The organism is Streptomyces sp. NRRL B-24484, assembly GCF_000717715.1.
Lineage (GTDB): Bacteria > Actinomycetota > Actinomycetes > Streptomycetales > Streptomycetaceae > Kitasatospora.
Map to the genome: position 1 here is coordinate 1 of NZ_JOAI01000009.1, position 55,797 is coordinate 55,797.

Annotated in this window: 54 protein-coding genes (1 of these 54 only partly in view); 34 read left to right on the forward strand and 20 right to left on the reverse strand. The window is 75.3% G+C overall.

The window, feature by feature from the left end; translation table 11 throughout:
* Positions 1–211: 211 nt before the first annotated feature.
* From IE98_RS0110245 to IE98_RS44445, 5 genes are all read left to right on the forward strand, one after another.
* Entirely contained in the window at positions 212–946 is a 735-nt protein-coding gene (locus IE98_RS0110245; RefSeq protein WP_234443495.1) for an RNA polymerase sigma factor, read from the forward strand.
* A complete protein-coding gene (locus IE98_RS0110250) occupies positions 943–1,800 on the forward strand; it encodes a hypothetical protein (RefSeq protein WP_052390364.1) in 858 nt (285 codons plus the stop codon). The genes IE98_RS0110245 and IE98_RS0110250 overlap by 4 nt, the downstream gene beginning before the upstream one ends.
* Positions 1,801–2,082: 282 nt before the next feature.
* On the forward strand, positions 2,083–2,553 hold the full coding sequence (locus tag IE98_RS0110255; protein WP_052390365.1) for a hypothetical protein: 471 nt from the start codon (positions 2,083–2,085) through the stop codon (positions 2,551–2,553).
* Positions 2,554–2,563: 10 nt separating this feature from the next.
* The gene (locus IE98_RS0110260) at positions 2,564–4,732 is read left to right on the forward strand and encodes a bifunctional polysaccharide deacetylase/glycosyltransferase family 2 protein (RefSeq protein WP_078660905.1); all 2,169 of its coding nucleotides are present in this window, start codon (positions 2,564–2,566) and stop codon (positions 4,730–4,732) included.
* A 63-nt stretch (positions 4,733–4,795) separates the two neighbouring features.
* On the forward strand, positions 4,796–6,346 hold the full coding sequence (locus IE98_RS44445; RefSeq protein ID WP_052390366.1) for a protein kinase domain-containing protein: 1,551 nt from the start codon (positions 4,796–4,798) through the stop codon (positions 6,344–6,346).
* Positions 6,347–6,355: 9 nt separating this feature from the next.
* Here IE98_RS44445 and IE98_RS0110270 read toward each other — a convergent pair whose 3' ends face one another.
* From IE98_RS0110270 to IE98_RS0110285, 4 genes are all read right to left on the reverse strand, one after another.
* A complete protein-coding gene (locus IE98_RS0110270; protein ID WP_052390367.1) occupies positions 6,356–6,889 on the reverse strand; it encodes a potassium channel family protein in 534 nt (177 codons plus the stop codon).
* Positions 6,886–8,160, reverse strand: a complete 1,275-nt coding sequence (locus IE98_RS0110275) for a hypothetical protein (protein ID WP_159400873.1) — start codon at positions 8,158–8,160, stop codon at positions 6,886–6,888. The genes IE98_RS0110270 and IE98_RS0110275 overlap by 4 nt, the downstream gene beginning before the upstream one ends.
* A 122-nt stretch (positions 8,161–8,282) precedes the next feature.
* Positions 8,283–8,561, reverse strand: coding sequence for a Sec-independent protein translocase subunit TatA (tatA, locus tag IE98_RS0110280; protein WP_030267677.1), 279 nt, complete (start codon positions 8,559–8,561; stop codon positions 8,283–8,285).
* A 122-nt stretch (positions 8,562–8,683) separates the two neighbouring features.
* Positions 8,684–10,258 (reverse strand): MFS transporter, encoded by a 1,575-nt coding sequence (locus tag IE98_RS0110285; protein WP_052390369.1) that lies wholly within the window; start codon positions 10,256–10,258, stop codon positions 8,684–8,686.
* A gap of 109 nt (positions 10,259–10,367) precedes the next feature.
* Here IE98_RS0110285 and IE98_RS0110290 point away from each other — a divergent pair, with 109 nt between their 5' ends.
* A complete protein-coding gene (locus IE98_RS0110290) occupies positions 10,368–10,970 on the forward strand; it encodes a TetR/AcrR family transcriptional regulator (RefSeq protein ID WP_030267682.1) in 603 nt (200 codons plus the stop codon).
* Positions 10,971–10,976: 6 nt separating this feature from the next.
* Here IE98_RS0110290 and IE98_RS0110295 read toward each other — a convergent pair whose 3' ends face one another.
* Positions 10,977–11,309, reverse strand: a complete 333-nt coding sequence (locus tag IE98_RS0110295) for a cupin (RefSeq protein WP_030267686.1) — start codon at positions 11,307–11,309, stop codon at positions 10,977–10,979.
* A 112-nt stretch (positions 11,310–11,421) separates the two neighbouring features.
* On the opposite strand from IE98_RS0110295, the gene IE98_RS0110300 reads away from it, so the two are divergent.
* Positions 11,422–11,694, forward strand: a complete 273-nt coding sequence (locus IE98_RS0110300) for a hypothetical protein (protein ID WP_030267688.1) — start codon at positions 11,422–11,424, stop codon at positions 11,692–11,694.
* Between the two features lie 48 nt (positions 11,695–11,742).
* On the opposite strand, the gene IE98_RS0110305 is transcribed toward IE98_RS0110300, so the two are convergent.
* Together IE98_RS0110305 and IE98_RS0110310 are read right to left on the reverse strand one after the other, a co-directional pair.
* Positions 11,743–13,422, reverse strand: coding sequence for a class I adenylate-forming enzyme family protein (locus IE98_RS0110305; protein ID WP_052390370.1), 1,680 nt, complete (start codon positions 13,420–13,422; stop codon positions 11,743–11,745).
* A gap of 13 nt (positions 13,423–13,435) precedes the next feature.
* The gene (locus tag IE98_RS0110310) at positions 13,436–14,593 is read right to left on the reverse strand and encodes an acyl-CoA dehydrogenase family protein (RefSeq protein WP_030267693.1); all 1,158 of its coding nucleotides are present in this window, start codon (positions 14,591–14,593) and stop codon (positions 13,436–13,438) included.
* A 158-nt stretch (positions 14,594–14,751) separates the two neighbouring features.
* Here IE98_RS0110310 and IE98_RS0110315 point away from each other — a divergent pair, with 158 nt between their 5' ends.
* From IE98_RS0110315 to IE98_RS0110340, 6 genes are all read left to right on the forward strand, one after another.
* Positions 14,752–15,999 (forward strand): TetR/AcrR family transcriptional regulator, encoded by a 1,248-nt coding sequence (locus IE98_RS0110315; protein ID WP_159400874.1) that lies wholly within the window; start codon positions 14,752–14,754, stop codon positions 15,997–15,999.
* 23 nt (positions 16,000–16,022) lie between these two features.
* Positions 16,023–17,855 (forward strand): ATP-binding protein, encoded by a 1,833-nt coding sequence (locus IE98_RS0110320; protein WP_030267698.1) that lies wholly within the window; start codon positions 16,023–16,025, stop codon positions 17,853–17,855.
* Between the two features lie 126 nt (positions 17,856–17,981).
* Positions 17,982–20,333 carry a hypothetical protein gene (locus IE98_RS0110325; RefSeq protein WP_030267700.1) on the forward strand — a complete coding sequence of 784 codons (2,352 nt, stop codon included), beginning with the start codon at positions 17,982–17,984 and terminating at the stop codon, positions 20,331–20,333.
* A gap of 112 nt (positions 20,334–20,445) precedes the next feature.
* Positions 20,446–22,287 (forward strand): threonine/serine exporter family protein, encoded by a 1,842-nt coding sequence (locus IE98_RS0110330; protein WP_063748897.1) that lies wholly within the window; start codon positions 20,446–20,448, stop codon positions 22,285–22,287.
* A 56-nt stretch (positions 22,288–22,343) separates the two neighbouring features.
* Complete coding sequence (locus IE98_RS42270) at positions 22,344–23,459, forward strand: hypothetical protein (RefSeq protein WP_199922893.1); 1,116 nt, start codon at positions 22,344–22,346, stop codon at positions 23,457–23,459.
* 127 nt (positions 23,460–23,586) lie between these two features.
* Positions 23,587–24,891 (forward strand): GNAT family N-acetyltransferase, encoded by a 1,305-nt coding sequence (locus IE98_RS0110340; RefSeq protein ID WP_052390372.1) that lies wholly within the window; start codon positions 23,587–23,589, stop codon positions 24,889–24,891.
* Positions 24,892–24,932: 41 nt separating this feature from the next.
* Here the strand turns inward: IE98_RS0110340 and IE98_RS0110345 are convergent, their stop codons facing one another.
* Positions 24,933–25,712 carry a TetR/AcrR family transcriptional regulator gene (locus tag IE98_RS0110345; RefSeq protein ID WP_234443484.1) on the reverse strand — a complete coding sequence of 260 codons (780 nt, stop codon included), beginning with the start codon at positions 25,710–25,712 and terminating at the stop codon, positions 24,933–24,935.
* 266 nt (positions 25,713–25,978) lie between these two features.
* Here IE98_RS0110345 and IE98_RS0110350 point away from each other — a divergent pair, with 266 nt between their 5' ends.
* Positions 25,979–26,506 (forward strand): GNAT family N-acetyltransferase, encoded by a 528-nt coding sequence (locus IE98_RS0110350; protein WP_052390373.1) that lies wholly within the window; start codon positions 25,979–25,981, stop codon positions 26,504–26,506.
* Here the strand turns inward: IE98_RS0110350 and IE98_RS0110355 are convergent.
* Positions 26,494–26,973 (reverse strand): macro domain-containing protein, encoded by a 480-nt coding sequence (locus IE98_RS0110355; RefSeq protein ID WP_030267716.1) that lies wholly within the window; start codon positions 26,971–26,973, stop codon positions 26,494–26,496. The genes IE98_RS0110350 and IE98_RS0110355 overlap by 13 nt on opposite strands.
* 79 nt (positions 26,974–27,052) lie before the next feature.
* On the reverse strand, positions 27,053–28,336 hold the full coding sequence (locus IE98_RS0110360) for an MFS transporter (RefSeq protein WP_063748898.1): 1,284 nt from the start codon (positions 28,334–28,336) through the stop codon (positions 27,053–27,055).
* A gap of 125 nt (positions 28,337–28,461) precedes the next feature.
* On the opposite strand from IE98_RS0110360, the gene IE98_RS0110365 reads away from it, so the two are divergent.
* Positions 28,462–29,442, forward strand: coding sequence for a LysR family transcriptional regulator (locus IE98_RS0110365; protein WP_324605758.1), 981 nt, complete (start codon positions 28,462–28,464; stop codon positions 29,440–29,442).
* A 22-nt stretch (positions 29,443–29,464) separates the two neighbouring features.
* Here IE98_RS0110365 and dmpI read toward each other — a convergent pair whose 3' ends face one another.
* The 3 genes from dmpI to IE98_RS0110380 all read right to left on the reverse strand — a co-directional run bounded on the left by dmpI (position 29,465) and on the right by IE98_RS0110380 (position 31,440).
* Positions 29,465–29,761, reverse strand: coding sequence for a 4-oxalocrotonate tautomerase DmpI (gene dmpI, locus IE98_RS51900; RefSeq protein ID WP_324605759.1), 297 nt, complete (start codon positions 29,759–29,761; stop codon positions 29,465–29,467).
* A gap of 26 nt (positions 29,762–29,787) precedes the next feature.
* Complete coding sequence (locus tag IE98_RS0110375) at positions 29,788–30,696, reverse strand: LysR family transcriptional regulator (RefSeq protein WP_030267723.1); 909 nt, start codon at positions 30,694–30,696, stop codon at positions 29,788–29,790.
* 129 nt (positions 30,697–30,825) lie between these two features.
* On the reverse strand, positions 30,826–31,440 hold the full coding sequence (locus tag IE98_RS0110380; protein WP_030267725.1) for a YceI family protein: 615 nt from the start codon (positions 31,438–31,440) through the stop codon (positions 30,826–30,828).
* A 186-nt stretch (positions 31,441–31,626) separates the two neighbouring features.
* Between IE98_RS0110380 and IE98_RS0110385 the strand changes: the two genes are divergently transcribed.
* The 4 genes from IE98_RS0110385 to IE98_RS0110400 all read left to right on the forward strand — a co-directional run bounded on the left by IE98_RS0110385 (position 31,627) and on the right by IE98_RS0110400 (position 36,269).
* A complete protein-coding gene (locus IE98_RS0110385) occupies positions 31,627–34,740 on the forward strand; it encodes a DEAD/DEAH box helicase (RefSeq protein WP_030267726.1) in 3,114 nt (1,037 codons plus the stop codon).
* Between the two features lie 5 nt (positions 34,741–34,745).
* On the forward strand, positions 34,746–34,961 hold the full coding sequence (locus IE98_RS0110390) for a hypothetical protein (RefSeq protein WP_030267728.1): 216 nt from the start codon (positions 34,746–34,748) through the stop codon (positions 34,959–34,961).
* Positions 34,962–35,054: 93 nt separating this feature from the next.
* Entirely contained in the window at positions 35,055–35,615 is a 561-nt protein-coding gene (locus IE98_RS0110395) for a carboxymuconolactone decarboxylase family protein (RefSeq protein ID WP_030267730.1), read from the forward strand.
* 81 nt (positions 35,616–35,696) lie between these two features.
* Entirely contained in the window at positions 35,697–36,269 is a 573-nt protein-coding gene (locus tag IE98_RS0110400) for a DUF4291 domain-containing protein (RefSeq protein WP_030267731.1), read from the forward strand.
* A 103-nt stretch (positions 36,270–36,372) separates the two neighbouring features.
* Here IE98_RS0110400 and IE98_RS0110405 read toward each other — a convergent pair whose 3' ends face one another.
* Positions 36,373–36,972 carry a MarR family winged helix-turn-helix transcriptional regulator gene (locus tag IE98_RS0110405; protein ID WP_078660907.1) on the reverse strand — a complete coding sequence of 200 codons (600 nt, stop codon included), beginning with the start codon at positions 36,970–36,972 and terminating at the stop codon, positions 36,373–36,375.
* A gap of 64 nt (positions 36,973–37,036) precedes the next feature.
* On the opposite strand from IE98_RS0110405, the gene IE98_RS0110410 reads away from it, so the two are divergent.
* From IE98_RS0110410 to IE98_RS0110430, 5 genes are all read left to right on the forward strand, one after another.
* Positions 37,037–37,489, forward strand: a complete 453-nt coding sequence (locus IE98_RS0110410; protein ID WP_030267734.1) for a hypothetical protein — start codon at positions 37,037–37,039, stop codon at positions 37,487–37,489.
* The gene (locus IE98_RS0110415; protein ID WP_234443485.1) at positions 37,486–38,364 is read left to right on the forward strand and encodes a nucleotidyltransferase domain-containing protein; all 879 of its coding nucleotides are present in this window, start codon (positions 37,486–37,488) and stop codon (positions 38,362–38,364) included. Before IE98_RS0110410 ends, IE98_RS0110415 begins: the two co-directional genes overlap by 4 nt.
* Positions 38,365–38,496: 132 nt before the next feature.
* The gene (locus IE98_RS0110420; protein ID WP_030267736.1) at positions 38,497–38,883 is read left to right on the forward strand and encodes a helix-turn-helix domain-containing protein; all 387 of its coding nucleotides are present in this window, start codon (positions 38,497–38,499) and stop codon (positions 38,881–38,883) included.
* A gap of 80 nt (positions 38,884–38,963) precedes the next feature.
* Complete coding sequence (locus IE98_RS0110425) at positions 38,964–39,527, forward strand: hypothetical protein (RefSeq protein ID WP_030267738.1); 564 nt, start codon at positions 38,964–38,966, stop codon at positions 39,525–39,527.
* Between the two features lie 132 nt (positions 39,528–39,659).
* On the forward strand, positions 39,660–39,992 hold the full coding sequence (locus IE98_RS0110430) for a DUF2516 family protein (RefSeq protein ID WP_030267739.1): 333 nt from the start codon (positions 39,660–39,662) through the stop codon (positions 39,990–39,992).
* A gap of 96 nt (positions 39,993–40,088) precedes the next feature.
* Here the strand turns inward: IE98_RS0110430 and IE98_RS0110435 are convergent, their stop codons facing one another.
* Positions 40,089–41,720: a PP2C family protein-serine/threonine phosphatase gene (locus tag IE98_RS0110435; protein WP_030267740.1), complete on the reverse strand. Its 1,632-nt coding sequence runs from the start codon at positions 41,718–41,720 to the stop codon at positions 40,089–40,091.
* A gap of 218 nt (positions 41,721–41,938) precedes the next feature.
* Here IE98_RS0110435 and IE98_RS0110440 point away from each other — a divergent pair, with 218 nt between their 5' ends.
* Positions 41,939–42,487 (forward strand): O-acetyl-ADP-ribose deacetylase, encoded by a 549-nt coding sequence (locus IE98_RS0110440; protein WP_030267742.1) that lies wholly within the window; start codon positions 41,939–41,941, stop codon positions 42,485–42,487.
* A gap of 385 nt (positions 42,488–42,872) precedes the next feature.
* Here the strand turns inward: IE98_RS0110440 and IE98_RS0110445 are convergent, their stop codons facing one another.
* On the reverse strand, positions 42,873–43,691 hold the full coding sequence (locus IE98_RS0110445) for a class I SAM-dependent methyltransferase (RefSeq protein ID WP_052390374.1): 819 nt from the start codon (positions 43,689–43,691) through the stop codon (positions 42,873–42,875).
* Positions 43,692–44,170: 479 nt separating this feature from the next.
* On the opposite strand from IE98_RS0110445, the gene mshA reads away from it, so the two are divergent.
* A complete protein-coding gene (gene mshA / locus IE98_RS0110450; RefSeq protein WP_234443497.1) occupies positions 44,171–45,451 on the forward strand; it encodes a D-inositol-3-phosphate glycosyltransferase in 1,281 nt (426 codons plus the stop codon).
* A gap of 92 nt (positions 45,452–45,543) precedes the next feature.
* Positions 45,544–46,131 (forward strand): YbjN domain-containing protein, encoded by a 588-nt coding sequence (locus tag IE98_RS0110455; protein WP_052390375.1) that lies wholly within the window; start codon positions 45,544–45,546, stop codon positions 46,129–46,131.
* A gap of 13 nt (positions 46,132–46,144) precedes the next feature.
* Here IE98_RS0110455 and IE98_RS0110460 read toward each other — a convergent pair whose 3' ends face one another.
* Positions 46,145–47,485, reverse strand: a complete 1,341-nt coding sequence (locus tag IE98_RS0110460; protein WP_043173892.1) for an MDR family MFS transporter — start codon at positions 47,483–47,485, stop codon at positions 46,145–46,147.
* A gap of 153 nt (positions 47,486–47,638) precedes the next feature.
* Between IE98_RS0110460 and IE98_RS0110465 the strand changes: the two genes are divergently transcribed.
* Together IE98_RS0110465 and IE98_RS0110470 are read left to right on the forward strand one after the other, a co-directional pair.
* Positions 47,639–48,397: a phosphoglyceromutase gene (locus IE98_RS0110465; RefSeq protein WP_030267750.1), complete on the forward strand. Its 759-nt coding sequence runs from the start codon at positions 47,639–47,641 to the stop codon at positions 48,395–48,397.
* A 281-nt stretch (positions 48,398–48,678) separates the two neighbouring features.
* Complete coding sequence (locus IE98_RS0110470) at positions 48,679–49,266, forward strand: lytic polysaccharide monooxygenase auxiliary activity family 9 protein (protein WP_030267751.1); 588 nt, start codon at positions 48,679–48,681, stop codon at positions 49,264–49,266.
* An 80-nt stretch (positions 49,267–49,346) separates the two neighbouring features.
* Here IE98_RS0110470 and IE98_RS42275 read toward each other — a convergent pair whose 3' ends face one another.
* Together IE98_RS42275 and phoU are read right to left on the reverse strand one after the other, a co-directional pair.
* Positions 49,347–49,526, reverse strand: a complete 180-nt coding sequence (locus IE98_RS42275; protein ID WP_043173893.1) for a hypothetical protein — start codon at positions 49,524–49,526, stop codon at positions 49,347–49,349.
* Between the two features lie 190 nt (positions 49,527–49,716).
* Positions 49,717–50,397, reverse strand: coding sequence for a phosphate signaling complex protein PhoU (phoU, locus tag IE98_RS0110480; RefSeq protein WP_030267753.1), 681 nt, complete (start codon positions 50,395–50,397; stop codon positions 49,717–49,719).
* Between the two features lie 297 nt (positions 50,398–50,694).
* Here phoU and IE98_RS0110485 point away from each other — a divergent pair, with 297 nt between their 5' ends.
* Together IE98_RS0110485 and IE98_RS0110490 are read left to right on the forward strand one after the other, a co-directional pair.
* Positions 50,695–51,996 (forward strand): sensor histidine kinase, encoded by a 1,302-nt coding sequence (locus IE98_RS0110485; protein ID WP_030267754.1) that lies wholly within the window; start codon positions 50,695–50,697, stop codon positions 51,994–51,996.
* A complete protein-coding gene (locus IE98_RS0110490; RefSeq protein ID WP_030267755.1) occupies positions 51,993–52,688 on the forward strand; it encodes a response regulator transcription factor in 696 nt (231 codons plus the stop codon). Before IE98_RS0110485 ends, IE98_RS0110490 begins: the two co-directional genes overlap by 4 nt.
* A gap of 87 nt (positions 52,689–52,775) precedes the next feature.
* Here the strand turns inward: IE98_RS0110490 and IE98_RS48985 are convergent, their stop codons facing one another.
* Positions 52,776–53,444 (reverse strand): hypothetical protein, encoded by a 669-nt coding sequence (locus IE98_RS48985; protein ID WP_030267757.1) that lies wholly within the window; start codon positions 53,442–53,444, stop codon positions 52,776–52,778.
* Between the two features lie 460 nt (positions 53,445–53,904).
* Between IE98_RS48985 and IE98_RS0110500 the strand changes: the two genes are divergently transcribed.
* The 3 genes from IE98_RS0110500 to ispF all read left to right on the forward strand — a co-directional run.
* Complete coding sequence (locus IE98_RS0110500; protein WP_014136563.1) at positions 53,905–54,387, forward strand: CarD family transcriptional regulator; 483 nt, start codon at positions 53,905–53,907, stop codon at positions 54,385–54,387.
* Between the two features lie 297 nt (positions 54,388–54,684).
* Positions 54,685–55,470, forward strand: coding sequence for a 2-C-methyl-D-erythritol 4-phosphate cytidylyltransferase (gene ispD / locus IE98_RS0110505; protein WP_052390376.1), 786 nt, complete (start codon positions 54,685–54,687; stop codon positions 55,468–55,470).
* A protein-coding gene (gene ispF, locus IE98_RS0110510) for a 2-C-methyl-D-erythritol 2,4-cyclodiphosphate synthase (RefSeq protein WP_030267760.1) crosses the window boundary here: on the forward strand, positions 55,460–55,797 show its 5' portion. Its footprint extends 190 nt past the window's final position; 338 of the gene's 528 nt are visible here — the first part of the coding sequence; the start codon lies at positions 55,460–55,462; its stop codon lies beyond the right edge, outside the window. The genes ispD and ispF overlap by 11 nt, the downstream gene beginning before the upstream one ends.

The following is a 55,797-nucleotide window of genomic DNA, read 5'->3' on the forward strand; positions in this document are numbered from 1 at the left end:
TTCGTCCGCAGCCGAAAGAGGTGACGGGGCCATCCGTTGGCCCGGGCCCCTCCCCCCCCCGCGGCCCGGCCCAACGTATGCCCCGGTCACCTCTGTCGGCTGCGGACGAATGACAGCTGCTGCCAGGACATTGGTCCCGTCGGCCGCGGACCTCGGGCCCGCACCGCGGACCTCGCCCTGTCGCCCCACGGCCGCACCGCGATGGCCCATGATGTGGCGGGTGCACAGTGCAGATCACCACGGGCCGGGCGTCGGCGACCCGGCGGGCCACACCACCAGCCCGGACCACCCGCCCGACCGGACGGCGGACCTCACCGCGGCCGTGGCGGCCGCCCGGAACGGCGACGAGCAGGCCTTCCGCCTGCTGTTCAGAGCCGTCCAGCCCGGGCTGCTGCGCTATCTGAGAGTGCTGGTCGGCGGCAGACCCGAGGACGCCGAGGACATCGCCTCCGAGACCTGGCTGCAGGTCGCCCGCGACCTCGCCGGCTTCCAGGGGGATTCCGACGGCTTCCGCGGCTGGGTGGCCACCATCGCCCGCAACCGCGCCATGGACCACCTGCGCCGCCAGCGCCGCCGCCCGGTCGCCGACCTGCCGATCGAGCACCTGTTCGACCTCGCGGCCGTCGAGGACACCGAGCACAGCGCCCTCGCGACCGTCACCACCGCCGACGCGCTCGCCCTGATATCCCGGCTGCCCCGGGACCAGGCCGAGGCCGTCCTGCTGCGCGTGCTGTTCCAGCTCGACGCGGAGAGCGCCGCCCGGGTGCTCGGCAAGCGCTCCGGCAGCGTCCGGATGGCAGCCCACCGCGGGCTGAAGCGGCTGGCCAAGCTGCTCGACCAGTCGGGCGGGCCGGCCGACGGACTGCCCCGGCAGCAGGCCGCCGAAAAAACTTCCGCGCGGGGTGTGACACCCGCGCGGACCGCGACGCTGAAGGACATGAGATGAGCAAGAACCGATCCCGCCGGATCGACCGGGACACCGCCGAGCAGCTGCTCGGCGGCGCCGCGGTCGGCTCGGAGGCCGGTCCGGCCTCCCTCACCGGTCATGCGGCCCTCGCCGGGCTGCTCGCCGCCGCGGCAGCCCCGTCCGCCGACGGCGCACTGCCCGGGGAGGAGGAGGCCGTGGCCGCCTTCCGGGAGGCTCGTCGCACACCTGCACCGCACCCCGGGAGAGCGACCATGGCGGACCACGCGCGAAGGAGGGCCTTCACGCTGAAGGCGCTCGTCGCGGCGTTCGCCGTGACCGCCGTCGGCGGCGTCGCCGTCGCCGCGGGCACCGGCAACCTGCCGCAGGCCCTCGGCGGCAGCCCGTCCAAGGAGCACGCCACCGTCGCCCCGGCGGCCTCCCCGACCGACCCGGCCTCCGCCTCCCGCGCCGGCCGCGGCACCCCGAGCGGGCACCCGACGCCGTCCGGCAGCGCCGGGCGCACCGACGCCGGCTCCGCCCCGGCCGGTTCGCCGGCCGGCTCCGCCTCGGCGGGTTCCGCGCTGCCCGACCTCGCGGCGCTCTGTCAGGCCTGGACGGACCGCTCGCGCAGCGGCACCAAGCAGCGCGACCTGCTGGCCGAGCCGCGGATGGCGCCCCTGGTCGCGGCGGCGGGCGGTACCGCCAAGGTCGACTCGTACTGCAAGTCGGGCAAGGGCAGGCCGGCCACGGCGAGCCCGTCCGCGACCACCGGGACGGGGCACGGCGACGGCCAGCCGAGTGCCCCGCCGACCAAGGCGGAGCGGACCCCGACCCGCACCGCCGCCCAGGACCTCACCGACACCGCCGCCAAGGCCGGTGCCGCGGTGAGGTGACACCACAGACTCCGGACGGCCGACGGGAACACCCCCCCGGACCCGGCGGCCGTCCGGTGACCGCACCACCCCGAAGACTCCGGGGGGTCGGTGGGTTCCCCCGTGCCCACCGCCTCCCCGGGAACCGCTCCGGACGGGCGCAGGCACTCCCCCGGGTCCTTGCGCCCGTCCGGATCCGCCCCGACGGGCGCCCCGGAACCCCGGGCGGGCGGTGGATTCCCCCGTGTCCACCGCCCGCCCGGCCCCCGCCGCAGGGCCGCCGCGGCGACGACTGGAGCACCCGTGACCGAGGACACGCTGCGGATCCCCCGCGTGACGGCGCCACCGCCGGACGCCCCGGTGTTCGTGGACGGCAGCGGGCGCCGTCGGCGGCTGGTCCGCCGGACCGGCTGGCTGCTCGCCGTCCCCGCCGTCGGCTACCTCGGCCTGCTGGTCTCCAGCCTGGTCGGCGGCCCCGCCCTGGACGCCCCCTTCCTGCCCGCGCTGCCCGCGCCCGCCGCCACCCCGGCGGCCGCCGTGCCGGCCGAGTCCTCCCCGCCGGCTGCCGCGGTCTCCGACCGGGCGTCCGGTCCCGCCGGTGCGGCCGGACCCACCGGCACCCGCAGCATCGCCACCACCCGGCCGACGGCGCCCGCCACCCGAGCCGCAGCATCGGCCACCCCGCCACCGACCGCCACCGCGACCGTCGTGCCGAGCCCCACCCACGGCCGTCCGACCGTGCAGCCCGGCCGCAAGCCCACCAAGACCCCGTGAGCGCCGCCCCGTGACCACCGCCACCCGCCCCCGCAGGAGCCGCGGCCGCCGGGCCGCCGTCCGGCAGACACCGCTGCGCACCCACTGGCTGCTGCTGACCGTGCTCGTCCTCACCCTGGCGGCCGCGCTGCTGATCCAGGGCTACACCCGGCACATGTACGGGAACACCGCGGACGGTGCCGCCCGCGCCGACGGGAGCAGTGCGGCCGTCCCGGAACAGGTCCGCACCGGCGGGCCGGTGATCGCGGCGCCCGCGGACGGCACCGCCCGCACCGCCCGCCCCGCCACCGGGACGATCGCCCTCACCTTCGACGACGGCCCGGACCCGCAGTGGACCCCGCAGATCCTCGACGTGCTCCGCCGCCACGGCGTGCACGCCACCTTCTTCACCGTCGGCACCCAGGTCGCCGACCACCCCGACCTCGCCCGCCGGATCGTCGCCGAGGGCCACCAGATCGGCGTGCACACCTTCACCCATGCCGACCTATCGGCCGTCGCACCCTGGCGGCGCACGCTGGAACTCCGCGAGTCCCAGCTCGCCCTGGCGGGCGTCACCGGCGTGACCAGCACGCTCTTCCGGCCGCCCTACTCCGCCGGGAACGACGCGCTCACCGACGCCGGCTGGGACGCCGTCCGACAGGCCGGCCGGGACGGCTACCTCACCGTCCTCACCAGCCAGGACACCGAGGACTGGCGCCGCCCGGGCACCGAGGCGATCGTGGCCGCCGCCACCCCGAAGGGTCGCGACGGACAGGTGCTGCTGATGCACGACGCCGGCGGCGACCGCAGCCAGACCGTGGCCGCGCTGGACGTCCTGCTGCCCCGGATGCAGGCGGCCGGCTGGAAGTTCGACACCGTTTCCGCCGCCGTCGGCGCGACGGACCCGGTGCACCCCGCGACCGCCGCCGAGCACTGGCAGGGCCTCGCCCTCGTCACCGTCCTCGGCGCCAGTTCGTGGGTGCTCGACCTGCTGGACTGGTTCCTGTGGGCGGCCGGTGCGATCGGCGTGCTGCGTGCGATCGCCCTGCTGGTCGCGGCCCGCCGGCACAAGCGGCTGCGGGCCCGCGGCTGGGGCCCGCCGGTCACCGAGCCGGTCTCGGTGATCGTCCCCGCCTACAACGAGAGCGCCGGCATCGAGGCCGCCGTCCGCTCCCTGCTCGCCTCCGACCACCCGGTCGAGGTGATCGTCGTGGACGACGGCTCCACCGACGGCACCGCCGACCTCGTCGAATCCCTGAACCTCCCCTACGTCCGGGTCTTCCGGCAGCCCAACTCCGGCAAGCCCGCCGCGCTCAACCTCGGCCTGCGCTACGCCCGTGCGGAGCTCGTGGTGATGGTCGACGGCGACACCGTCTTCGAGCCGGACGCCGTCCGGATGCTCGTCCAGCCCTTCGCCGACCGCCGGGTCGGCGCCGTCTCCGGCAACGCCAAGGTGGTCAACCGCGGGGGGTTGCTCGGCCGCTGGCAGCACATCGAGTACGTGGTCGGCTTCAACCTGGACCGCCGGCTCTTCGACCTCGCCGAGTGCATGCCCACCGTGCCCGGCGCGGTCGGCGCCTTCCGCCGCTCCGCCCTGCTGCGGATCGGCGGCGTCGCCGAGGAGACCCTCGCCGAGGACACCGACCTCACCATGGCGCTCTGCCGGGCCGGCTGGCGGGTCGTCTACGAAGAGCGGGCCAAGGCCTGGACGGAGGCCCCCGCCTCGCTCGGCGCCCTGTGGCGGCAGCGCTACCGCTGGTGCTACGGCACCCTGCAGGCCATGTGGAAGCACCGCGGCGCACTCCGCCAGCGCGGCCAGGCCGGCAAGCTCGGCCGCCGCGGCCTGCTCTACCTGCTGATGTTCCAGGTCCTGCTGCCGCTGCTCGCGCCGGTCGTCGACGTCTTCACCCTCTACGGGCTGGTCTTCCTCGACCCCGTCCGGATCACCGGGCTCTGGTTCGCCTTCATGCTCATGCAGGTCGCCACGGGCGCCTACGCCTTCCGGCTGGACGGCGAGAAGCTCGGACCGCTCTGGACACTGCCGCTGCAGCAGGTCGTCTACCGGCAGCTGATGTACCTCGTGGTGATCCAGTCGGTCTGCACCGCACTGGCCGGTTCCCGGCTGCGCTGGCAGCGGATGCAGCGCTACGGCAGCCTCTCCGTCCCGCCGCCCGCCGCCGGATCCGTGCCGGGCCGCTAGGGTGCACAGGTGCACGAGGCGGGCGCCGAGGCCCGGACCACGGAAGCGAGAGGAGCCGGACGGGTGATCGGACGCGCGCTGAACGGCCGCTACGAGCTGACCGAGATACTCGGCGTCGGCGGCATGGCCACCGTGTACCGGGGCACGGACCACCAGCTCGGCCGCCAGGTCGCGGTCAAGGTGCTGAACGGCGGCCTGGCCGACGACCCCCGCTTCGCCGAGCGCTTCGGCCGCGAGGCACAGCTCGCCGCCATGCTGGTCCACCCGCGGATCGTCATGGTCTTCGACTCCGGCGTCGACCAGGGCTCCCCGTACATCGTCATGGAGCTGGTGCAGGGCCGGACGCTCGGCCGGCTGCTCGCCGAGCAGCGCACCCTGCCGGTGGAGCGCGCGGTCGGCATCGCCGCGGCGGTCTGCGAGGCGCTGGAGGTGGCGCACGCCGCCGGACTGGTGCACCGGGACGTCAAGCCCGGCAACATCATGATCTCCGACGACGGCGGCGTGAAGGTGGTGGACTTCGGCATCGCCCGGGCCAACTCCTCCGCCGGCCAGCAGCTCACCCAGAGCGCCTCCGTCCTCGGCACCGCCTCCTACCTCTCGCCGGAGCAGGCCACCGCTGCGCCGCTGGACGGCCGCTCCGACCTCTACGCGGTCGGCTGCGTGCTCGCCGAGATGCTCACCGGCGCCCCGCCGTTCACCGCCGACACCCCCGTCGCGATCGCCTTCAAACACGTCTCCGAGCAGCCCGCGCCGGTCTCGCTGCGCCGCCCGGAGATCCCGCCCGCCCTGGACGTCGCGATCATGCGACTGCTGGCCAAGAACCCCGAGGACCGCCCGGCGAGCGCCGGCGCCGCCCGGGCCGAGCTGCTGGCCGCCGTCCCGGTCGCCGCCGCCCAGGACCGCACCAGCGAGCTGCTCGGCGCCGCCACCCAGGTCATCCCGCCGGTGGCCGCCCCGCCGGGCGGCTTCCCGACGCCCCCGCCCTTCCCCGCCGCGGGTCAGCAGCCGTATGTGGAGCAGCAGCGCACCTCGCTGCTGCCGCAGATGGACATGCCGCCGTCCGCCGCCCCCGCCTGGGCGGACGACCAGGACGGGACGGACGAGCCCGAGCGCCGCAACCCCTGGCTGCTGGCCGGCGCCGGCGCGGCCGTGCTGGTGGGTGTCGCCGCGGTCGCGGCGTTCGTGTTCAGCGGCGGTCCGGACGGCGAGGGCACCGCGGCGGCCGCGACCCCCGGGCCGTCGGTCTCCGCCTCCGCCCCCGCGGTCCCCTCGCAGACGCCCACCCCGACGGCCTCGGCCTCGCCCTCCCGCTCGGCCTCGCCCTCCGCCGGCCGGCTGACCGCCGCGGCGGCGCTGGCCGACCTGCGCTCCGACGTCGCCGACACCGAGCTGGCCAAGGAGAAGGACCGCAAGGAGTCGCTGCTGCGCACCCTCGACGCGGCCTCGGAGGCGATCGGCGGGCAGGACTTCTCGGCTGCGGAGGACAAGCTGAAGTCGGCCCAGCGGACGGTCCGCGACCTCGGCAAGCGGCACGCGCTGCCGCCCGCGGTCTTCGCCTCCTGGCAGACCCGGCTCGCCGCGATCACCGCAGCGGTGCACGCCAAGGCGGACTGAGCGGCCCGCTCAGTCCGGGTCGGACGCCCCCTCCGGCGTGCGGCCGATCCGGCGCCCCACCAGGTTGCGGGTCCGCCGGCTGACCGAGGTCGCGCCGGCGGTCAGGAAGATCAGCGTGTAGAGGATCTGCAGCATCACGATGCCCCGGGCCTCCTGGCTGACCGGGGTGATGTCGCCGTAGCCGACCGTGGCCATGGTGATCACGGTGAAGTACAGGGCGTCCAGCCGGGTCGTCATGATGCCGTTGAACGTCCCCGGGGTCCGGGCCAGTGAGAGGTACGCCGTCGCGAAGACGATCAGGGCCGCGGCGATCAGCACCATGATGACGAAGGCGGGGTGGCCCGGCCGCTCGGTGAGTTCGGACCAGATCTCGTGCATCAGCGCGGCGGCCAGGGCGACCAGCGCCACGGCGAACACCGTCCAACTGACCGCCGGGTGTTCCGGGCCGAACACCCCGATCGGCACCAGGAACCAGGCGGTCAGCATCAGCGCCGGCCCGCCGAGCATGGTCACCAGGCCCCACAGATTCGGACGCCGCCTCATGGCCGGACCTCCTCCGTCCTTCCTGCCGCACCGGTGCCCGGTTCGTCGAGCAGTTCGACCGCCGCGAGGACGGCCAGCAGCGCCAATCCGAGCCAGACCGCCACCTCGGCGGTCGGACGGTCCCAGAGCAGCAGCACGAGCACGGCCGCGCCGACCGCCGCCCAGCAGAGCCAAGCCTTGAACCGGTGCACGAAGCGCCCCACCGGCCCGGGCCGCAGCCCCATCCGCTCCGCGGCCGTCCGGACCCCGCCCAGCCCGGCCTCCCACAGCCCGCGCACCGCGCCCGCCGAGCGGCCCCGGCCGGACAGCCAGGCGCCCAGCGCGGCCAGCACGCCGAGCACGACCACCAGCCGGACGGCGTCCCGCAGATAGCGGACGAGGGTGTCGTAGACCGCGGAGGCGGCGTCCTGGTCGACGCCCGCGGGCAGCCGGTCCAGGTAGACCGCCCGGAAGGCGGTCAGCCCGAGGCCGAGCAGTGCGGCCGCGGCGGCCGTCCCGAGGGCCGCGGCCACCGCCGCCCGGTGCCGCCGCACCGCGAGCAGCACCCCGCCCACCGCGCAGGCCGCCGCCAGCACCGCCACCCAGTACCCGGCCAGCGACAGCAGCCGCAGCAGCGTCCGGACGTGCGCCACCTGGTCGGACCTGACCAGCACGTACGAGGTGTGGATCTCCGGGATGCGCGAGGCCGCCGGCACGCCGTCGGCGACCAGCGCCTGCTTGGTGCGGTCGATCACCGGGGCGAGGTCGAGGGTGACGGTGTTCCCGCGGACCTCGACGGCGCCGCCGCCCTCGCCGGTGAGCGCCCGGTCGACGGCGGCGTGCGCGTCACGGTTGAGCCCGTCCCAGATCGCGGGGAAGGCGTCGCTGCGCACCAGCCGCTGCACCCCGTCGTGGACGAGCCCGGTGACGCCGCCCTCCAGTGCCGAGCCGAGCCGCTGCAGCAGCGCGCCCAGCAGCGGCGAGCCGCCGGGGACGAGGTCGGAGACCAGCGAGTCGACCGGCAACCGCTCGACGACGGCGGCGGTCACCCGGTTCGTCACGGTGGCCTGCACCGCCGGGTCGTGGGCGAGCGGCGCCATCGTCGCGACGTACCGGTCCGGGTCGCTGATCTCGGACTTCGCCCAGGCCGCGACGACCGCCGGGGGAGTGAGCAGCACCGCCAGCACGATCAGCACGGCGGCCGCTGCTGAGCGCAGTGGTCGCCGTGCCGGTGACGGTGCCGGAGCGGGCCCGTCGGGCCCGTCGGGCCCGTCCGGCGTGCTGCTGGCCATCGGTGCCTCCACTCGGGAACGCGTCCGTCCCAGCAGACACCGGCTCAGGCGGTCGGGCCAGTCGGCGAGAACGCCGGAGCCGCCGGTACGTCGGGTGACGTACCGGCGGCTCCGGGGCGGTCTCAGGCGTTGGTCGCCGACTTGTTGGTCTCGGCCGACGTGGTGATGCTGCTCGGGTTGACCGCCTGGCGCGGCTGCTCGGCCGCGGTGGAGGAGGCGGTGGCGTTCTGGCCCTCGGCCGGGGCGTCGTCCTCGCGGAGCGCCTTGGTCTCGGCCTTGAGGATGCGCATGGACTTGCCGAGTCCACGGGCCATCTCGGGGAGCTTCTTCGAGCCGAACAGCAGGACGAGCACTGCCACCATCACGAGGATGTGCCAGGGCTCGAGACCGTTACGGAACATCCCTGACCACCGGTCCTTCCGAGGAGTTCTCGTCGCTTCTTGGACGCCGGACGGTTCTGCCCGACTCCGGCCAGTATGCCTGGCCGAGTCGTCGGGCGTATACACCGGTCCGGAAACCACGGTCAAAATGCAGGTGTTTCCTGGGTTGTGGTCTGGACCATTTCGGGCGCAGGCCGGCTGGTCGGACCGGCCGGCAGGTGCTTCATGAGGCGGTGGGCGACCAGGGCGGCACCGATCAGGAAGACCGCACCGGCCACCGCGGCGACGTGCATGCCGTCGGCGAAGGCGTTCCGGGCCACCGCCAGCAGGTCGGCGCCGGCGCGGCCGCCGAGCCCGGCCGCGGTGGTGACCGCCCCGCCGAGGGTGTCCTGCGCCGCCCGGGCTGCGTCCCCGGCCACCCCGGCGGGCAGCCCGTCCTCCAGCCGGGACCGGTAGACCGCGGCGCCGGCCGTGCCGAGCACCGCGATGCCCAGCGAGCCGCCCAGCTCGGACGCCGTCTCGGAGGCGGCGGAGGCGGCGCCGGCCTGCTCGGGCGGTGCGGCCGAGACGACCATCTCGGTGGTGAGGGTCATGGTGCCGACCGAGCCGGCCGCGATCACCCCGGCGGCGGTCAGCGGCAGCCACAGCGGCGTGTCGGGCCGGACGAGGACCATCAGCGCGTAGCCGACCGCACCGGTCAGGAAGCCCGCGGTCATCAGCACGGCCGGCCGGACCCGGCCCGCCAGCGCGCCCACCGAACCGGCGGCCGCGGCGACGCCGACCGAGGGCAGCAGCGCCCAGAGCGCGGCGGTGAGCGGACTCATCCCCCTCACCAGCTGCAGGTACTGCGAGGTGTAGAGGGTGAAGCCCATCATCGCGAACATCGCGACGGTGTTGACCGTGATCGCCCCGGTGAAGGTGCGGATCCGGAACAGCGCGGGGTCGATCAGCGGGTGCTCGGCGGTCCGCAGTCGGCGGACGAGTGCGGCGGCGGCCAGCGCCCCGGCGACCAGGGCGGCGACCGGCGGCGCGGCCCAGCCGTCCACGGCGAGGGTCTTGACGCCGTACACCACGGGCAGCACGGCGGCGATCGACAGTGCCGCGCCGGGGAGGTCGAAGCGGCCCTGCCGCGGTGCGCGGTACTCGGGCATCAGTACCGGCGCCGCGACGAGCACCAGCAGCATCACCGGGACGGCGGCCAGGAAGGCCGAGCCCCACCAGAAGCGGTCCAGCAGCAGCCCGCCGGCCACCGGGCCGAGGGTGGCGCCGCCCATCAGCGCGGCCGTCCAGACGCCGAGCGCGGCCTGGCGCTGCTTGGGGTCGTGGAACATGTTGCGGATCAGCGCCAGCGTGGACGGCATGACGGTCGCCCCGGCCACCCCGAGCATCGCCCGGGCGGCGATCAGCCCGCCGGCCCCGTCCGCCCGGGCCGCCAGCAGCGAGGCCGCCGCGAACCCGGCGGCGCCCAGCATCAGCAGCCGCCGCCGGCCGATCCGGTCGCCCAGGGCGCCCATCGGGATCAGCAGTCCGGCCAGCAGGAAGGAGTAGATGTCCATGATCCACAGCTGCTGCGTGCCGCTCGGCCGCAGGTCGGTGGAGATGAACGGGACGGCGAAGAAGAGCACGCCCATGTCCATGGTCAGGACGAGTGTCGGCAGCAGGAGGACGGCGAGTCCGGTCCATTCGCGTCGGCCGGCGCGGCCGTGGGTGGCGGTCATGGCAGTGACTGTACGAGCGTGTGACACGCCTGTCTAGTACAAGCGTCTAAATCAATCGTCTCGATCGATCGTCCAAGACGTTCGTGCAGTTCGGCGGTAGCATCGGGGCATGGGAAATCGCGAGGACCTGCTGGCCGGCGCCAAGCGCTGCCTCCTGGAGAAGGGCTACGGGCGCACCACGGCCCGGGACATCGCCTCGGCCGCGGGCGTCAGCCTGGCCGCCATCGGCTACCACTACGGCTCCAAGGACGCCCTGCTGACCCGGGCGATGATGGAGGCGATGGGGGAGTGGGGAGACGAGCTCGGCCGGGTGCTGGCCGCGCTCGGCGAGGAGGCGGACCCTCAGGAGCGCTTCGTCACCGCCTGGGACAAGGTCCTGGAGAGCTTCACCGAGCACCGCGGGCTGTGGGCGGTGCAGATTGAGATCCTCGCGCAGATGGAGCACTCGCCCGAGCTGCGCGAGGTGCTCGGCAGTGCCCAGAAGGAGGCCCGGCTCGGGCTCTCCGCGATGTTCCAGGGACTGCCCGAGGTGCCGGACACCCCGGCGGAACTGGCCCGCGGCGCCTTCTACCAGGCGCTGCTCGCCGGCCTCGCCACCCAGTGGCTGGTCTCGCCCGAACTCGCCCCCGACGGGCGGGAGTTCCTGGAGGGCCTGCGGCTGGTCGGTGCCGTCGTGCTGCCGGCCGCCGGCACCCGCGCGGCGGCCGGCTGACCGGCGTCAGTTGGTGACGGCGGTCAGCAGCACGACCGAGTCCTCGTGCGCGAGCAGGCCGTGCCGCTCCTGCGGGATGCCGTGCAGCTCGCCCGCCGTCACCTCCTGTTGCCGCCCGGCGATGGTCAGCGACACCCGGCCGCGCAGCACCAGCAGGCTGGCGGCGACCGGGGCGTTGTGCTCGTCCAGCGAGCTGCCCGCGGTCAGCGCGATCACGGTCTGCCGCAGCACGCCGTCGTGCAGCACCAGATGGGCACTGCGCCCGTGCGGGTGAGCAGCGGCGAGTGCGGCGTGCTCGTCGGCGAGCGCGTCGATGTCGACGCGGACGGGTTCGGTCATCGCGGCCTCCTTGCGGCTCGTCGCCCCGATCCATCAGACACCTGTCAGGCATCCGGCCGCACCCGCACCCGCTCGGCGTGCGGCCCGCCCGGCGCGGCCCGATCGTGGATGCATGGCGACCAACCAGAAGTTCAGCAACGGATTCCGCGTCAACCGCACCATGCTCGGCACCGGCGTGGTCCTCGCCGGCATCGGCACCGTGCTCTCACTGGCCGGCACGGCGATCGCATGCGCGACCCTCGCCTCGGCGGGCCGCGACTACGTCAACCGGATGGAGACCCCGCCCAGCGAGCAGGCGCGCCGGGCGATGCAGCAGGCCAGGGCGGCCTCGCTGGCCGGGCTGGAGGCCTGGCGGACCGAGGGCCGGACGGCCTCGGCCAACTGAGTCCCCGCCGCCGGCCCCAGCCGTGCTGCGCGGACCGGGAGCTCGCCGTCAGGGCCGGGGCGACGCCGCCCCGGCCTCCTGGCGCAGTGCCTGCTTGAGGATCTTGCCGGTCGGGTTGCGCGGCAGCGGCCCCTCGCGGAACACCACGTGGGCGGGCACCTTGAATGCGGCCAGCCGGGACGCCACGTGCGCCCGGACCTCGGCCGCGTCCGGCTGCGCACCGGCGCGCGCGACCACCACGGCCGCCACCTCCTCGCCGAGCAGCGGGTGCGGGACACCGACCACCGCGGCGTCCGCGATGCCCGGATGGCCCAGCAGGACACCTTCGACCTCACCGCAGTAGACGTTCTCGCCGCCGCGGATCACCACGTCCTTCAGCCGGTCCACCACGTACACCTCGCCGTCCGCCACCCGGGCGAGGTCGCCGGTGCGGAACCAGCCGTCGGCGGTGAACGCGGCGGCGGTGGCGTCCGGGTCGCCGCGGTAGCCGCCGAACACCGGCTGGCCGCGGAGCAGCAGCTCACCGATCCGGCCGTCGGGCAGCGGCGCGCCGTCCGCGTCCGCGATCCGTACCTCCACCGCCGGGCACGGCCGGCCGATCGACTCCGGCCGGGCCAGGTAGCGGGCGCCCACCTGGGCCGTCACCCCGCCGCAGGTCTCGGTGAGGCCGTAGCCGTTGCGGGCCTCCACCCGGCTGCCGAACTGCCGGGCGATCCGGCCCGCGAGGCCCGGCGGGGCGGGCGCGCCGCCCGTGCTGATCAGGGCCAGGCCGGTCAGCGGGTCGCCGGCCGCCTCCGCCGCGTCCAGCAGGCCGAGCGCGGTGGTCGGCACCCCGGCGAAGATCGTGGCGCGGTGGCGGGAGATCAGCTCCCGGGCGGTGTCCGGGTCCCAGCGGTGCATCAGCACCGCGGTCCCGCCCGCGGCCATCGCCAGGAACACCGAGGTGAAGGCCGCGACGTGGAAGAACGGGAAGGTCATCAGCACCGTGGGCGGCGCCGCGGCCTGCGGGGAGTCGCCCCGGCAGAGCGCCGCACCGGCCGCGAAGAAGCGCGGAGTGTGCGCGCCGGCGCACCAGTTGGCGTGGCTGGCGGCCACACCCTTGGGGCGGCCCGTGGTGCCGGAGGTGTAGATCAGCGTGGCCGGGTCGTCCGGGCCGACGGACGGCTCCGGGGCGGCCGCGCCGGACAGCGGCAGGTCCTCGAAGCGGTCGTGCGGGCCGTCGGCGCCGACGGTCAGCAGCGGCACCCCGTGGGCGGCCGCCCAGCCGGCCGTCCGCGCGGCGCGTTCGGCGTCGGCGACGATCAGACCGGGCGCGCAGTCGTCCAGGGCCCGGGCCAGCTCCTGCGGCCCCCACCAGGCGTTCAGCGGGACGGCGACCAGGCCCGCGGCCTGGGCGGCCCAGAACGCGACCTGCCACTCGGGCAGGTTGCGCATCGCGATCGCCACCCGGTCGCCGGGGCACAGCCCGCGGACCGTCCGCCAGTGGTGGGCGAGGGCCGAGGCCGCCGCGTGGTGCTCGGCGAAGCTCCAGGTGCGGTCGCCCGCCACCAGGAACGGGCGGCCGCCGTGGGCGGCGGTGGCGTCGAACAGCTCCCGCAGGGTGCGGGGGCCGCGGACGTACCGCGGCCCCCGCGGGCCGGGTTCCGCCTCGAACGGCGCGCCGGGCGCGGTCAGCACCGCGCGGGCGCGGACGACGGCGGCGAGCGAGTCCTCCGGTGCGGCGGTCATCGGCCCTCCGGCCTCACAGGCCGAGCGACTTGGCGATGATGGTCTTCATGACCTCGCTGGTGCCGCCGTAGATCCGGAACACCCGGTTGTCGGTGTAGAGGCGGGCGATCGGGTACTCCAGGATGTAGCCGTAGCCGCCGTGCAGCTGCAGGCAGCGGTCGATCACGTCGGAGGCCGACTCGGTGCAGAACAGCTTGGCGGCCGCCGCGTCCGCGACCGTCAGCTCGCCGTTCTGGTAGAGCTCCAGCGCGCGGTCGACCATCGACTGCTGGGCCACCACCTGGGCCTCGCAGTCGGCCAGGGTGAACTTGGTGTTCTGGAACTCGGCGACGGCCTGGCCGAAGACCTTGCGGTCCTTCACGTACTGCACCGCGAAGCGCACCGCGGCGGCCGCCGCGGCGTACGCGCCGACCGCGATCGCCAGGCGCTCCTGCACCAGGTTGTGGGTGAGGTAGGCGAAGGCCCTGCCCTCCTCGCCCAGCAGGTCCTCGACCGGCACCTTGACGTCGGAGAAGGAGAGCTCGGCGGTGTCGGAGGTGCGCAGGCCGATCTTTTGCAGCTTGCGGCCGACCGCGTAGCCCTCGGACTTGGTGTCCACGCAGAGGATCGACAGGCCCGCCCGGCGGTTCGCCGGGTCGTAGGGAGCGGTGCGGGCCACCACCAGGACGAGGTCCGCCAGCACGCCGCCGGTGATGAAGGTCTTGGCGCCGTTGAGGACGTAGTGGGTGCCGTCCTCGGAGAGCTTCGCCGTGGTCGCGATGCCCGCCAGGTCGGAGCCCGCGCCCGGCTCGGTCATCGCGATCGCCGTCATGATGTCGCCGGAGACGAAGCCGGGCAGCCAGCGCTGCTTCTGCTCCTCGTTCGCGTACTCCAGCAGGTAGGGCAGCACCAGGCCGGTGTGCACGCCCGAGGAACCGAAGCTCACGCCCGCCCGGGCGACCTCCTCGGTGACGACCGCCTGGTACTTGAAGCCGCTCTCGCCGGCGCCGCCGTACTCCTCCGGCACCTCGATGCCGTACACGCCGAGGGCGCCGAGCTTGCGGTAGAAGTCGCGCGGCGGGTGGCCGGCCGCCTCCCAGCTCTCGTAGACCGGGACGACCTCCTTGGCGATGAAGTCCCGGATGGTCGCCCGGAACGCCTCGTGGTCCTCGTTGAACACCGTCCGGCGCACGGCGGCGCTCCCTTCGTTCGGCGGCTGATCGCCAGACAAGTTAATCGCCGGTAGCTCGGGCTGTAAAGCATTTGCGCCGCTTTTCCGCGCAGGTCACAGGCGCATAAGTGAATCCTTGCTACCCTGGCGTCGATCATCGGCGGGGCGGAGGGACGGACGTGGCGGCGGAGCGCGTACCCGGGGCGGGCGCGGCGGGGCGCGTGGTGCGCCGGCCGCCCGGGCGGAAGGCGCAGATCCTCGCCGCCGCCGCGGGGCAGTTCCACCGGCGCGGCTACCACCTGGTGTCCATGGCCGACGTCGCCGCCGAGGTCGGCATCACCGCCCCCGCCCTCTACCGGCACTTCCGCAGCAAGCCCGAACTGCTGCTGCGCGCCGTCGCCACCGACCTCCAGGCGCTGCGGGCCGCCGTCCGGGCCGGCGCCGGCAGCCCCGCCGACCTGTGCGGCGCCCTCGCGCCGGTGGCCGTCGACCACCGGGCCTTGGGCACCCTCTGGCACCGCGACGCCCGGCTGCTCGCCCCCGCCCAGCGCGCCGCCCTCCGCCGCGAGCTGCGCACCGACGTCCGCGCGATGGCCCGCACCCTCGCCCGCTCCCGGCCCGAACTCCGCGCCGAACAGGCCGAGTTCCTCTGCTGGTCGCTGCTCTCCGGGTACGGCAGCCTCTCGTACCACACCTTCGCGCCGCCGCGGCGCTGGTTCGAGGCGCTGCTGCAGCGGATCGGCGGGGAACTGCTCGCCGCCGTCCCGCGGGACGAGGACACCGCCGCGCCCGTCGTCGTGCCCGCCGCCGGCCCGGCGCCGTCGCCCGCCGGCGAGTCCCGCCGGGAGGAGCTGCTGCTCGCCGCCGTCCGGCTGTTCCACGAACGCGGCTTCGACAACGTCTCCACCGACCGGATCGGCGCCGCCGTCGGCATCGCCGGGCCCAGCGTCTACAAGCACTTCGCCACCAAGGCCGAGCTGCTCGCCGCGGCCCTCGTCCGCAGCCGCGAACGGCTCTGGCACGAGGTCGAGGGGGCGATCGCGGACAGCGCCGGACCGGCCGCGGCGCTCGACGCCGGGCTGCGCGCCTACCTGGACTTCGCCCGCCGCCACAGCCACTACCTCGGCGCCATGCTCAGCGAGACCGAGCGCCTCGACCCGGCCGACCGGCGGGCCGCCGTCGACTTCCGCCGGGACTTCCTGCGGGTCTGGGTCGGCCTGCTCCAGCAGGTGCGGCCCGACTACGACACCGCGGAGGCCAGGATCCGGGTGCACGCCGCGTTCGCGGTCGTCAACGACGGCGTCCGGCACCGCCCCGGCGGCACCGGACCCGCCGCGGCGGGCCTGCTGGAGCCCGCAGCCCGCGCCGTCCTCGGACTGCCCTCGCTCTCCCCGCCCGGTCCCGGAAAAGAGCTGGTCGACGGATAGTCGTACTGGCAGAATCCGGCCCCATGTCCCAAGGTCTGCCGCCCGCCGACAATCTGCGCACGACCGAGGTCGACCTCGGCGGGCTGGTGAGCGTACTCGCCACCCACCTCTACTCCACCCCGCTGGTCGCCCTGCGCGAACTCGTCCAGAACGCCCACGACTCGCACACCCGCCGCCGGCTGGAGGACCCGGAGTCCACCGCCGCTCCGGTGATCCGCGTCCGGGGCGACTCCGCCCGCCGCACCCTCACCGTCGAGGACACCGGCGCCGGCCTCACCGAGCCCGAGATCCACGCCTACCTCGCCACCGTCGGCACCGGCTACACCCGGATGCTGCGCGACCTGACCGGCAACCAGGACCTCATCGGCGCCTTCGGCCTCGGGTTCCTCTCCGCCTTCTCGGTCGCCGACGAGGTCACCGTCACCACCACCTCGCACCGCGAACCCGGCCTCGGCCACCGCTACCGCAGCCGCGGCGGCGAGCAGTACAGCGTCGAACCGGTCGAGCCGCGGCCCGCCCCCGGCACCGCCGTCGAACTACGCCTCAAGGCCGAGCACGGCCACCTCGCCGACGAGGAGGCGCTGCGCGAGGTCCTCGGCCGCTACTGCGTCCTGCTGCCGATCCCGGTGTACGTCGGCGAGGACGAACGCCCCGTCAACGACGTCCTGGTGCCCTGGCGGCAGACCGTCGACGGCGACCTGCACACCGCCAGGATGCACTTCGCCTCCGCCTTCGGCCGCCGCTTCGAACCGCTCACCGCCTTCCCCGTCACCCCCGTCGAGGGCGCCACCGACGCCGTCGGCCTGCTCTGGGTCCAGGACGGCGGCACCTACGGCTCCACCGACAACCGCGACCTCGCCGTCTACCTCCGCGGCATGCTGCTCGCCGACGACGCCCGCGACCTGCTGCCCGGCTGGGCCGGATTCATCGGCGGCGTCGTCGAGTCCAGCCGGCTCACCCCCACCGCCAGCCGCGAGGACCTGCAGCGCGACGAGCACTACCGCGCCCTGCAGAAGGCGCTCGCCGACGCCGTCGTCGACGGCCTCTACGAGACCGCCCGGCTGCACCCCGCCGCCTGGCGCCGCATCCTCGCCCGGCACGGCCAGGACCTGCTCGGCGCCGCCCTCTGCGACGACCGGCTCTTCACCCTGCTCGCCGACGACGTCCCCGTCCCCACCTCCCAGGGCGACCTGACCGCCGGCGCCCTGCGCGCCGCCGGACGCGGCGCCCTGCACGTCGCCCTCGGCAGCGGCGGCGGCTTCGAGGAGATGCTCTACCGCGCCATGCAGGTGCCGATCGCCCGCGGCGACCGGTACGCCGTCCTGCCCTTCCTGCGGCGCTACGCCCAGCTCAAGGACTGCCGGATCGTCGAACTCGGCAGCGAGAGCGGCAACCGCGAGCTCTTCCGCGACCCCGCGGAGCCGCTCGCGGCGGAGGAGACCGCCTGGCTCGCCGCCGCCCTCGCCGACGACGGCGAACAACTCGTACCCGCCCGCTTCGGCCCGCCGGGGCTGCCGCTCGTCCTGGTGCCTGACCGGGAGGCCGAGCTCAAGGCCCGCATCGAGGACGACCGGGCGGACGCCCGGATCCCCTCCGCGGCGCTGCGGCTCGCCCGGGCCTTCACCGCCCGCACGGACGGCACCGTCAAGGCCAGGCTCTACCTCAACCTCGCCTCGCCGGCCGTCCAGGACCTGCTCACCGCCTACCGGGCGGGGCACACCGGGAGCGCCACCGCCGCGGGGCTGCTGCGGTCGCTCAAGGTGATCATGGCCGCCGCGGGCGGCTCGGCCAACGGCGACCTCACCGCGGCGCTCGCCGGCATCGGCACCGCGGTGGCTGCACTGACCTGGGAGTAGGGAGTACCTCGGGGACGCGTGGGGGCACCTCCCGCTCCCTTGAGGTGCGCCACCCGCGCCTCCGAGGTGCAGCACCGGCGCCCCGGCGGGGTGCCCGATCCTTCGTTCGTGAGGAGTTCAGACCGTATGACCACCGACATCTGGGCCTGGGTGCGGGACACCCACGAGCAGCTGTCCGAGGCGGGCCACCACCGGCTCGCCGCCGCCCTGGTGGAGATCGCCGGGCACGCCGTCGAGGGCCGCAACGAGCAGCTCGACGCGATGTACCCGGAGGCGCTCGCCTCCGCCCGGGCGCTCGGCCTGCCCTGGGTCGAGGTGTTCCTGCGGCACTGGCGGATGCAGAACCTGCTGAACAAGCGCCACCAGGGCGAGGCCGCGATGGCGGAGGCCGTCGACCTGCTGGAGTTCGCGCACCGTGAGGAGACCGCGTCCTGCCCCCAGTCGGTCTGCGCCGTGCAGGACTTCACCATCTGCCACGCCAACATCGACGGCCCCGGCTACGTCGCCGAGCGACTCGCCGTGCTGGAGGAGACGCTGGCCCGGGTCGAGCCCGCCCGCGCCTGCTTCGACTGCCTGTCCCGGGAGTACGCCGACACCCTGGAGGACGACGGCCGGCCGGCGGACGCCCTAGCCCACCTCGACCGCGCCCAGGCACGGATCCAGGCGGCCGGCGACCAGGTGTCGCTGGCCTTCGGGCACGGCCGGGCCACCGCGCTGATGAACCTCGGCCGCCCCGAGGACGCCCTGGCCGCGTACGACACCGCGGAACGGGCCTACGCCGCCCGCCACCAGCTCGACGACGACGACCGGCGCAAGCTCGCCGCGGGCCGGGCCGTCGCGCTGGCCGCGCTCGGCCGCACCGCGGAGGCGCTGGAGCACCTGCCGGACGGCGAGGAGGCCGACCGCTACCCCGACATCCGCCACCGCTGGGCGACCGCCGTGCAGACCCTCGCCGAGGCCGGCGCGCTGCCGCACGGCGAGCTCGACAACGACGCCGCCCTCGGCGTCCGGCTCGCCCGCTGGGTGGCCTACCTGGACACCGCCGGCTCGCACCGGCCCTGCCTGGACCTGCTGCTGATCGCCGGTCCGCTGGCCGTCGCCCGCGGCGCCCGGACGGTCGCGCTCACCCTCGCCGCCACCGGCGAGCGCAAGCTCGCCCAGCTGCGCCGCACCGACGGCGTCGCCGAGCGGCTCGCCGGGTTGAGGTCCGCGGCCGAGGCGCTGCCGCTGCCCGCGACCCCGGTGCCGGCCGCCGAACTGCCGGAGTGGCTCGGCACCCGCCAGGTCACCTTCGAGCAGGCGCTGGACCACTTCACCGCGGCGAGCGCCGAGTCGGCCGAGGCCGCGGCGGCGCTCGTCGTGCAGCGAGCCCGGGCCCTGGACGCGCTCGGCCACCCGCGGGCCGCGGCGGACCTGCTCTGGGCCCGCCTCGACGAGGACCCGGCGGACGAGCACCTGGCCGGGATGCTCGGTCAGGTGCTGATCGACGCCGAGGACGGCGACGGGATCCGGCGGCTCGCCGACCGGCTGATGCCCGCGAACCCCTCCGACGCGCACTGGATCCGGGCCCGCTGGGCCGCCGCCCAGGGCCGCTGGGAGGAGGTCGGCGAGCACTGCGACGGCGTCCTCGGGCACGAGCCGGACGCGCTCAACACCCGGCGCCTCGCAGCCACCGCGGCCACCCGGCTCGGCGACCACGCACGGGCCCAGCGGCTGTACCAGGAACTGCTGGAGCACGCGGTGCCCGCCGACCGGGCGGGCGAGGACGAGGAGCACCGCACCGTCCAGGAGCCCGACCTGTGGCACCTGATCACCGCCGCGACCGCCAACCGGGACTGGGCGGTCGTCCGCAGCACCGGCGCGCTGATCGGCATCGAGTTCGACGCCGACGAGGGCCCGGTGGACGAGGAGTGGCAGATGGTCACCGTCCGCGCCACCCGCACCAACGGGGCGACCGTCGACCTGCCCGCCGTCCGCACCGGGCCGGCCACCGCGCGGATCGTGCCGGTGCTCGGCGAGGACGTGCCGCTCAACCACCGGGACGTCGTGGTCTTCGGGCCGGCCGTGCTCAACGAGCGCCCCGAGGACGGGACCGCGCGCGAGTCCTGGCGCCCGGCCTTCCGGCAGCTGGCGCTGCTCGACCCGGCCGGCTACACCACGCACTGGCTGGACGGCGCCTGGCCCGGCGAGGACGCCTGGTTCGCGCTCCGCGAGGCGCTCGCCGAGCAGCAGTACGGGCTGTGGGCGTACAGCGGCGACCAGTACGCCGTCACCGACCCGAGCGACGAGGACGGCAGCCTGCCCGGCATCTACGCGGCGCTCGGCGTGCCGCCGACCGCCGCCGCAGCGGATGCCGACGCCCTGCTGCAGCGGCTGACGGCCGGCTGGGAGCACCCGCTGAGCTGGCTCGACCTGGCGCAGGCCGCGGGCGCGGACACCGCCCGGCACGAGGACGTCGTGCGGCGGTACGGGCTCTGAGCCGCAGGGGCACCGGACGGCCCGGTGCCCCTCCGCCCGGGGCGGATGTCCGTGATGTCCGTCACGTCCGCCCTCCGGCCGTGCGGCAGCCGCGCCGTCCGGCCCGGTGGACATGTGCGTCCGCGCGTCCGATCGGGCAAGGTGGGGCGCAGGATCGGAGCGTGGCCGGCGCGGCCACCAGGGGCGGCGAGGAGTGGCGGACGTGCCGAAGCGGGGCCGGCCGGGCGGCGGAAAGAAGGCCAGGGGCGGCCGCGGGCCCGCCCCGGCCCCCGTCGCGCCGCCCGCCGACCGGGCACCGGAGCGGCCCGCCCGCGGACCGGCCGGCCAGGCGCCGCCCACCGAGGGCCTGCTCGGGCCCGCCGCGTCGGCCCGGCCGCCGCGGACCGCGGTGCCGCTCGCCCCGCCGCCCCCGCCCACCGAGGGACTGCTCGCCCCCGCCGGCGGGTCCGAGGACACCCTCACCCCCGAGGACTGGCGCGCCGCCGGCTACACCCCGGCCCACGGCGTGGACCTCTCCGAGCTTCAGGCCGGCGCCCCCGGCTCCGCCCCCTGGCCGGACCGGATGCGCACCCTGCTGCGCACCCCGATGACCGAGCGGCCGGCCTTCGAGCGGACCCCGCGGGACCTGCACCCGTCGGCCGCCCGGCACGTCCCGCGGGTGCTCGACCTCACGCTGCGGATCGGCGAACTGCTGCTCGCCAGCGGCGAGGCCGCGGAGGACGTCGAGGCCGCGATGCTGGGCATCGCGCACGCCTACCGGCTGGACCACTGCGAGCCGCAGGTCACCTTCACGCTGATCTCCATCTCGTACCACCCCTCGCTGATCGACCCGCCGGTGAGCGCCGCCCGGACGGTCCGCCGGCGCACCTCGGACTACACCCGGCTGGCCTCGGTGCACCGGCTGGTCGCCGACATCACCGCGGAGAAGATCCCGGTCAACGACGCCTACCGGCGGCTCGCCGTGATCCGCCGCAACCGGCACCCCTACCCGGCCTGGCTGCTGGCGCTGGCCACCGGCCTGCTGGCGGGCGCGGCGACCTTCCTGGTCGGCGGGCGGATCGACGGCAAGGCGTGGCTGGTCTTCGCCGGCGCGTTCCTCGCCGCGGTGGTCGGCGACCGGATCGCCTCGCTGATCGCCCGGCGCGGACTGCCGGAGTTCTACCAGTTCGTGGTCGCGGCGACGCCGGCCGCGCTGATCGGCATCGTGCTCTCCTTCAACGACCTGCACCTGCGCGGCTCGGTGGTGATCACCGGCGGCCTGTTCGCGCTGCTGCCCGGCCGGGCGCTGGTCGCCGCCGTGCAGGACGGCCTGACCGGCTTCTACATCACCGCCGCCGCCCGCCTGCTGGAGGTGCTCTACCTGATCGCCGGCATCGTGATCGGCGTGATGTCGGTGCTCTACCTCGGCGTCAACTACAACGCCAAGCTCCGCCCGGACGAGTCGATCGGCGGCGCGGTCGACCCGCCGATCCAGCTGCTCGCCGCGATGGTGCTGGCGCTGGCCTTCGCGGTGCTGCTGCAGACCGAGCGGCGGACGCTGGCGATGGCCGTGCTGATGAGCGGCATCGGCTGGTCGACGTACGGCGTGCTGACGAACGCCGGGGTCTCGCCGATCGCGGCGACCGGTGCCGCGGCCGGCCTGGTCGGCCTCTTCGGCCAGCTGACGGCCCGCTACCGGCGGGCGTCCGCACTGCCCTACGTGACGGCGGCGATCGGCCCGCTGCTGCCCGGTTCCGCGCTCTACCTCGGCATGCTGTCCTTCGCGCAGGGGCACGCCAGCGCCGGGCTGGTCTCGGTCACCCGGGCCGCCGCACTGGCGATGGCCCTCGCGATCGGCGTCAACCTGGGGGGTGAGGTCGCCCGGCTCTTCCTGAAGACCCCCGGGGCGACCGATCCGCTCGCACCCCACCTGCTCGTCCCCCGCCGGGCCGCCAAGCGCACCCGCGGGTTCTGACCGGTCGTTGGCCCCTCGACGCCCCGGAGCTCCACCCGAGAACGAAGGCACCACCCGTGATCAACGACCTGCTGGACGGCTACCGCGAGCACATCGTCGACGCGCACAAGCAGCCGCTCTTCCTGCTGCTCGTCGGCTTCGTCGTGTCCTTCGTCGGCATCCGCTTCAGCGTGCGGATGATCCGCGCCCAGGTGCGCTGGTGGCCCGGCAACATCACCCCGGGCGGGCTGCACATCCACCACATGGTGTTCGGGCTGGGCTTCCTGCTGGTCGGCGGGATCGGGGTGTTCGCGACCAACGGCGGCCACCCGTGGATCGACTGGTTCGGCCTGTGCTTCGGCATCGGCTGCGGCCTGGTGCTGGACGAGTTCGCGCTGATCCTGCACCTCGACGACGTCTACTGGAGCGAACAGGGCCGCAAGTCGGTGGACGCCGTCGTGCTCGTGCTGCTCGGGACGGCGATGCTGCTGACCGGCTACGTGCCGCTCGGCGTCGTGCCGGGCCAGTCCTCCCCGGCGGGGGAGGGCCGCTGGGGCCTGGTCGCGGTGATCTCGGTGAACGCCCTGGTCTCGGTGGTCGCCCTGGTCAAGGGCAAGTTGTGGACCGGCCTGCTCGGCATCATGGTGCCCGGCCTCGCCTGGGTCGGCGCCGTCCGCCTCGCCCGGCCCGGCAGCCCCTGGGCGCGCTGGCGCTACCCCTCCCGGCCCCGCCGGATGCAGCGCGCGATCCGCCGCGAGCGGCGGCTGCACGCCCGCGCCGACGTGGCCCGCACCTGGCTGTTCGACCTGATCGCGGGCGCCCCGGACAAGGTGCCCGCGCACCACACCGCCACCCACCGGGTCGCCGAGCGGATGGCCGCCCGGGCCACCGCCCACCTCGACGTGCAGCACGCCCGGGCGCTCGCCCGGCGCTCCGCCCGGCTCGCCGACCGCAGGGCCGCCGCGCTGGCCGCCGCCCGGCGTCCCGGCGGGCCCGCCGCGGTGCCGCCCGGCGGCCACCCGGTCGCGCCGGAACCGGAGCGCCAGGCGCTGGCGCACGCCCGCCGGCGGACCGTCCGGGCCGGCCGGCAGCGGGTGTACGCCGCCCGCCCGACCGCCGCGGAGACCGCGGAGCCGTACGCCCCCTACCGCCACCCCAGGCTGCCGCACCCGCAGCCGCGCCGGCAGGGCTGACCGACGGGCCGCGGCCGGGGCGCGGGCCGCGAGGGCACCACGGCGCCCAGGAACGTGAGACCGCGGGTGCCGCCGGGCACGCCGAAATTCGGATGCCGGGGCTCCGGGCCCGCCGTACCGTGGCCGGATGAGCAAGGACGCACCGGCCGGGGCCGACCGGCACACCGAAGGGCGGCCGACCGCCCCGGACGCCGTCGAGGTCCGGGCCGTCACCGAGGACGAGCTCCCGCTGTGGGACCGCGCGGTGGCCCGCGGATTCCTCCGCCCCCACCTCGCCGAGGGCACCGAGTACCGGCGGCTGACCTTCGAACCCGGCCGCTTCCTCGGCGCCTTCGACCCGTACGACCCGTCCCGCTGCGTGGCCACCTTCCGCAGCTTCGACACCGGGCTCACCGTGCCCGGCGGCGCCCTGCTGCCGGTCGACGCGATCACCGCCGTGACGGTGAACTCCACCCACCGCCGCCGCGGCCTGCTCCGCCGGATGATGGCGCAGGACCTCGCGGCCGCGAAGGAACGCGGCAGCGCCGCGGCGATCCTGATCGCCGCGGAACACCCCATCTACGGCCGGTACGGCTTCGGTGCGGCCACCCGCAACCAGGCCTGGACGGTCGACCTCGGCCGCGGCCGGCTCCGCGAGGACCTGCCGGCCTCCGCCGGACGGACCGACTTCGTCACCATGGCCGAGGCCCGCAAGCACGGCGCCGAACTGCACGAGCGCTGGCGGCGGCAGCAGCCCGGCGCGATCGGCCGCAGCGACACCTGGTGGAAGCTGCACACGGGCGAGGTCACCCTGCCCGGCTTCGACTGGAAGGAGCCCTTCCTCGCCCTGCACCGCGACGCCGGGGGCACCGTCACCGGTCTGATCGCCTACACGGTGGACGACGTGTGGGAGGGCAACCTGCCGAACTGCACCCTCACCGTCCAGGACTTCCTGGCGCTGGACCGCGAGGCCGCTGTGGCGCTGTGGCGCCTGGCGTTCTCGGTGGACTGGGTGCGCACCGTCGCGATCGCCAACCTCGCGCCCGACGACCCGCTGCCGCTGCTGCTCACCGACCCGCGCGCGGCCGTCCCCGGGCGGGACAGCTCCGACTTCCTCTGGCTGCGGCTGCTCGACCTGCCCGCCGCCTTCGCCGCCCGCAGCTACCGCGCGCCCGGCCGGCTCGTCCTGGAGGTCCGCGACCCGGACGGCTTCGCGGCCGGCCGCTGGGCCCTGGAGACCGCCGCCGACGGCACCGGCCGCTGCACCCCGACCGACGGGTCCGCCGACCTCGCGCTGGACGCCTCGGCGCTCGCCGCGCTGTACCTGGGCACCGAGTCCGCCGTCCGGCTGCGCGCGGCCGGGCTGCTGACCGAGCTGGGCACCGGCGCGGCCGAGCGGGCCGACCTGCTGCTGCGCACCGCCGTGCAGGCCTGGAACCCGGACGGCTTCTGACCGGCAGGCCCCCGGTGACGGGGGCTCGCGGGTGCCCGGTCTCAGGTCGCGGTGCGGCCTATCGTCGGCAGGATGAAGTCCTGGATCAGGCCCTTGACGTCCCGGACCAGCGGACGGAACACCCGGTAGCGGGAGAGCACGACCACCTTGGCGACCATCGGGGTGGACCGGCGGACGAACTCGCGGGTCCGCTCCTGGTCCGGGGTGTGGTCGAAGACCCAGTACAGGACGATGATCATCAGGTGCAGCCAGAGCAGGTCCGGCAGCAGCTCGGCGAGCTCCTTGTCCAGCTTGGGCGCCACGTCGGAGCCGGTCAGCACGTCCCGGAAGAGCCCGACGGCGGTCGCCCGCGCGCGGTGCGACTCGTTGGCGAACGGGCTGAGCGAGCTGTTCGGGTCGGCCGCCGTCCGGAAGAACTGGGCGGCGAACTCGTGGTACGGCGCGGCGCAGTCCAGCCAGGACGAGAGCGCCAGGTGCAGCCGGTCGGCGAACTCGGTGTGGCCCTGCATCCGCTGCGCGGCGTCCACCGCGTGCTCGACCGTCATCCCGTCGTAGAACCCCTGGATGAGGAATTCCTTCGACGCGAAGTAGTAGTACGCGTTGCCGACCGAGATCCCGGCCTCCGCCGCGATCGCGCGCATGGTGGTCTTCTCGTAGCCGCGCTCCTGGAACAGGCGCATGGCGGTTTCGAGGATCAGCGCGCGGGTCTGCTCGCTCTTGCCGGTCTTGGGGCGAGCCCGACCGCCCGGGAGCTCCGCCCCGAGCACAGCCTCCTGGGCGCTCTCGTCCATGCCGGGGGTGCCGCCCTTCTGCTCGTCCACGGCCCTGAGCCTAGCCGGGTGCGGGGGGTGCCCCGCCCGGATCGGGTACGCGGGCCGGGCGGGGCCGTACCGGATCTCCCCTCCGCACCCGGTACCGCCCCGCCGAGGCATATTTCGAACGCGTTCAAAACATGCCTCGGGAGACTCTAGGGGTGCCCCCTGCACGACTTCAAGCGGAATCTGCGCCCGGCCGTGCCCCGACAGCGCCCTGGCCCTGCCCACGACCGGGCGGCGGACGCCCGGGCGGGCCGTGAAAGGCTCGGGGCATGACCTCGGAGATCACCGTCCGCGACGGCGGACCCGCCGACGCGCCCGCCGTCGCGGCCCTGCACGCCGACAGCCGGCGCACGGCGTACGCCGGACTCGTCCCCGCGGAGGCGCTCGGCGACGGACTGCCCGCCCAGCACCGGGAGATCTGGGAGCTGCGCCTCACCGCCGACTACGGCGGCCCCGAGTGGACCCCCGTCCTGCTGATCGCCGAGGCGTCCGACGGTGGCCCGCTCGGCTTCGCCTACCTGGTGCCCGAACCGGACGGCCGGGTCCTGCTCGACAACCTGCACGTCCGCCCCGGCCGCACCGGCGGCGGCATCGGCACCCTGCTGCTGCGGTCCGCACTCGACCGCGTCGCCCCCGCCGTCCTCCGCCTGGACGTGCTGCGCGACAACCCCCGCGCCCTCGCCTTCTACGAGCGCGAGGGCGGGGTGCGCACCGCCGAACGGACCGCCGTACTCCCCGGCGGCGACGAGGTCACCGAGTACGAGTACAGCTGGCCGCGGCCGGCTCACCGGTCGTAGACCGTCACCGCCACCCCGTGCTCGGCCAGCCGGGCGCGGACCAGCGGCTCCACCCGCTCCCAGCGGCCGCCGGCCAGCCCGCAGCCGATCCGCGGCATGTGCACCGACGCCCCGAGCCGCCGGGCGTGCCCGGCGACCCCCGCCAGGCCCGTGTCGATCGCCTCGTACCGGACCGGCACCCCGGTGGAGCGGCCCGTCCGGATGCCCCGCTGGCCGACGAGGTTCGCCACCCAGACGTACCGGTCCACCCGGACCAGCTGCACCGCGCCGAGCCCGAAGTCGTTCCGCGCCCGCTCGCGGTGCCACGCCCGGTAGGCGGCCTCCGGCTCCGGCCAGCGCCGCGAGAGCGCCAGCACGAACCCCTTGCCCCAGCCGCCCAGGTCGTTGCAGACGTGCGCGATCACCTTCACCCCGGCGCCCTGCGGCGCGGTGGCGTCTCCCCGTACGTACGTGATCCCTGCCGCCATGACCGCGACGCTAGCGGTCGGTGCCGACAGCGGCACCGGGGTTTCGTCCCCTGCGGTGGGGCGTGGGGGTGACACGGGGTCAGTCGGGGAGGCCGGCCGCGACGGGGACGGCGAGGCCGGCGGCGGGCGTCCCGGTGGTGGGGGCGGTGGCGCGCAGGCGGCGGGTGCCGGTGGCGGCGATCAGCAGGGCGGTGGCAGCGGCGGCGGCGGGGACGACGTAGCCGGTGCCGCCGGGCAGGCGCTGGGCGACCGCGCCGCCGAGCGCCGAGCCGGCCGAGATGCCGACCAGGATCGCCGAGACCGCCGCCGCCATCGCCTCGTTCAGCCGGCCGGCCGGCACGAGCTGCTGGACGAGCGTCATCCCGCTCACCATGGTCGGCGCGGTGCCCGAGCCCGCCAGGAAGAGGGCCGCCGCCAGCACCGCGGGCCCGGCGCCGGAGAGCCCGGCCGCCGCCGGCAGCAGCATCAGGACGGCCATCGCGGCGACCCCGCCGAGCAGCCGGGCGACCGGGCCGCGGCGCGGCCGCAGCAGCCCGAACACCAGGCCCGAGACGCACGATCCGGCCGCCACCAGGCCGAGCAGCAGCCCGGCCAGCGAGCCGTGCCCGGTCGCGTCGGTGTACGCGATGGTGGTGACCTCCATCGAGCCGAACACCACCCCGGTGGCGAGGAACATCGGCAGCAGCACCAGGAGACCGCCGCGCCCGCCGGCCGTCCGGTCGGTCCCGTTCGTCCGGTCGGCACCGGGGGTGCCGGCCGAGGCCGGGGCGAGCGGCGGCTCGGTGCCGCGCTGGGCGGAGAGCAGCAGGACGCCGGCCACGCAGAGCGCCGCCGAGGTGAGCAGTCCGGCCTCCGGGGTGAGCGCCCGGCAGAGCAGGACGGCCAGCACCGGGCCGAGCATGAAGCAGAGCTCGTCCAGCGCCTGTTCCAGGGAGTTGGCGAGGTGCTGACCGGCCTCGTCGCCGCGCAGCAGGTGGGCCCAGCGGGCCCGGACCATCCCGCCGACGTTCGGCGCCGTCGAGCAGGCGGCCCAGCAGAGGAACAGCGTCCAGTCGGGCGCGCCGGAGCGGAGGCAGAGCAGCAGTCCGGCCATCGGTGCCACGGCCGCCAGGACGGCCGGCACCGCGACCCGGGCCTGCCCGTACCGGTCGACCAGGCGGCCCAGCAGCGGCAGCAGGACGGCGAGGGTGACCAGCCCGGCGGCGGAGACGGCCCCGGCCAGCGCGTAGGAGTGGCGCCGCTCCGAGATCAGGACGACGGCGGACACTCCGGTCATCGACATGGAGAGCCGGGCCGGCAGTCCGGCGAGGGTGAAGGCGAGCGCCCCGGGCAGGGCGAGGATGCGGCGGTACGAGGTGAACACGGGGCTCCCGGTCGAGGATCGGCGGTACCACCAGCCTGGCGGCGGGCCCGGCCGCCGGTCCAACACCTGTTCGGCCGGATCCACGCATCCCTGTTGTCAATCGTCGGACGGTTGCCTACGCTGCCGTGATCGTGCCCCAGGACCTCCACCCCCGTCTGCTGCGCGGCTTCGTCGCGACCGCCGAGACCCTGCACTTCGGCCGGGCGGCGGCCCTGCTGCACCTCGCCCAGCAGGCGCTCAGCCGGGACGTCCGGACGCTGGAACGGCAGTTGGGCGAGGTGCTGTTCCACCGGACCACCCGCAGCGTGCAGTTGACCCCGGCCGGGGAGGCGCTGCTGCCGCAGGCCCGCCGCCTGCTGGCCCTGCACGACGAGATCGTCTCCGCCGTCCGGGCCCGGCCGCTGCTGGTCGACCTCGGCAACGACGTGGACGGCGCCGACCTCACCCCGGGCCGCCTGCTCGCCGCGGCCCGCGCGGCCGAGCCGGAGGCCGAGCTGCTCGCCCGCTTCCACGGCGGACTGGCCGCCGGCGCGGCCGAGTTGCTCGCGCACCGGCTGGACGTGGCGTTCGGCCGGCACGCCGGCCTGCCCGCCCGGGTGCGGGCCCAACTCGCGCACGTACCGGTCCGGCTGGAGCCGATGGCGGTCTTCCTGCCGGCGGACCACCCGCTGGCCGGTCGGGCGGCCGTCCCGCTGGCGGCCCTGGCGGGCCATCCCGTGGACGTCCTGGCCGGCAATCCGGCCACCACCGAGTGGACGGACCTCGGACTCGACCTGCTGGCGGCCCACGGCCTGACGGCCGCCCCCGGACACGCCCCGCCGGTCGGCGTCCCGGAGCTCGCCCGCTACCTCGCCCGTCACCGCGAGCCGGTGCTGACCACCGTCGGCGGTCCCGAGGTGCCGGGCTGCGTCACCCGGCCGCTGGTCGACCCGGTGCCGCTCAGCCTGGTGGGCCTGGTGCACCGGCCGGGCCTGCGCCATCCCGGGCTGACTGCGCTGCTCGGGGCGGCGACGGACCTGGGACGCAGGGAGGGCTGGCTGCGGCGCCCGCCGGGCAGCTGGCTGCCGGTGGAGGACGCCGCCGCCCTGCTGCCCGGACCGGGATGATCCACCCGCCCCCGTGGCGCGGCTACTTGTCCGCGATCAGCGTGCCGGCGGCGCCCCAGCTGTCGGCCGGAACCTCGTGGATCCACACCTGGACGGTCTCGGCCGGGATCTCGTAGGCCTCGACGAAGGCGTCGGTGATCTTCTTGACCAGCTCGCGCTTCAGCTCGACGGTGCGGGGGCCCTGCTGCACGGTGACGATCGGCATGGTGATCTCCTCGGTCCTCGGCCGTCCGGTGCGGCTCCTCCGCCCGGTCCGGCCTCCTGGGAAGAGTCCACACCCGGGGGCGGGCCGCGACCCAGACCCGATCGGCTCTGGCAGCGATCACGAACCCTGATCGTTGCAGTTCACGGGTGGTTGTCGGGGGGTGTGGCCGGCGGTGCCGGGTCCTGTCGGCAGGCGCCGAGCAGCAGTCGGGGCAGCGGCGTGCCGGGCCGGACGGCGAGCGAGGTCGGGAGGGCGAGGCGGGGCGTGCGCAGCGGGCGGAAGGCCACCCGGCCGGACACCGTCCGGCGGGCGTTCTCCGTGTAGACCACCGTCCAGCTGGCCGGGCCGGAGCCGATGGCGGCGAGGGTGTCCTGCAGGGTGCCGGAGGGCGGGCCCGGGAGCGGTTCGAAACCGGCCTCGCGGCAGGCGGCCGTCACCAGGTCGACCAGCGCGGGGTGGTTGCGCCGTTCGGTCAGCCGCAGCGGGAGGCGGGCGAGGTCGGCGAGGTCGATCGCGTCATGCCGGGCGAGCGGGTGCCGGGCGGGCAGGGCGACGGTCAACTCGTCCTCCCAGAGCGGGAGGAGACGCAGTTCGCCGTCCTGCTCCGGTGGGACGCCGCGGACGAAGGCGGCGTCGAGCCGGCCGTCGGCGAGCCGGGCGAGCCGTTCGGCGGCGGGCAGGGCGCAGAGTTCCACCTCGACGCCGGGGGCGTGCCGCTCGTAGGCGTCGAGGATGCGGTCGAGGCGGGCGCCGAGGCCGGTGACCGTGCCGAGGCGGAGGCGGTCCGGGGTGGTGAGCGAGGCGGCGAGGGTGCGGGCGGACCGTTCGGCGTCCAGCACCGCCCGGGCCGCGGGCAGGAAGCGCTCGCCGCTCGGGGTGAGCCGGACGTGGCGCGGCGAACGGTCGAACAGCTCGACCTTCAACTCCCGCTCCAGGCGCCGGACCTGCTGGCTGACGGCGGGCTGGCCGAGCAGCAGCCGTTCGGCCGCCCGGCCGAAGTGCAGCTCCTCGGCGACGGCGACGAAGCAGTGCAACTGCCGCAGTTCCATGGCCGTACCCCCGTTCGACCAGCGACTGTAGCCGAGGCGGACCGGCCGGCCGGGGCCGGGCACGGCGGCGCCCCCGCCGTCGGTGTCGGCGGGGGCGTGGCCGGGGTGCTGCTGCGAACCGTCCTGCCGTCAGGCGGACTTCACGGCGGAGATGTCGAAGGTGAGCTTGACCTTCTCGCCGATCAGCACGCCGCCGGTCTCCAGCGCGGCGTTGTAGGTCAGGCCCCACTCGGTGCGGTCGACGGTGGTGCGGCCCTCGAAGCCGATCCGGGCGGCGCCGTACGGGTCGGTGGCGTGGCCGGTGTAGTCGAGGTCGAGGACGACCGGCTTGGTGACGTCCTTGATGGTGAGGTCACCGGTCATCCGGTAGGTGTCCTCGCCGATCCGCTCGGCGGAGGTGGAGGTGAACCGGATCTCCGGGTAGCTCTCGGCGGCGAAGAAGTCGCCGGTGCGCAGGTGCTCGTCGCGCTGGGCCTGGCTGGTGTCCACGCTGGCGACCTTGATCACCAGCTCGGCGGAGGAGTTGCCGGGCTCGGCGCCGTCGAGCTTGAGCTTGCCGTCGTACTCGGTGAACTCGCCGCGGACGTTGGTCACCATCGCGTGGCGGACGGCGAAGCCGATCCGGCTGTGCGCGGGGTCGATGGCCCACTCGCCGCTCAGGTGGCCCAGGTCCGGGCCGTTGACGGCGGCCGGGGTGGTGGCGACGGCGGTGGCGGTGTCGTTGCGGCGGCTGAAGATGCCCATGGCTCACTCCTCTGGTACGAAGCCATATTGTTTAGGCTTCAACTTGTTGGCTCCACCATAACCCCATCTGGTTCAAAGTTCAACCACTGGGTCCGTCGAGTGGCGGGACGGCGCCGGAACGGGGCCGGGGCGGCCTCCGGATTCCCCCGGTTAGGGTGAACCGGTCGGCCCACGGAAGGTTCACCCATGGACGCGCTGCACGCCCTCTGGCAGGACGGCGGCCGGCTCGCCCTCTGGGCCGAGAGCGGAGCCGCGTACCGCGACCGGCCGACCCGCCCCGCCGCCGGACCGGGGGCCGGCCCCGCCAGGCACCCCTACGCCCACCCCGCCGCGGGCACCGCCCGCCTGCTCGCCGGACTCGGCCCCGGCCCCGGCTGGCTCGCCGCACAGGCCGCCGAACGCTGGACCACCCTGCACCTGCCCTCGCTCGGCGGCGCCCCCGCCCCCTCGCCCCAGCTGCCGGCCGGCACCCGCCCGCAGGGCGCCGCCCCCACCCCCTGGCGGGTGCCCGTCCTCGTCCTCGAAGGCCCGCACACGGCCCAACTGCTCGGCGCCCTCTTCGACCCGGACCGCGCCACCGCCCACTGCCAGCCCGACGACGGCCCGCCCACCGAGATCGCCTACGGCTCCTCGCTGCGCTGGCTCACCGCCGTGCACGACCTCGCCTGGCGGATGGTCGGCCGCGGCCGCGTCCTGCCCGCCCTGCGCGAGGACGGCGGCACCCCGTACGCCTGCTGGCGGCCCGCACCCGACGGCGAGGACCGCGCCGAGGCCGCCGCCCTCGCCGCCGGCTGCCCCCGGGTCTGCCTCGCCGCCGACCCGGCCGCCGCCGCGGGCCGCCGCCGGGCCGACGGCCTGCTCGCCGACGCGCTCGACACCCTCACCGACCTGGAGGCCCGGGCCGCCCTCGCCGACCTGCCGCCCCCGCCCGGCGACGACCCCTGGCTCACCGCCCTGCACACCTCCGACGGCCGCCTCGACACCGTCCCCGACGGCCTCGCCGAACGCCTCGCCGCCTGGCACGCCCGGGTCCCCGCCGACCCGGCCGTCCGCCTGGTGCTCCGCCTCGTCGAACCGCTCGGCCCCACCGAGGACGAACCCGAGGACGAACCCGAGGGCCGCCCGGACGACGACTGGCGGCTCGACCTGCTGCTCCGGGCCACCGACCGGCCGTCGCTGCTCGTCCCCGCCGCCGACCTGTGGACGGAGGGCCCCGGCCACGCCGCCCTCGCCCGCACCGTCCCGGACCCCGCGGCCGCGCTCGCCGCCGAACTCGACCGGGCCGCCCTGATCCACCCCGCCCTGCGCGCCGCCGCCCGCGAGATCAGGCCCACCGGCCTCGCCCTCGACCGGACCGGCGCCCTCGCCTTCCTCCGCGACGCCGCCCCCGCCCTCGACCGCGCCGGCTTCGGCATCCTGCTGCCCGCCTGGTGGCAGCGCCGCCCCCGGCTCGGACTCACCCTCACCGCCCGCACCGCCACCCCCGGCGCCGTCGACCGGCCCTCCCGCATCGACCGCGACGACCTGCTCGCCTTCCGCTGGCAGGCCGCCCTCGGCGACACCCCCCTCACCGAGGACGAACTCGCCGACCTCGCCGCCGCCCAACAGGGACTCGTCCGCCTCCGCGGCCGCTGGACGGAGGTCGACACCGTCCAGATCCGCGCCGCCCACGCCTTCCTCACCCGGCACGCCACCGGCACCATGGACCGCACCGAGCTGCTGCGGCTCGCCCTCGACGACACCGCCCACATCGCCGGACTCCCGGTCACCGCCGTCCACGCCGACGGCCCGATCGGCGACCTGCTCGCCGGCCGGGCCGGCACGGAACCGGCCGACGCCGCCGACCCCGCGGGCGCCGCCGCCCCGCCCGGCTTCCACGGCGAACTCCGCCCCTACCAGCGGCGCGGCGCCGCCTGGCTGCACGCCCTCGGCCGACTCGGCCTCGGCGCCGTCCTCGCCGACGACATGGGCCTCGGCAAGACCGTCCAGACCCTCGCCCTGCTCGCCCGCGAACACGCCGAGGGTGCCGACGGCCCCACCCTGCTGGTCTGCCCGACCTCCGTGGTCGGCACCTGGCAGCGGGAGGCCGCCCGCTTCACCCCCGGCCTGCGCGTCCTGGTCCACCACGGCCCCGAGCGCGGCACCGCCCGCGCCGCCGCGGCCACCGCGGACCTGGTCGTCACCAGCTACGACACCGTCCGCCGCGACGCCGCCGACCTCGCCGCCGTGCACTGGCGGCGGATCGTCGCCGACGAGGCCCAGGCCGTCAAGAACACCGCCACCGACCGCTCCCGCGCCCTGCGCTCGCTGCCCTCCGGCCCGCGGATCGCCCTCACCGGCACCCCCGTGGAGAACCGGCTCGCCGAACTCCACGCCGTCCTCGACTTCGCCAACCCGGGACTCTTCGGCAGCGCCGAGTCCTTCCGCGAACGCTTCGCCGTCCCCGTCGAGCGGAACGCCAACCCGGCCGCCGCCGAACGGCTGCGCCGGCTCGCCGGGCCGTTCCTGCTGCGCCGGGTCAAGCGCGACCCCGCGATCGCCCTCGACCTGCCCGCCAAGCAGGAGTTCACCGTCCCGTGCGGGCTGACCGCCGAACAGGCCGGCCTCTACCGGGCCGTGGTCGCCGACCTGCTGCAGCGCGTCGACGGCGTCCGCGGCGTCGAACGCAGGGGCGCGGTGCTCTCCGCCCTCGGCCGGCTCAAGCAGGTCTGCAACCACCCCGCCCAACTCGTCCGCGACCGCGGCCCGCTGGCCGGCCGCTCGGGCAAGATCGACCGGCTGGAGGAGATCCTCGCCGCGGCCCTCGCGGGCGGCGAGCGCACCCTCGTCTTCAGCCAGTACACCGAGTTCACCGCCCGGCTCCGCCCCCACCTCGCCGAACGGCTCGGCACCGAGGTCCTCCACCTGCACGGCGGCACCCCCCGGGTCGAACGCGAGCGGCTCGTCCGGCGCTTCCAGGAGCCGGACGGGCCGGGGGTGTTCCTGCTCTCGCTGCGGGCCGGCGGCACCGGCCTCACCCTCACCGCCGCCAACCAGGTCGTCCACCTCGACCGGTGGTGGAACCCGGCCGTCGAGGACCAGGCCACCGACCGCGTGCACCGGATCGGCCAGCGCCGCGGCGTCCAGGTCCGGCGGCTGGTCTGCACCGGCACCGTCGAGGAACGGATCGCCGAACTCGTCGAGGCCAAGCGCACCCTGGCCGACAGCGTCGTCGGCGAGGGGGAGCAGTGGATCACCGAACTCTCCGCCGACGCCCTGCGCGACCTGCTCACCCTCTCCGCCGACGCCACGGGAGCCTGACCGCGATGACCGACGAACGGCCCGCCGGACGCCCGGCCGGCACCACGACCGGACCGGACCGCGCGTTCTGGGACGGCGACTTCACCCTCCGCGCCCACGGCGACGACCGGCCGGCGGCCCCCGCCCTGGATCCGCTCGGACCCTCCGGCAGCACCGTCCGGGGCCGCGACCTGGCCGACCTCCTCGCGCCCGCCTACCGGCGGTTCACCGGCACCGGCTGACCGCACCCGTGCCCGTGTGCCGCCCGGTGTCACGTTTCCGGGCGCCGCGTCGTCCCCCTCCGAGAACAACGCGACGACCCAGGAGGCACGGCCATGGCCCGCATACCGCTCACCCCGCCCCGCACCCTGCTCAACCGCATCGGCGCCTGGTACTGCCGGCGGACGTACGGCAAGGTCCTCGATCCCGGGCTCGCCCTCGGCCACAACGGCCGGGTGCTGCTGTCGTTCGTCCGGATGGAGCGCGGCGTCGCCCGCTGGAACGCCCTCGACCCCGGCCTCAAGCACCTCGCCGTGATGGCCGCCGCCGCCCGGATCAACTGCTCCTGGTGCCTGGACTACGGCCACTGGGAGGCGGACGGGCTCGGCCTGCCGCTCCGGAAGATCGCCCTGGTGCCGCAGTGGCGGGAGCACACCGAGGCGTTCACCGAACTCGAACTGCAGGTGATGGCCTACGCCGAGGCGGTGACCGAGACCGAGCCCGCCGTCACCGACGAACTCGCCGCCACCCTGCTCGCCCGGCTCGGCGAGGCCGCCTTCGTCGAACTCACCGCCATGGCCGCACTGGAGAACTTCCGCTCGCGCATCAACAGCGCGTTCGGCCTGACCAGCCAGGGCTTCTCCGAGGCCTGCGCCGTCCCGGCCCGGACGGCGTAGCCGTCCGGCGCACCGCCGGGTCCGGACCGGGTGGCGGAAAACCCACTGCGCGGCCGACCGGCCGGCTGGCAGGGTGGGCCGGTGACCGAACTGCGCCAGATCCGGGCCGACTTCGACGAGCGCACCATCGTCGTCTACCAGGCGTACGGGCCGGCGATCGCCGGCCCGGCCGTCGCCGCCGGGCGGTTCGTCGAGCCGTTCTCGCGCGGCCGGATGACCTGGATCAAGCCCTCCTTCCGCTGGCTGATGCACCGCAGCAACTGGGCCCGCAAGCCCGGGCAGGAACGGGTGCTGGCCGTACGGATCACCCGCGAGGGCTGGGAGCACGCGCTGGCCTCGGCCGCCCCGACCAGCGGGGACCAGGACGCACTCGCCCGGGCCGCGGTGCACGTCCAGTGGGACCCGGAGCGGTCCGCCGCCGGCGCCGCGCTCAACCACTACAGCATCCAGATCGGGGTGGGCCGCGCCATGATCGGCACCTTCGTCGACGAGTGGACCGTCTCGGTCACCGACCTCACCCCGCAGGTGCACCGGATCGCCGGGCTGATCCGTGCCGGACGGAACGCCCAGGCCGTCCGGCTGCTGCCGCCCGAGCGCCCCTACCCGCTGGCGCCCGACCTGGCCCGCAGCCTGGGGGTCACCCCGCGCCGCTGACGGGAACCCGCGGCGCCGGCGCTCCTCGGAACCGCCGGCCGGCCGCTCTCGCGTCGGCCGCTCTCGCGTCGGCCGCTCTTGCGTCGGCCGGCTGCGGGGGCGGTCAGCTGCCCGGGCCGTCGGTGCGGAGCCGGTCAGCTGCCGGGCGGTCGGTGCCGGTGACCGCGGCGAAGTCGGCCACGAAGCGAGCCAGCAGACGGGCCAGGTTGGCACGGTCCTCCGGGCTCCAGCCGGCCGTGGTCTCGGCCACCACCCCGCGGCGGAAGGCGTGCGCCCGTTCGAGCAGGGCCCGGCCGTCCGCGGTGAGTCGCAGCAGCGAACGCCGACCGTCCGTCTGGTCGGCCTCCCGGCGCACCAGCCCGGCGGCCAGCGCCTGGGCGGCCAGCCGACTGGCCCGCGGCTGGTCCACGCCGAGTGCGGAGGCGGCCTCGGTGACGGCCAGCGCCGAGGCGCCCTCCACCGCGTCCAGCAACTGCACCACGCCGTCCGGCGGGGCGGTCGACGGGCCGTCGACGGCCGGCCCGGTGCGACGTGCGGCCAGCCGCGCCAGCGTCCGCCGGGACTGGCTGCGCCGGAGCGCCACCAGGGCGTCGGCGATCCCGGCGACCTCGGTCTCTGCGGTGGCTTCGATGCCTGCGATGCCTGCGGTGGCCTCGGTGGTCTGCGGTCCGGTCGCCGCCCCGGGAACGTCCTTGCGGTCCATCGCCGTCCAGGTCCATAGTGGAGAACAATTGCATGTCATTCTACATGGGCATGGGGGAGCTGCCGTGAAGACCGACGACCCGACCGGCCGTCCCATCGGCCACTGGCTGAAGCACCTGCACGACCTCCTGGAGGACGGCTTCGCCGCCGACCTCGCCGACCTCGGCGTGGACCGGCGGCAGTGGCAGGTCCTGCACACCCTGGCCGGCGGCCCGCTCGCGCCGGACGGACTCGCGACAGCCCTCGCCCCCTTCCTGCCGGACGCCCGGGCCGGCGTCCACGACCTGCTGCACGGCCCCTCCGGACTGCTGCCGCACGGCTGGGCCGAGACCGCGGGCGACGGTACGGTCCGCCTCACCGGCCCCGGCCGCGAGCTCCACGACGCGGTCGAGGCGCGGGTCGCGGAGCTGCGGGCGGCCGTCCTCGACGGGCTGACCCGCACTCAGTACGCCGAGACCGTCCGCGTGCTGGCCGCCATGGCGGGCAACCTCGAACGCCGGGCCGGGGTGGCGCGATGACCCGCGATCGCAGCAGTTCGGACGGCTCCGGGGGCGCCGTCGGGCCCGGCGCTTCCGGCGGCGAGACGGGCTTCGACCGGGGGCTCGCCGAGGACGGGACGATCGCCCGCGAGGGCTCCCTCGACCGCGTCCAGGCGGCGTTCCGGCCGCTCGTCGACGCCACCCGTACCCGGATCGCCGCCCGCTTCGGGCCCGACCGCCTGCACAGCGCCTACCTGTACGGCAGCATCCCGCGCGGGACGGCCGCACCGGGGGTCTCCGACCTCGACCTGCTGCTCGCGCTGCACCGCGAGCCCACCGGGGCCGACCGCGCCTACGCCGAAGCCCTGGGTGCCGGCCTCGACCGGGACTTCCCGGTGGTCGACGGCGCCGGGGTGCTCGTCTTCGGCGCCGACACCCTGCTCAGCCCGCTGGAGCGGTACGACCTGGGGTTCTTCCTCGCCTGCCTGTGCACCCCGCTCATCGGGGACGACCTGGCCGCGCAGCTGCCCCGCTACCGGCCCGGCCCGCTGCTGGCCCGCGAGACCAACGGCGACCTGGTGCTCGCCCTGCCCCGCTGGCGGGAGCGCCTCGCCGCGGGTCCGGCGGCCGAGGAGCGCCGCCGGCTCGCCCGGGGGATCTCCCGACGTCTGGTGCGGACGGGCTTCACCCTGGTCATGCCGGAGTGGAACGGCTGGACGAGCGATCTCGACCGGTCCGCCGAGGTCTTCGCCACCCGCTACCCGGCCCGTGCCGACCAGATGCGCCTGGCCGCCGCCACCGCGCGCACCCCCGCCGCCGACCCCGCCGTCCTCGCGCTGCTCGTCGCCGACCTCGCTCCCTGGCTCGCCGACGAGTACCTCGCCGTCCACGGCCCCAAGGCGCCCCGCCCCTGATCCGCGCCGCCTCGATCCGGCCCCTGCCCCGGCCCCGATTGCGCCCCGCCCCGCCCCGGCCGCCGGGCGGCATGGTTGCTGCAGTTAGCAGCGTGCTTGCAATTGCAAGCAGCGCTGTGCATGCTTGGGTGCATGGCCTCACTGAACGTCGGCTCGCTCGGCGAGTACATCCGCGAGCAGCGGCGGAACGCACAGTTCTCGCTGCGGCAGCTGGCCGATGCGGCCGGGGTGTCCAACCCCTACCTCAGCCAGATCGAGCGCGGGCTGCGCAAGCCGAGCGCGGAGATCCTGCAGCAGATCGCCAAGGCGCTGCGGATCTCGGCCGAGACGCTGTACGTGCAGGCCGGAATCCTGGAGGAGCGGCGCGAGGAAGGGCTCGAACTCCGCGTCGCGATCCTCGCCGATCCACTGATCAACGAGCGGCAGAAGCAGGCCCTGCTCGCCGTCTACGACGCCTTTCTCAAGGAGAACCGCGAGAGCGGGCCCGCGCCCGACGCGCCTCCTGCCGCAGAGAACTGACCCGCCGTCGGGGCGAAGGCGCCCCGCCCGCGGCAACCGAAGACCACCGCACGCCCCAGCAACGCCCGGGAGGACCGGCCATGCCGATCACCGACGACATCAAGAAGACCCTCAGCGACCCGACCCCGCTCTACGCCCTCGCCGGCGCAGGCGACCTCGCGTACGAGAAGCTCCGCGAAGTTCCCGGCAAGGTCGAGGCGCTCGCCGCCGACCGCAAGGCCGCCCAGGAGAAGGCCGCCGCCCGGCTGCAGGAGGCGCAGAGCGCGCTGGTCGAGGCCCAGGGCAAGGTCACCGAGGCCGTCACCGCGCTGCCGGCCGAGCTCAAGGACCTGAAGGAGCTCCAGGAGAAGGCCCAGACCTTCGCCCTGCAGCAGGTCGGCCGGGCCGTCGAGCTGGCGGTCAAGGCCAAGGAGGCCTACGACGAGCTCGCCGAGCGCGGCAAGGCCGTCGTCGAGAAGAACCTCGGCTCGGCCGACACCGTCGAGCCCGCGGGCGAGGTGGTCGCCGAGGCCGAGGTGACCGAGGTCGCCCTCGACGCCGAGCCGGCCCAGGACACGCCCGCCGAAGAGACCGCGCAGGACGCCGCCGCGTCGGCGCCCACCGCGAAGAAGGCCGCCCGGGCCCGCAAGTCGTCCGGCAAGTAAGGGCCCGGCCTGCAGGTCCGCCGTTCCGGGCACGCCCGGGCGGGTCGGATCGTTGTCCCCGACGCGGGCCGTCCGCCGTGCCACCATGGGCGGAGGAGCCGAGGCCGCAGTGAGGAGTCCGCAGTGTTCCACATCCTGCTCTTCGACGTGCTCAACCCGTTGTGGTGGTTGTCCGTCGCGATCATCGGCTTCAAGCTGTTCGCCTTCGTGGACGCGGCGTTCCGCCGCGAGGACGCCTACCGCGCCGCGGACAAGAAGACCAAGGGCTTCTGGCTGATCGTCCTGGGGCTGGCGCTCGGACTCGACCTGCTCCTCGGCGCCAATGTCCTCGGCAACTTCCTGACCCTGATCGGCCTGGTCGCGGCCATCGTCTACGTCGTGGACGTGCGGCCCGCGATCAAGCAGATCACCGACGGCCGGGGCGGTGGCGGCCGCCGCAACATCGGCCCCTACGGGCCCTGGTGAGTCCCTGGTGAGTGGGGCCGTCCGACGACGGCCCGTCCCACAGCACGCCGAGAGGGCGGCACCCCGCGGGGTGCCGCCCTCTCGGCGTCCGGTGGCTCAGCCCATCAGGGCGGGCACCGGATTGCGCTCCAGCAGCAGGACGGCGACGTCGTCCGTCAGGGAGCCGCCGTTCAGCTCCTCGACCTCGGCGAGCGCGCTGTCGACCAGCCGCCCCCGGGTCAGCCCGGTCGCGTGGTGGTCGGCGATCAGCTCGATCAGACCGTCCTGGCCGAGCCGGCGCGACCCCGCCCCGACCCGCCCCTCGACCAGGCCGTCGGTGTAGAGCAGCAGACTCCAGCCGGGCTGCAGGTCCAGCTCCACCGCCGGCCAGGCGGCCAGCCCGTCGTCGCAGGGCAGCAGACCGAGCGCCGGACCTGCCTGGTCGGCCGGCAGCAGCCGCGGCGGCCCGTCGGGGCCGAGCAGCAGCGGCGCCGGATGGCCCGCCAGGAACAGCCGCGCCGTCTCGACCGGCAGGGCGTCGGAGCTGTCGGCCGGGAGCGCGCCGCCCGGGGCCGTGCCGTCCGGGTCCCTGCCGTCCGCCGGGGCGGCGCCGGAGGCATCCGCGCCGGGGACGAGCACCAGCATGCACAGCGTGGCGAAGATCTCGTCGCTGCGCCGCTCGTGCTCCAGCACGTGCTGCAGGGTGGTGAGCAGTTCCTGCCCGGTGAGCCCGGCGAAGACCAAGGTCCGCCACGCTATCCGCAGGGCCACCCCGAGCGCGGCCTCGTCCGGCCCGTGCCCGCAGACGTCGCCGATGACCACGTGCACCGTGCCGTCGTCGGTGCGGACGGCGTCGTAGAAGTCGCCGCCGAGCAGGGCCCGGCGGCGGCCGGGCCGGTAGCGGCGGGTGAAGGCCAGGCCGGCCCCGTCGAGCAGCGGGGTCGGCAGCAGGTGCCGCTGCAGGCGGGCGTTCTCCTGGCCGCGGAGCTCGGCCTCGACGAGCCGGCGCTGCGACTCGTCCGCCCGCTTGCGCTCGACCGCGTACCGCAGGGCGCGGGCCAGCAGCGGCCCGTCCGTCTCGCGCTTGACCAGGAAGTCCTGGGCGCCGGCGGCCACGGCCGCGGCACCGAGCTCCGCGCCGGCCGCATCGGTGAGGACGACCAGTGCGACGTGCGGGGCGCGGCGGCGCAGCTCGCGCAGCCCGTCCAGCCCGTCGGACGGGAAGTGCTCACCGATGGCGTGACCGCCGTGCACTGGGGCGGCGAGGTCGAGCAGGACGCAGTTGAAGTCGACCGGGCGGGGACGGCTGCGCCGGACGGCCATCGGGAGGGGGGCCAGCAGTGCGGCGGCCTCGTCGATGCCCTCCGCGCGGTGCAGATCGACCCGGGCGCCGCTCTCGGCGACCAGCGACTCGATCAGGCTGAGGTCCTCGGTGTCGCCGTCTGCGATGACCAGCAGCCGGTACGGCGCCTCGTCCGACGGCTCGCCCCGCTCGGGCGAGGTCGTCCGCGGATGCGGTATCGGTGCGGGCTCACGGGCCCCGTCGGGGCGTGCCGTTCTGCCGGGGGCGGCCGTCTCCGCGGCGGCCTTGGCGCGCTGGGGCACCGGTCGGCCGGCGCCGGTGAGCCCGGCCGCGGAGGTGGTGGGCGTGCTCGTTCCGGTGCCCGCGCGGCGCGCGGTGTCGCCGGCATCGGCGGCGCCGATCCTGGCAGCGGCAGCGGATACCCGCCCGTCTCCCGTTGCGGGCATTGGTCGATCCTTCCTTTCCCCGACTGCCCAACGGCTGACGTCCGTGCGCAGTGCCCGCCTGGCACCGCGGGTCGGGGAGCTTCTCGCGACCATAACGTGATCTCCGGGGATTTCTCTGACTGGCGGCCGCTGCTGTGGTTATTGCCACGCTCTCGGCGGCGTTCGCGATTACCGTGAGGGCCCTGCGGAAGAGGGGGGCTGACAGGAGGTCGGTGGCGGTGGCGCAGATCACGCTTGTGCAGGGTGACATCACGGATCAGCAGGTGGACGTGGTGGTGAACGCCGCGAACTCGTCGCTGCTCGGCGGCGGCGGGGTGGACGGCGCCATCCACCGCAGGGGCGGTCCGGACATCCTGGCGGACTGCCGTCGGCTGCGGGCCTCGCACTACGGCAAGGGGCTGCCGACCGGCCGGGCCGTCGCGACGACGGCCGGGCGGCTGCCGGCCCGGTGGGTGGTGCACACCGTGGGGCCGGTGTTCCTGGCGGAGGATCAGGCGGAGCGGGCTGGGCTGTTGGCCTCCTGCTATCGGGAGTCGCTCAGGGTGGCGGTGGAACTGGGGGCGCGCTCGGTGGCGTTCCCGGCGATCTCGGCCGGGATCTACGGGTGGCCGCTGGACGACGCGGCGCGGATCGCCCTCACGACGGTCGCGGACGAGTTGGCCGGGGGCCGGGGCGGCGAGGTGGCCGAGGTGCGGTTCGTGCTGTTCGGGGCCGAGGTGTACGGAGTCTTCGAGCAGGTGTGGCGCGCGGTGGAGTCGGAGGACTGAGGAGCCGGCCCGTCCGCAGCGGTGCCGGTGCCGTGTTCGGCCGGGGGTTCGTGGTGTGTCTGGTGTGCGCGCCTGATGCGCGGTGCGCGCTGTCTGTGGTGTGTGGCGTGCGGTGACTGCTGTGCGGCCCGTGTCGCGTCCTGAGGTGCGCGCTGTGTCGTGGGGTTCGTGGTGTGGTGTGGGTGCGGCGCGTGACGCAGTGGAACTGACGGAGCCTCACGCGAAGGTCGGCAGTTCGTGCGATCGATTCCATGGTGGCGTGACGAGCCGTCAACACGCCAGAGGAATTCGATAACTCGTTCGAGTGAATCCGCCGCTCCGCACGGCCGAGCCGTTCCGCGGAAGCCCGGCGGAGGCGCGTTGCGGGCCCGCACGGACCTCGCCGCTACGGGGCCAGGGCGGACCAGGCCACGGTGACCTCCCCGTGCCGCCACCTGCGGGTGTCCACCAGCGGCCAGTCCTGCGCCAGGGCCGTGCAGGCGGCCGTCCAGCGCTGCCGGGCGCCGAAGGCGGCGTACGGCGCGGCGGCGGCCCAGGCCCGGTCGAACCCGGTCAGGAACGCGTGCACCGGCCGCCCCGGCACGTTGTGGTGGATCAGCGCCTTCGGCAGCCGTTCGGCCAGGTCGGAGGGGGCCCGCAGGTCGGCCAGCCGGGCCGCGAAGGTGACCGTGCGGGGGCCCTCCGGCCCGAGCGCCACCCACACGTGGCGGCGGCCGATCTCGTCGCAGGTGCCCTCGACCAGCAGGCCGTCCGGGGCCAGTCGGCCGCAGAGCCGTTCCCAGACCGCGGTGACCGACTCCTCCTCGTACTGCCGCAGCACGTTGGCGGCCCGGACGAGGTGCGCGGAGGCGCCGTCCAGTGGCACCTCGAAGCCGCCGCGGCGGAAGGTCAGCAGCGGCGGGTCCGCGTACGGCAGTGCGGCCGCCACCCGGGCCGGTTCGATCTCGATGCCGACCACCCGGACGTCCGGCCGGGCGGCGCGCAGCCGGGTGGCCAGTTCGACGGCCGTCCACGGGGCCGCCCCGTATCCGAGGTCCACCGCGATCGGCGGGTGCTGGGCCGCGCGCAGCGTCCGGGCCATGGTGTGGACGATCCAGCGGTCCATCCTGCGCAGCCGGTTGGTGTTGGTGGTGCCCCGGGTCACCGTCCCGACCGGGCGGGACGAACGCGGCCCGCGGGCGGGGGAGGGGTCGAAGGCGGCCATGCCCCGCAGCGTACGCGGCGGACGGGTGCCCGACGGCCGCTGCGGCACCGGCCCCGGGCGGTGGGGGAGCGGGCGCCCGGCGGCCGCCGCCGTACGGCGCCCGGACGTGCGCCCCGGAGGTCCGGCACGGAGGTGCGGCACCGGCCCCGCGGGCCCGCCGCCGGTCTCACCGGTGACCCGGGAATACCCGCCGCACGTCCCCTGGTTGGCACACTGGACGTCTGTCCGCCCGGAACGTTCGGTTCCGGGCGGCCGTGCGTCGGACGCGGACCGCCGCGGCCGGGCGACCGCCCGCCGGGGCCCGTAACCCTGCCCGCACGACCGGATGCACCATCGACCGGGGAGCACGAGGAGGCTTCAGCCAGGTGACGCAGCACCCCGTACGCGCGACCCGTCGCGAGCGGCTGGCGCAGCTGGGCACGGGCCCGGCGCAGACCGCCGGCACCGCCCCGTCGGCCCGCCGCGGCCGCCTCCAGGCGCTGATCGGCGGGCGTCCACGGCGCCCGCGGCGGATCGCGATGCTGAGCGTCCACACCTCGCCGCTGCACCAGCCGGGCACCGGCGACGCCGGCGGCATGAACGTCTACATCGTGGAGCTCGCCAAGCGCCTCGCCGAACTGGACATCGAGGTCGAGGTGTTCACCCGGGCGATCGCCTCCGACGACGCCCCGACCGTGCAGCTCGCCCCCGGTGTGCTCGTCCGGCACGTCACCGCGGGCCCCTACGAGGGCCTGGTCAAGGAGGACCTGCCGGCCCAGCTCTGCGCCTTCACCCACGGGGTGCTGCGCACCGAGGCCGGCCACCGCCCCGGCCACTACGACCTGGTGCACTCGCACTACTGGCTGTCCGGACAGGTCGGCTGGCTGGCCGCCGAGCGCTGGGGCGTGCCGCTGGTGCACACCATGCACACCATGGCGAAGGTCAAGAACGCCGCGCTGGCCGAGGGGGACACCCCCGAGCCGGCCGCCCGGGTGATCGGCGAGACGCAGGTGGTCGAGGCCGCGGACCGGCTGATCGCGAACACCGCCGAGGAGGCGGCCGAGCTCTCGCACCACTACGACGCCCGCGGCGACCAGCTCGCGGTCGTCCACCCCGGGGTCAACCTGGACGTCTTCCGCCCCGGCAGCAGGTCCGCCGCCCGGGCCGCCCTGGGGCTGCCGCAGGACGCCGCGGTGCTGCTGTTCGCCGGCCGGATACAGCCGCTCAAGGCGCCCGACGTACTGCTCCGCGCGGTCGCCGTGCTGCTGGCCCGGCGGCCCGAGCTGCGCGAGCGCCTGGTCGTCCCGGTGGTCGGCGGCCCGTCCGGCACCGGCCTGGCCAAGCCGGAGAGCCTGCACAAGCTCGCCGCCCAGCTCGGCATCTCGGACGTCGTCCGGTTCCACCCGCCGGTGGGCCAGGCGCGGCTCGCCGAGTGGTACCGGGCCGCCACCGCCCTGGTGATGCCCTCCTACAGCGAGTCCTTCGGCCTGGTCGCGCTGGAGGCCCAGGCCTGCGGCACCCCGGTGGTCGCGGCCGCGGTCGGCGGCCTGCCGGTCGCCGTCCGGGACGGCGTCACCGGCAGCCTGGTGCACGGCCACGACCCGGCCCGGTGGGCGGCCGCGCTGGAGCCGTACGCCGACGGCTCCGCCCTGGTGCGCGAACGCGGTGCGGCGGCGGCCCGGCACGCGGCGGGCTTCGGCTGGGACGCCGCGGCCGCCGCCACCGCCGAGGTCTACGCCCAGGCCATGGCCCGCCCGGCCGGCGGCCTGCGCCTCGCCTGAGCCGCCGCACGGGGCGCACGTCGCCCCGTGCGGGCCGGTCGCCCCGTGCCCCTGCTGGGTGCGGGGCAGTACTGCCGAGTAGCGTCAGCGTCATGGCATTCCGTACCAAGGACGAGGCGCTGACCCTGCTGCGCACCGCGCTCGACGAGGCCGGGGTCGGGTGGGAGCCGGCCGTGACCGACCCGTACACGCTGGTCGCCACCCTTCCCGGCACCCGCAAGCTGTCCACCACCTGTGCGCTGCGGGTGGGCGACCACAGCCTGTCGGTCAACGCGTTCGTGGTCCGCCGGCCGGACGAGAACCACGAGGCCGTCTACCGCTGGCTGCTGGAGCGCAACACCAGGCTGTACGGCGTCGCGTACGCCGTCGACGGGCTCGGTGACGTCTACCTCGCCGGACGGCTGCCGCTGGAGGCGCTCACCCCGGACACCGTCGACCGGCTGCTCGGCACGGTGCTGGAGAACGCCGACGAGCCCTTCAACACCCTGCTGGAGCTGGGCTTCGCCACCGCGATCCGCCGCGAGTGGGAGTGGCGCACCAAGCGCGGCGAGTCCACCCGCAACCTCGCCGCCTTCGCCCACCTGGCCGGACCGTCCGCGGACGGGACGACCGCCGACGGGACGACCGGGAGCGGAGCGGCCGCGGACGGCGCGGACGCGCAGGCGCCGACCGCGGACTGAGCCGGACGGGCGCTCAGGCGTTCGCCGCGGTCGCGGCCGGCACGGAGGCGGCGGGCCCGGTGACCCCCTCGGCGACCGCCTCGGGAACGGCGGCGCCGTCGGCCGGGGCCGGCGCCCCGGCCGGTACGGACCGGCGGCCGAGCAGCAGGAACGCGCCCGCCGCGACCGTGCCGAAGACGGCGCAGGCACCCCAGACCGCCCGGCCGCCGGCGTGCTCCAGCAGGTAGCCGCCGGCCGCCGGGCCGACGAACGAGGCCAGCGACCAGGAGAGCGAGTAGACGCCCTGGTAGCGGCCGCGGGCCCGGGCCGGGGACAGCTCGGCGACCAGGCCCATCATGGTCGGCGCGGCCATGATCTCGCCGATCGTCCAGACCGCCACGGTGACGGCGTAGAACCCGGCCGAGCCGCCCGCCAGCGCGGTCAGGCCGAAGCCCCAGCCGGTCAGCAGGGCGCTGGCGACCAGCAGCCCCGTCCGGTTGCGGCCCTCCATCACGCGGGTGAGCGGCAGCTGCAGCACCACGATCAGCAGGCCGTTGAGGCCGACCACCAGGCCGTACCGGGCCGCCGAGATGCCAGCCAGGCCCATGTCGACGGCCAGCGTGGTGCTGCCCTGCTGGGCGACCACCGCCAGCAGCAGGTTCACCGCCACCAGCGCCATGAAGCGGCCGTCCCGGAAGACGGTGCCCAGGCCGACCCGGGGCTCCGCCGGGTCCGCGCCGGCCGGGCCCGCGGCCACGGGGCGCGCCGGGCGGGACTCGGGGCGGGACTCGGGGACGCGGACGAAGACCACCACCGCACACGCCAGCGTCGAGGCCGCGTCGATCAGGAACAGCGCCAGGTAGCCGTGGGCGGCGATCAGCCCGGCCACCGCCGCGGAGACGCCGAAGCCGATGTTGATCGCCCAGTAGTTCAGCGCGTACGCCCGCACCCGGTGCTCGGCCGGGACGACGTCCGCGATGATCGCCGAGACGGCCGGCCGGGAGGCGTTGCTCGCCAGTCCGACCAGGAAGGCCGTCACCGCGATCGCCGCCCGGTCCTGGCAGAAGCCCAGGACGGCGGTCGACGCCGCGGTGCCGAGCTGCGCCGCCAGCAGGGTCGGCCGCCGCCCCCAGCGGTCGGCGAGCACCCCGCCGCCCACGGCGGCGATCGCCGATCCGAGGCCGAAGAGCGAGGCGACCAGGCCCGCGTAGGCGGGCGAGAAGCCGCGGTCACCGGTGAGGTAGAGGGCCAGGAAGGTCACCACGAAGCCGCCGAGGCGGTTCACCAGGGTCGACGTCCACAGCCACCAGAACTGGCGGGGCAGCCCGCCCACCGCCTCCGAGACGGTGCTGCGCAGGCGGACGGCGGCGGACATCGGCGGCTCCCGGGGGGCATGGCTCACCGGTACGCCCGGGGAGGCGGGGTGGACCCGCCCGGACGATCGGTAAGTGGCACAAGTGGTAGCCGCACATTACCCGGGATGAGACGGTCCGACCAGCGGATAACCGGCTCCTCTAAACTGGCGCCCATGGCTGACACGACCTACCGACTCATCCTGCTCCGCCACGGCGAGAGCCAGTGGAACCAGAAGAACCTCTTCACCGGATGGGTCGACGTCGACCTCAACGAGAAGGGCGAGAAGGAGGCGGCCCGCGGTGGCGAGCTCCTCCTCTCCGAGGGGATCCTCCCCGACGTGGTGCACACCTCCCTGCTGCGCCGCGCCATCCGCACCTCCCAGATCGCGCTCGACAAGGCCGACCGCCACTGGATCCCGGTCCACCGCAGCTGGCGCCTCAACGAGCGCCACTACGGCGCCCTGCAGGGCAAGGACAAGGCCCAGACCCTCGCCGAGTTCGGCGAGGACCAGTTCCAGCTGTGGCGCCGCTCGTACGACACCCCGCCGCCCGTGCTCGCCGACGACGCCGAGTACTCGCAGGCCGGTGACGCCCGCTACGCGGAGATCCCGAGCGAGATGCGTCCGCGCACCGAGTGCCTCAAGGACGTCGTCGAGCGCATGCTCCCCTACTGGTACGACGCGATCGTCCCGGACCTCGCCGCCGGCAACACCGTCCTGGTGACCGCCCACGGCAACAGCCTGCGCGCCCTGGTCAAGCACCTGGACGGCATCTCCGACGCCGACATCGCCGGCCTGAACATCCCCACCGGCATCCCGCTCGTCTACGAGCTCGACGCCGACTTCAAGCCGGTCACCTCCGGTGGCCGCTACCTCGACCCGGATGCCGCCGCCGCCGCCATCGAGGCCGTGAAGAACCAGGGCAAGAAGTAAGTCCCAACGCGATCGGGCCCCCCGTTCCGGCGCACTCGGCGCCGGGCGGGGGGCCTGTTCCGTTTCCGGGCCCGCCCGTCGCCCGTCGCCTGTCGCGCGCCGACACGGCGTCAGATCGCCTGCGCTGCAAACTGGTTCAGACCATTGACGGGGTGGGCGACCGCTCCTAGCGTGGTGGTCCGCACCTGGCGCGGGCACGCCAAACCCCACGTTGCGCGCTGTCCGCCGGGCGTTCCCTGCACGCACACGCACACTCCATCCACCCCCACGGAGGGAGCACCATGCGCAAGCGTCACATCCTGGCGGCCGTGGCGGCCGCTGCGGCCGTCCCGCTGGCCACCGCGATCCCCGCGTACTCGCACGGCTGGATCACCACACCGCCGAGCCGGGCCGCCCTGTGCGCCGCCGGCACGGTGAAGAACTGCGGCGACATCCAGTGGGAGCCGCAGAGCGTCGAGGGACCGAAGGGCTTCCCGGCCCAGGGCCCGGCCGACGGCACCCTCTGCGCCGGCGGCAACAGCCGCTTCGCCCAGCTGGACGACCCGCGCGGCGGCGCCTGGCCGGCCACGAAGGTGAGCGCCGGCCAGCGGCTGACCCTCACCTGGAAGTTCACCGCGCGGCACGCCACCACGCAGTTCCGCTACTACCTCACCAGGCCGGGCTACAACGCGGGCAGCAAGGTGACCCGCGCCAACCTGGACGCCACGCCCTTCCTCACCGTCCCCTACAACGGTGCCCAGCCGCCCGTCACGCTGAGCCACACCGCGACCCTGCCCGCCGGCCGCACCGGCCACCAGGTGGTGCTGGCGATCTGGGACGTCGCGGACACCGGCAACGCCTTCTACCAGTGCATGGACGTCACCTTCTGACGCGTCTCGGAGGACCGCCGGAACACGGCGGTGCCCCGGCCGGACGGGGCTCGCGCACCGCCCGGCCGGGGCGTCCGGCGTCAGTGGCCGCCGCAGCAGCCCCCGTCCGCGCCGCCGCACTGGCAGGGCGCACCGGACTGGCAGCCGCAGCCGCAGCCCGGCCCGCAGCCGCAGCCCGCGGCGACGACCGGCAGCAGCTTCACGGACGGCGGCGCGGCGGTTCCCGCCGCGGGCGTGGTGGGGTTCTGGTCAGCCTTCATCGCGGTCGGGTCCTCCTCATCGACGGCTGTCGACGGCAGTCGACGGCACACCACAGCACGCCGCAGCACCCGCCGGCATGCCCAGAACGAGTGAAAACCGGCCCCGGACGGGGCGTCAACGGGCGCGCGGAAGTAGGGCGCCCGCGCACGCGTGCGCCCCCGGCCGCCGCGCCCCGCCCCGGGCCGCGGGTCACTCGCCCTGCAGGGCCGCCGTCTCCGCCGCGAACTCGTCCGCGTGCTCGCCGGTCACCAGGAAGACCACGCGCTTGGCCACCGACACCGCGTGGTCCGCGAACCGCTCGTAGTAGCGGCCCACCAGGGTCACGTCGACGGCGGTCTCGATGCCGTGCTGCCAGCGGTCGTCGAGCAGGTGCGAGAAGAGCTCGCGGTGCAGGGCGTCGATCGCGTCGTCGTCGCGCTCCAGCTCCAGCGCGGCGTTGGCGTCCTTGGTGGAGATCACCAGGCCGGCCTTGGCGACCAGACGCTGGGCGAGCTGCCCCATCTCCAGCACGATCGGGTGCAGGTCGTTCGGCACGGCCGACTCGGGGTAGCGCAGCCGGGCGACCTTGGCCACGTGCCGGGCCAGGTCGCCGCAGCGCTCCAGGTCGGCGCTCATGCGCAGGCTGGTGACCACGATGCGCAGGTCGGTCGCGACGGGCTGCTGCCGGGCCAGCAGGTCGATGGCCCGGTTCTCCAGGTCGTGGTGGAGGTCGTTCACCTTCTCGTCGGCGGCGATCACGCTCTCCGCCAGCGCCAGGTCCGCGTCGAGCAGCGCGGTGGTGGCCCGGCCCATGGCCGAGCCGACCAGCCGGGCGAGCTCGACCAGGCCGTCGCTGATCGAGTCGAGTTCCTCGTGGTACTGGTCGCGCATGCTCTCTCCTCCTGGCCGCCCGTCCCCCCGTGAGAAGGGGCGGCCGGTCCGTCAGTGGCTCTGTCGGTGGCGGTGCCGACCGGTCCGTCCGGAGGACGGCCGCCGCTGGTGGCGCGAATGGTAGCCGCGACACCGCCCGCACGGGCTTGCGTCGACCACACTGGGCCGTCCGGGCGACCGCGCACGACCCCTGCAGTGAACCGGCAGAGGACTGAAGGTGAATTCTCGGCAACGTGCGGCCGATCCCTTGATCGCACCCCGGGGGAGCCCGCCCGACGTGCGCTTAGGCTGAGTGGCATGGACGTGAATGTGGCCACCGCCGCTGCCTGCGCCATAGCCGGGCTCGGCGTCGGTCTCACGGCCGCCATCGCCTTCCGCTGGAGCGAGCGCGAGCAGGCCCGCGGCACCACCCCCCGGGGCGGCGCCGCCGGCAGGACCGGAGGCAGCGGGCTCCTGGCGTACGAACCCCCACTGCCGGCAGGCGTGGACACCGTGCTCTCCGTGCTGCGCTCCTGCGCGATCGTGCTCGGCGAGGGCGACGAGGTGGTCAAGGCCAGCTCCGCCGCCTACGCGATGGGGCTGGTCCGCGGCGGTGCGGTGGCGGTGGAGCAGATGCTGTCGCTCGCCCGGGCGACCCGGCGCGACGGCGAGATCCGGCAGGCCGAACTGGAGGTGCCCCGGCCCGGCGGCGCCCGCGCGGCCGACCCGCTGGCGGTCTCCGTCCGGGTCGCCCCGCTCGGCTCCCGGCTGGTCCTCGTCCTGGTCGAGGACCTGACCGAGCGGCGCCGGATCGAGGCGATCCGGCGCGACTTCGTGGCCAACGTCTCGCACGAGCTCAAGACCCCGGTCGGTGCGCTCTCGCTGCTCTCCGAGGCCGTCGCGGACGCCTCCGACGACCCGGAGGCCGTCCAGCGGTTCGCCGGCCGGATGCAGATCGAGGCGACCCGGCTGGCCAGCCTCGTCCAGGAGATCATCGACCTGTCCCGGGTCCAGGACGACCAGCTGCTGGTCGACCCGGAGCCGGTCCCCGTCGACGAGCTGATCGCCGAGGCGATCGACCGCTGCCGCCAGCCCGCCGCCGCCAAGCAGATCCTGATCGCCGCGGGCGGCACCGGCGGCCTCTACCTGCACGGCAACCGCGGTCAGCTGGCGGCGGCGCTCGGCAACCTCGTCGAGAACGCCGTCAACTACAGCCCGCCGCGGACCCGGGTGGCCATCGCCACCCGCCGCATCTCCAGCGCCGCCGTCCTCGGTGAGGCCGACGGCGAGCTGATCGAGATCTCGGTGACCGACCAGGGCATCGGCATCTCGGAGAAGGACCGCGAGCGGATCTTCGAACGCTTCTACCGGGTGGACCCGGCCCGCTCGCGGGCCACCGGCGGAACCGGCCTCGGCCTCTCCATCGTCAAGCACGTCGCGGCCTCCCACCGCGGCTCGGTGGCGGTGTGGAGCGTCGAGGGCCAGGGATCGACCTTCACCCTGCGGCTGCCGGCCGGGCACGTGCCCACCGGCGACCGCGAGACCGTCCCGCCGGCCCAGGCGGGCGACACCGACACCACAGCGCAAACCCCCCTTCCTGCCCCGGAGGCCCGATCGTGACCCGAGTACTGGTGGTCGAGGACGAGGAGTCGTTCAGCGACGCCCTCTCGTACATGCTCCGCAAGGAGGGCTTCGAGGTGGCCGTCGCGGCCACCGGCCCCGACGCCCTGGAGCAGTTCGAGCGCAACGGCGCCGACCTGGTGCTGCTCGACCTGATGCTGCCGGGCCTGCCGGGCACCGAGGTCTGCCGCCAGCTGCGCGTCCGCTCCAACGTGCCGGTGATCATGGTCACCGCCAAGGACAGCGAGATCGACAAGGTCGTCGGCCTGGAAATAGGTGCGGACGACTACGTCACCAAGCCCTACTCCACCCGCGAGCTGGTCGCCCGCATCCGCGCGGTGCTCCGCCGCCGCGGCGAGGACGGCAACGGCAACGGCGACGGCAGCGGCCCCGGCGCGCTGGAGGCGGGCCCGGTCCGGATGGACGTGGACCGGCACGTGGTGACGGTGGACGGCGCCAAGGTCGACCTGCCGCTCAAGGAGTTCGACCTGCTGGAGATGCTGCTCCGCAACGCGGGCCGGGTGCTCACCCGGATGCAGCTCATCGACCGGGTCTGGGGCGCGGACTACGTCGGCGACACCAAGACCCTGGACGTCCACGTGAAGCGCCTGCGCGCCAAGATCGAGCCGGACCCGGGCGCGCCGCGCTACCTGGTCACCGTCCGCGGCCTGGGCTACAAGTTCGAGCCGTAGACCGGCCCGGGAACGCCGACGGCCGAGGGCCCCGCTCCGTGCGGGGCCCTCGGCCGTTCGCGGTCCGTGCGCGCGGTGCGCGGCGGCTCAGTGCGCGGAGGCGCTCGCCGTCGCGGTGGCCGAGCCGGTGGCGGTGGAGGAGCCCGTCGCGGTGGCGGTCGGGGAACCGGTGGCGGTGGCCGAGCCGGTCGCCGTGGCCGTGGCCGTCGCGGAGGGCGACGGCTTGGCGGTCGCCTCGGGCGCCTTCGGGCCGAAGGAGGCGTAGAGGCCGGCGGCCGGCACGACGCCGACCGGCAGGCCGACCTTGCCCGCGGTCTTGAAGGTGAAGTCGGTGTCGGCGTAGCCGCCGAGCGGGAGCTTCGCCGAGGTCAGGTGGGCGGCGGGCTGGCCCTCGCCGCCGATCAGCACGGAGCCGCCGGCCGGGATGGTGATCTCGGACACCTCGGCGCCCTTGGCATCGGTGAAGGTGGCGTTGCCGGCACCCTCGACCGCCACCGACTGCAGGACCTCGGGGGCCGAGCCGGTGTTGGCGATGTTGACCGTCAGGTTGACCGGGCCGGCCTCGTCCGAGGAGGCGCCCTTGGCGGTCACCAGCAGGACGTTGTTGAGGCGCAGGTCCTGGCCGACCGAGGTCGCCGCGTTGTCGGGCTTGATCTGCAGGGTCTCCGCCTGGTTGCCGGCCGCGCAGGCGGACAGCGGCAGAACAGCGGCGAGGACGATGGCGGCGATCGCGCCGCGTCGAAGGCTCCGGCTCACGGCGGCGACTTCTCCTTGGGTGTGGATCACGGATGTGGATCACGTGGCGGTGGTCAGCGATCAGACTACCGACCGCTTACGCCCGCCTCCCACGGGGTGGCCCCGTGTCGCGGTGCTCCGTCCGTGCGTACTCGCAGCACGCCCCCGCGGCGATCCCGGACGTCCACGAACCGGCGCAGGTCGGACGGGCCCCGGCGGCGGGGTCGCCGGATCACGGTTCGGACACGGCGGCGGATCGGACGAAAACTCAAGATCCAATCATGGTTTCGGCGGTGTTGCCAGAGGTTTCGCCGAGCTGTCGAACCGCCTCCGACCTGCGGGAAGCCCTCGTCGAACACCGGTCGCAGCACGTCATGGGGGTGGTTGTCAAGCCCTGAGACCGGCCCTGACCTGCGAAAACGCCCTTCGGGTGCGCCGAGAAGCGTGTTATTCTGGAAAGCCACGGAAGGGGTCCTGTCACATGACGTTCAAGGTTGGCGACACGGTGGTCTACCCCCATCACGGGGCCGCGCTGATCGAGGCCATCGAAACTCGCCAGATCAAAGGTGTGGACAAGACCTACCTGGTGCTCAAGGTGCAGCAGGGAGACCTGACACTGCGTGTGCCCGCCGAGAACGCGGAGTTCGTCGGCGTGCGCGACGTGGTCGGTCAGGAAGGTCTCGACCGGGTCTTCGAGGTGCTGCGCGCGCCGTACACCGAGGAGCCCACCAACTGGTCGCGTCGCTACAAGGCGAATCTCGAGAAGCTCGCCTCGGGCGATGTCATCAAGGTCGCCGAGGTGGTGCGCGACCTGTGGCGCCGCGAGCGCGAGCGCGGCCTGTCGGCCGGTGAGAAGCGCATGCTCGCCAAGGCGCGCCAGATCCTGGTCAGCGAGCTCGCGCTGGCCGAGAACACCAACGAGGACAAGGCGGAGACGCTGCTCGACGAGGTCCTCGCCTCCTAAGCGGCTTCGCAACGCCCAGCGCCCGATGCCGGTGCGCGATCCCGGTCACACGGCTGACCGGGTCGGTCTCCGGCACCTCGGGCGCTTCGGCGTGTCCGCCGCCGGTGGATCCGGGCCCGCACCCGGCCGTCGTACGACGTGTCCGGCGGCGCTGCGTGCCCGGCGTGCGCACGCTCCGCACGGGCCGGTCGACCCCGGTCGCAGGCCGGTCCTGCGCGAGGGTGTCGGACTCGTCGGAGCGGTTTGGCTAACGTGCAGTCGGAAGGGGTCCGTCGCGTACGCCGTGCGGCGCACGCCATGGCCATACCCACTTCGCCGAAGGAGCGAAACCTGAACGGGTCAGCAGCAGTTGCAGCGGCGGTGGTGCCCGCCGCCGGGCGCGGGGAGCGGTTGGGGCCCGGCGCCCCGAAGGCGCTCCGCGAACTCGGCGGGGTGCCCCTGCTGGTCCACGCCGTCCGGGCGCTCGCCCGCAGCCGGGCGATCGGCCTGGTCGTGGTCGCCGCCCCGCCGGACGGGGTCGCCGAGGTGGTGGCCCTGCTCGACAGCCACGGCCTCGACGGCAAGGACGTCCGGGTGGTCGCCGGCGGCGCCACCCGGCAGGAGTCCGTCCGGCTCGGTCTCGCCGCCGTCCCCGAGGAGGTCGGGGCGGTGCTGGTGCACGACGCGGCCCGGCCGCTCGTCCCGGTCGAGGTGGTCGACGCGGTCGTCGCCGCCGTCCGGTCCGGGGCCGACGCGGTGGTGCCCGCCGTGCCGCTCGCCGACACCGTCAAGCGGGTCGAGCCGCAGCAGCCGGGCGTGCCCGAGCCGGTGCTGGAGACCCCGGACCGGGCCGCGCTGCGCGCGGTGCAGACCCCGCAGGGCTTCCGCCGCTCGGTGCTCCACGAGGTGCACGAGAAGGCGGTCGCCGAGGAGTCGTCCGGCGGCCTGCCGCCGGTGACCGACGACGCCGGGCTGGTCGAGCGCTTCGGCGGCCGGGTCGTCGTGGTGCCCGGCCACGAGGAGGCGTTCAAGGTCACCCGTCCGCTGGACCTCGTGCTCGCCGAGGCCGTGCTCGCCCGCAGGAGGGCCTCCGATGGCTACTGATCCCACCAGCCCCGCCAGTCCCGCCGGCCCCGCCGTGCCCGTCCTGCCGCTGGTCGGCATCGGCACCGACGTGCACGCCTTCGAGGCCGGCCGCCCGCTCCGGGTCGCCGGGCTCGACTGGCCGGACGCCGGCGACGGCCTGGCCGGACACTCGGACGCCGACGTCGCCGCGCACGCCGCCTGCGACGCGCTGTTCTCCGCCGCCGGCCTCGGCGACCTCGGCGCGCACTTCGGCACCGACCGCCCCGAGTGGTCCGGCGCCGCCGGCACCGCCCTGCTCGCGGAGGCCGCCAGGATCGTCCGCGCCGCCGGCTTCGAGATCGGCAA

Bases quoted from the DNA above. Each gene is read 5' to 3' on its own strand.
- IE98_RS0110245 (WP_234443495.1), top strand. From the start codon at position 212: ATGTGGCGGGTGCACAGTGCAGATCACCACGGGCCGGGCGTCGGCGAC.
- IE98_RS0110250 (WP_052390364.1), top strand. From the start codon at position 943: ATGAGCAAGAACCGATCCCGCCGGATCGACCGGGACACCGCCGAGCAG.
- IE98_RS0110270 (WP_052390367.1), bottom strand. From the start codon at position 6,889: ATGAGGCGGCGTCCGAATCTGTGGGGCCTGGTGACCATGCTCGGCGGG.
- IE98_RS0110275 (WP_159400873.1), bottom strand. From the start codon at position 8,160: ATGGCCAGCAGCACGCCGGACGGGCCCGACGGGCCCGACGGGCCCGCT.
- tatA (WP_030267677.1), bottom strand. From the start codon at position 8,561: ATGTTCCGTAACGGTCTCGAGCCCTGGCACATCCTCGTGATGGTGGCA.
- IE98_RS0110285 (WP_052390369.1), bottom strand. From the start codon at position 10,258: ATGACCGCCACCCACGGCCGCGCCGGCCGACGCGAATGGACCGGACTC.
- IE98_RS0110290 (WP_030267682.1), top strand. From the start codon at position 10,368: ATGGGAAATCGCGAGGACCTGCTGGCCGGCGCCAAGCGCTGCCTCCTG.
- IE98_RS0110295 (WP_030267686.1), bottom strand. From the start codon at position 11,309: ATGACCGAACCCGTCCGCGTCGACATCGACGCGCTCGCCGACGAGCAC.
- IE98_RS0110300 (WP_030267688.1), top strand. From the start codon at position 11,422: ATGGCGACCAACCAGAAGTTCAGCAACGGATTCCGCGTCAACCGCACC.
- IE98_RS0110305 (WP_052390370.1), bottom strand. From the start codon at position 13,422: ATGACCGCCGCACCGGAGGACTCGCTCGCCGCCGTCGTCCGCGCCCGC.
- IE98_RS0110320 (WP_030267698.1), top strand. From the start codon at position 16,023: ATGTCCCAAGGTCTGCCGCCCGCCGACAATCTGCGCACGACCGAGGTC.
- IE98_RS0110325 (WP_030267700.1), top strand. From the start codon at position 17,982: ATGACCACCGACATCTGGGCCTGGGTGCGGGACACCCACGAGCAGCTG.
- IE98_RS0110330 (WP_063748897.1), top strand. From the start codon at position 20,446: ATGTGCGTCCGCGCGTCCGATCGGGCAAGGTGGGGCGCAGGATCGGAG.
- IE98_RS0110340 (WP_052390372.1), top strand. From the start codon at position 23,587: ATGAGCAAGGACGCACCGGCCGGGGCCGACCGGCACACCGAAGGGCGG.
- IE98_RS0110350 (WP_052390373.1), top strand. From the start codon at position 25,979: ATGACCTCGGAGATCACCGTCCGCGACGGCGGACCCGCCGACGCGCCC.
- IE98_RS0110355 (WP_030267716.1), bottom strand. From the start codon at position 26,973: ATGGCGGCAGGGATCACGTACGTACGGGGAGACGCCACCGCGCCGCAG.
- IE98_RS0110375 (WP_030267723.1), bottom strand. From the start codon at position 30,696: ATGGAACTGCGGCAGTTGCACTGCTTCGTCGCCGTCGCCGAGGAGCTG.
- IE98_RS0110380 (WP_030267725.1), bottom strand. From the start codon at position 31,440: ATGGGCATCTTCAGCCGCCGCAACGACACCGCCACCGCCGTCGCCACC.
- IE98_RS0110385 (WP_030267726.1), top strand. From the start codon at position 31,627: ATGGACGCGCTGCACGCCCTCTGGCAGGACGGCGGCCGGCTCGCCCTC.
- IE98_RS0110390 (WP_030267728.1), top strand. From the start codon at position 34,746: ATGACCGACGAACGGCCCGCCGGACGCCCGGCCGGCACCACGACCGGA.
- IE98_RS0110395 (WP_030267730.1), top strand. From the start codon at position 35,055: ATGGCCCGCATACCGCTCACCCCGCCCCGCACCCTGCTCAACCGCATC.
- IE98_RS0110405 (WP_078660907.1), bottom strand. From the start codon at position 36,972: ATGGACCGCAAGGACGTTCCCGGGGCGGCGACCGGACCGCAGACCACC.
- IE98_RS0110415 (WP_234443485.1), top strand. From the start codon at position 37,486: ATGACCCGCGATCGCAGCAGTTCGGACGGCTCCGGGGGCGCCGTCGGG.
- IE98_RS0110420 (WP_030267736.1), top strand. From the start codon at position 38,497: ATGGCCTCACTGAACGTCGGCTCGCTCGGCGAGTACATCCGCGAGCAG.
- IE98_RS0110425 (WP_030267738.1), top strand. From the start codon at position 38,964: ATGCCGATCACCGACGACATCAAGAAGACCCTCAGCGACCCGACCCCG.
- IE98_RS0110435 (WP_030267740.1), bottom strand. From the start codon at position 41,720: ATGCCCGCAACGGGAGACGGGCGGGTATCCGCTGCCGCTGCCAGGATC.
- IE98_RS0110445 (WP_052390374.1), bottom strand. From the start codon at position 43,691: ATGGCCGCCTTCGACCCCTCCCCCGCCCGCGGGCCGCGTTCGTCCCGC.
- IE98_RS0110455 (WP_052390375.1), top strand. From the start codon at position 45,544: ATGGCATTCCGTACCAAGGACGAGGCGCTGACCCTGCTGCGCACCGCG.
- IE98_RS0110460 (WP_043173892.1), bottom strand. From the start codon at position 47,485: ATGTCCGCCGCCGTCCGCCTGCGCAGCACCGTCTCGGAGGCGGTGGGC.
- IE98_RS0110465 (WP_030267750.1), top strand. From the start codon at position 47,639: ATGGCTGACACGACCTACCGACTCATCCTGCTCCGCCACGGCGAGAGC.
- IE98_RS0110470 (WP_030267751.1), top strand. From the start codon at position 48,679: ATGCGCAAGCGTCACATCCTGGCGGCCGTGGCGGCCGCTGCGGCCGTC.
- IE98_RS42275 (WP_043173893.1), bottom strand. From the start codon at position 49,526: ATGAAGGCTGACCAGAACCCCACCACGCCCGCGGCGGGAACCGCCGCG.
- phoU (WP_030267753.1), bottom strand. From the start codon at position 50,397: ATGCGCGACCAGTACCACGAGGAACTCGACTCGATCAGCGACGGCCTG.
- IE98_RS0110485 (WP_030267754.1), top strand. From the start codon at position 50,695: ATGGACGTGAATGTGGCCACCGCCGCTGCCTGCGCCATAGCCGGGCTC.
- IE98_RS0110500 (WP_014136563.1), top strand. From the start codon at position 53,905: ATGACGTTCAAGGTTGGCGACACGGTGGTCTACCCCCATCACGGGGCC.
- ispD (WP_052390376.1), top strand. From the start codon at position 54,685: ATGGCCATACCCACTTCGCCGAAGGAGCGAAACCTGAACGGGTCAGCA.